The organism is Bacillus cereus group sp. BfR-BA-01316 (assembly GCF_022664195.1).
In the GTDB taxonomy this organism is placed as follows: Bacteria; Bacillota; Bacilli; order Bacillales; family Bacillaceae_G; genus Bacillus_A.
The window spans coordinates 1-57,671 of record NZ_JAKUGX010000024.1 but is presented as its reverse complement, the minus strand read 5'-3'; the positions used below and the strand labels follow the sequence as shown (position 1 = coordinate 57,671).

Below are 57,671 nucleotides of genomic sequence, written 5' to 3'. Positions count from 1 at the left end.
AAAACAAGCCCACCTAAGGGGGCTTGTTTTTATTTTATAGTCGTAAAAACTCGGGCTCGGTCGTACCAGCACCATCGATGTAATAAATTGTATCGGGATTGATTTTTATTAGTACGTAATTAGGATCTTCCGCACCGAGTAACCAGCGTTTTAAGCTGTTAGTCCAAAATTTGTTTTTTAATGTTTGATTTTCTTCGATGGAAGCTATACCTTCAACTTCAATGTAATCTTCATCTAATTTCTTTCCTTCGCGTCCAAGTAGTACATGTACATTGGAATTTTTTTCGATATCTGTTATCTTTTTTGAATTTCGATCTGTTGCAACATATAGTACAAAATCTTCGTGGAAAAACATCATAAAGGCGCTATGTGGCTTATCGTTACGTACAGTAGATAATACACCAGTACGTTGACCTTGAATAATAGTTGCGATTTTTTCTTTTAAGTGCATATTTTTAGCCTCTTTTCATAATTCGTAATTTTTTCTGTCTGAACAAGATAATTTAAATATCTTTCATACTGTTTTCTTCAATCCGATTTTTTAAACGTAATTGTGATGAAATCGGACAAGTTAGGAGATGAATAATAATAATAATATCGAGGAGAAATACATACGATGGAAGGATGAAAAGCATGTTTAATAAAATATTTCTTATAGTAGCGCTTATAGGTGTACCACTTTCTGTAATCGGAAAAACACTTCATTGGCCACAAACTATTATGTTTGCTGTATACTGCATTACTATTATTGCATTAGCTGGTTTTATGGGGAGGGCGACAGAAAGTTTAGCAATCGTTTCTGGGCCTCGAATAGGTGGTTTATTAAATGCAACTTTCGGTAATGCCGTTGAACTTATCATTTCAATTTTTGCACTTCAGGCAGGATTAACGGAAGTTGTTTTAGCTTCCTTAACTGGTTCTGTACTTGGAAACTTATTATTGGTAGGAGGGTTATCCTTCTTTATAGGTGGCCTTAAGTATAAAAGACAAAGTTTCAATGTTTATGATGCAAGACATAATTCAGCTTTATTAATATTTGCTGTTGTCGTAGCCTTTGTTATTCCAGAGATTTTTTCAATGAAGATGGATGCTGGAAAGACGTATCAATTAAGTATTGGCGTTTCTATTATCATGATTATTATGTACCTTGCTGCATTGCTATTTAAGTTAGTTACGCACCGTGGTGTATATCAACATAAAAGTGATGAAGTAGCGCATGAGGAAGAGCCAGAGTGGTCCAAAGGTAAAGCGCTACTCGTTTTAGCGATAGCAACACTTGCAGTTGCTTATGTGTCAGAGGCCCTCGTACATACTTTTGAAACGGTCGCAAAGTCATTTGGCTGGTCAGAGTTATTTATAGGGGTTATTATCGTTGCAATTGTTGGCAATGCAGCAGAACATGCATCTGCGATTATTATGGCATATAAAAATAAAGTAAATATCGCAGTGGAAATTGCAGTAGGTTCTACATTACAAATCGCGATGTTTGTAGCTCCTGTGTTAGTACTTCTTTCGATGCTTTTTGCGCAAAAGATGCCTTTAGTATTTACAATACCAGAACTTGTTTCTATGATCACAGCTGTTCTCTTAACTATTGCTATTTCAAATGATGGGGATACAAACTGGTTTGAAGGAGGCACTTTATTAGCCGCGTATGTCATTATGGGAATTGGTTTTTATTTATTATGAAAAATAGGGATAACAATGCTTCAGAGGGAAAATAATAAAGTGAAACTTTAATTAGTGGGGGGTGTCCATCCCCCGTTAATGCGGGATAAATACAGTAATTTATATACCTTTACATAGGAAGGAGCCAGACAGGTGAAACGAGTATACAGCATATGTCTTTCAACCATGGTCTCGTTTATTTTATTATTTCCTAACAGTAGCTTTGCAAAGACAACGGTAGAAGTAAAAATGCCTTCATCTGTTTTAAATATTTCAAAAGATAATACATTTCCAAATGACGCGCAAGATTTGCCGCGTTTACAGCCAAGTAAGTTTGCGCAAGAACTATTGAAAACAGCAAATATCAAAATTGAAAACCCAGATTTAATTCGGATGTTTAATGAAACGACAATTTCAAATGCACCACTTGCTGTAGGGTACCGGGCGAAAATTTATTTAGGGCAATGGGCATTAAATTATGAATCAATAGACACATCGATTAATTGGGAATATAAGCAGGTGAATCGCAATGTGTACGATAATCGTGGAGGAAATCGCTTATATCCACTTCGCTATAAGCAAGAAACTCAAAAGACAATCGAAGGCGATTTAACAGCGGATATGAAAGATGCTACAGATGTGAAAAAAATGATGCTTCTAAAAGCGCTTGAAAAAGTACAATTACCACTTTCATTTAAAACGACAATTGGTTATGGTACAGGGCATGAGCGTGTTTATAATATTAGTCCAAGTCAACTCGGATATTTATACGCTTATACGCCAGCAGTAAATGAAAAAGGAAAAGTAACGTTTGGAGAAGTCTACCTTGTGTTAAAAGGAAATCAAAAAAGGCTTGTCGTGAAAAACATTACATCTCAAGGGATTGGAGCGGCTATTCCAATTCATGATCATTTATTCTTTAAATTTATTTCTTCATCGCATTCACAATGAAATAAAAAACGTCAGCACACAGGCTGACGTTTTTTATTTATAACATAAGGTTTGATGTTTTTGATAAGAAATCTTCTTGGGGATAGTAGCTATTTTTCACAAGAACATTTGGTCCAAGACATTTCACAGCAGGACAATGACAGCTTAATGATTTTGCTGTTTTTGAGTCACACCATTTGTCATAAGCCTCTTGTAGTGTATTTGTTTGTACATTACCTAGAAGCGGGACATCACCGAAATCGGTCACGATAATATTTCCATCGAAAATATTTACATTTAAACGAGAACGACCGTCTGGATCATTACGTACAGTTACATTTTTACTTTCATGTAATTTCTTTAGTGTAACTAAATCGCGTTCATCATCACTACATGCATAGAAAGGTAATGTTCCAAATAACATCCATACATTTTCATCACGAATCTCTAATAAATGTTCAATTGCCTTTCGAATTTCGTCTTTTGTTAAAATTTCAAGTGTGCTAGCGAAGTCACTCGGATACATCGGATGTACTTCGTGTCGTTTACAACCCATCTCTTCAACAATTTGACGGTGAATATGTTCAATGTGTGGTAGAGTTCGTTTATTCAGCATAGTTTCGGCTGATACGAGAACGCCTGCATCTGATAGAGCTTTACTATTTGTAATCATTCGTTCAAATAATTTTGCACGTTGTTCATAAGTAGGTTTACGCTCCATCATTGCAAATCCGCCTTCAACGAAATCATCAATTGTTCCCCAGTTATGTGAAATATGCAATACATCTAAGTAGGGAATAATTTGTTCGTAACGTGCTAAATCTATAGTTAAGTTTGAGTTGATTTGAGTGCGAACGCCTCGTTCATGGGCGTATTTTAAGAGTGGTGTTACATAGTTGTCGACGGATTTTTTTGAAAGCATAGGTTCTCCGCCTGTAATACTTAAAGAACGTAAATAAGGAATCTCATCTAATCGTTTTAATAAAAGCTCCATCGGAAGCGGATTTGGATCTTTCGGCTGTAATGTGTAACCAACAGCGCAATGCTCGCAACGCATATTGCATAACGTCGTCGTTGTAAACTCGACGTTTGTTAATAGTAGTTTGCCGTACTCTTCAAGGTCCATATACGCTTCCCATGGATCGTAAGAAGGAGTAATCGGCTTCATTATTTGTGATATTGTCATATGAAATACTCCTTTGACTATTGAAATAACAATTTGTCCATTCTCTATAATAGAAGAATATGTGCTTTTTATAAAGTGAAACTTTTTTGTGAAAAAAGAGAGAGGGCTTACATTATAATGAATTACTGTGACAAAATTGATGAAATTACATGCCCATAGCAATCATTTTTGCGGTATAATAAAAGCAACTCGAATTAAAAGGAGAGTGCCTTCATGGGAAAAGCAATTCAAGGTAAAGATTCACAACTAGTATATTTAAAAGAACGTTTAAATATGTTCATTGAAGTAATTGATACGATTGAACCAGAAGAGGTAGAATTAGAAGATGTAGATCGTCTTCTTGCAATGTTAGATGAATTAGAACTGAAATGTGAGCAATTTAAAAAAGACGAATAATATATTAAAAAGGCTGCCACTACAAAATTGGCAGCCTTTTTCTGTACGGATAATAGAAGGAATATAGAAAAAAAGGTATAATCAAGTTGTGAAAAATTTCATTTAATCTTTAATGGCGTGAAATAAAGTGAAACTTTAATCAGTGGGGGTTTTGTTCATCCCCCACTGATTATTAGCCTTCACCAATCGGGCGTTTACGGGCAGCCCCACATAACTTCTTTGCTCTAGCCGAATTTTGAGGTGGGAGTCTTACTGCCCGCAAATAGCGGGATAAATAAAAAGCTGAAGAGTATAACAATGGAATTTTCATTTCATAACGTTTTGGTAGCGTTCACAATTGAGGGGGAAGTAACAATGGAAAAGCTTCAAGAAAGCATGTATCAACTAATTGTTGAAACGTCAACGAACTTACCGAAAGATGTTCGTCGCGCAATTCAACAAGCGAAAGAACGAGAAAATGCAGGAACTCGTTCGGCGATGGCACTTGGCACAATTACGAATAATATTAAAATGGCAGATGATAATATCTCGCCAATTTGCCAAGATACAGGGATGCCAACGTTTAAAATTTATACACCAGTTGGTGTGAATCAATTAAAACTGAAGGAAGCTATCTATAGTGCGCTTGAGCGGGCGACAAAAGATGGTAAACTTCGTCCAAACTCTGTTGATTCTCTTTTTGGAGACAATAGCGGAAACAATTTAGGACCAGGTACACCTGTTATTAAGTTTGAACAATGGGAAAAAGATTACATTGATGCACGTTTAATTTTAAAGGGCGGGGGCTGTGAGAACAAAAATATTCAATATAGCTTGCCTTGTGAAATAGAAGGACTTGGAAGAGCTGGGCGTGATTTAGAAGGGATTCGTAAATGCCTTCTTCATGCAGTATATCAAGCGCAAGGGCAAGGGTGTAGCGCAGGGGTAATCGGCGTCGGTATCGGGGGAGACCGCACATCAGGTTACGAATTAGCAAAAAATCAATTATTCCGTACATTAGATGATGTAAATTCAGTTCCAGAATTACAAAAGCTTGAAGAGTATGTATTAGAGAATGCAAATAAGCTTGGCATTGGTACGATGGGATTTGGCGGAGAAACAACTTTATTAGGTTGTAAAATTGGAGTATATAATCGTTTGCCAGCGAGCTTCTACGTATCTGTTGCGTATAATTGTTGGGCATATCGTCGTCTTGGCGTAACAATTCATCCGGAAACAGGTGAAATTATGGATTGGTTATACCAAGAAGGTGAAGATACACTTCAGCAAGACGCTGCGCAAGAACAAACAGAGCAGCGTGAAATCGTATTACAAGCTCCAATTACAGAAGAGCAAATTCGTGAACTTCGTGTCGGGGATGTTGTTACAATTAACGGCATGATGTACACAGGACGTGATGCGATTCATAAACATTTAATGGATAACGATTGTCCAGTAGATTTAAATGGACAAATTATTTATCACTGTGGTCCAGTTGTAGTGAAAGATGAAAATGACAATTGGCAAATTAAAGCGGCAGGTCCAACGACAAGTATTCGTGAAGAGCCATATCAAGGTGATATTATGAAAAAGTTCGGTATTCGTGCTGTAATTGGTAAAGGTGGTATGGGTGCTAAAACATTAGCGGCTTTAGAAGAACATGGTGGTGTGTACTTAAATGCAATTGGTGGTGCAGCACAATATTATGCTGAATGTATTAAAGAAGTGAAAGATGTTGATTTCTTACAATTCGGTATCCCAGAGGCAATGTGGCATTTACGTATCGATGGTTTTAAAGCAGTTGTAACGATGGATTCTCATGGTAAAAGTCTACATGCTGATGTTGATAAAACATCACTTGAAAAATTGGCGAGCTTTAAAGAACCTGTATTTAAGTAAAGAGAAATGCATCTCGAATTATTCGAGGTGCATTTTTTGGTATATATAGAAAAACATGTTCAGCATGAAAGAAAGCAGGGAAACAGAAACTACAGGTACGATTATATATGGAAAGGAGACTATTTATGAAATATAAATGGTTATATATAGGTCTCATTTTTTCAATTATGATGGCACTTGTTCCAGTTTCAACATTTGCTTATACGAATACACCACATAACTGGGGAATCCCACGTCCTAAAAATGAAACGGTGCCAGATGCAGGGAAACTATATACAGAATTACTACAAAAAAATGGTGGGTTTTATTTAGGAGATACGAAGAAAAAAGATATTTATTTAACATTTGATAATGGATACGAAAATGGATATACAGGAAAGATTTTAGATGTATTAAAGGAGAAAAAAGTACCAGCAACTTTCTTTGTGACGGGACACTATATAAAAACGCAAAAAGATTTATTGTTAAGAATGAAAGATGAAGGACATATTATCGGTAATCATTCTTGGAGTCATCCTGATTTTACGACAGTGAATGACGAGAAACTTCGTGAAGAATTAACAAGTGTAACGGAAGAAATTAAAAAAGTGACTGGGCAAAAAGAAGTGAAATATGTACGTCCTCCGCGAGGCGTGTTTAGTGAAAGAACGCTAGCTCTTACGAAAGAGATGGGATATTATAACGTATTTTGGTCGCTTGCATTTCTCGATTGGAAAGTAGATCAGCAAAGAGGATGGCAATATGCTCATAATAATGTAATGACTATGATTCATCCAGGATCTGTTTTGTTACTTCATGCAATATCAAAAGATAATGCAGAAGCACTTGCGAAAATCATTGATGATTTGCGCGAGAAAGGGTATCATTTTAAAAGCCTAGATGATTTAGTAAAAAGCAATCAACCGTAAGCATGTATGCTTGCGGTTTTCTCATGCTATAATGATGTGTAAAAAGGATGGGGAAACGTATGTGGAGCGAACATGTTACGTTAGAATATCCGTACCATTTTGAAGAAGTGCTAAAGCGTTTATCTTTCGACCCGTTAAACGTCATTCAATTAGACGAGAAAATAATTTATGTCCCGCTTTTTATAGACGAAGAACAAATTGTTGTTCGTTTGCAAGGGATTGGTACTGTTCAAAATCCACAGTTTTGGATTTCTAGTCAGGCAGGAGATCAAGAGAAAGTAATGAAACGAATGAGGTCCATTTTTCACTGGAATGAGCCGTTTCAAAATATACAAGATCATTTTTTAAACACATCATTACGTCCACTGTTTGAAACATATGCTTATACTCCAATTATATTAGAATTTGATTATTTCGCTTGTCTTCTTCGTTGTATTATTCATCAACAAATAAATTTGAAATTTGCTACGGTGCTAACAGATCAATTTGTAAAACGATATGGGACAGAGAAGAACGGCGTTTTCTTTTTCCCAACACCAGAAACAGTAGCGAATATTTCAATAGAGGAATTGAGAGAGCAGAAGTTTAGTCAGCGAAAAGCCGAATATATAGTAGGATTAGCAAAACATATTGCAGGCGGTAAATTAGATTTAGCAAGGATAGAAAACGAAACAGAAGAAGAAGTATCGGCACAATTGTTACCAATAAGGGGTATTGGAGCATGGACAGTGCAAAACTTTTTAATGTTTGGGCTTGGCCGGAAAAACATGTTTCCAGAAGCAGATATCGGGATTAGGCGTGCACTTCAAGGTATATTTCAATTAGATAATAAGCCTGATGATGCATTTTTAGAAAAAGTGAAACAAGAGTGTGAACCATATTGCAGTTATGCAGCGTTATATTTATGGAAAAGTATAGAGTAGAGGTGTAATAATGATACAAAAGCAACAAGAGAGTAAGTTGGAAGTTGGTCAAACGTTTCCTGTGACAATTAAACGTCTGGGGATTAACGGAGAAGGCGTTGGTTATTTTAAGAGACAAGTTGTTTTCATTCCAGGGGCATTACCAGGAGAAGAAGTTGTTGCTGAAACAACGAAAATTCAGCGTGGCTTCGCTGAAGCGAAAGTGAAGAAGGTTCGTAAATCATCACCACATCGTGTGAAAGCACCATGTTCAGTATATGAGGAGTGTGGTGGCTGTCAATTGCAGCATTTAGATTATAAAGAACAATTAAATCAAAAGCGTGATATCGTTGTACAAGCATTCGAAAAGTACATGAATAACAGTCTGGAAGAAAAAATTCGCCCGACGCTTGGTATGGAAAATCCATGGCATTATCGTAATAAAAGTCAATTGCAAGTGGGGCGTAAAGACGAAAAGGTTATTACAGGGTTATATAAGCAAAACTCACATCAATTAATTGATATTTCTCATTGCATGATTCAACATAAAGCAACGAATGAAGCGACAAAAGTTGTAAGACGTATATTAGAAAAATTAAATGTTTCTATTTACAATGAGAAAAAACAAAAGGGTTTAGTACGCACAATTGTGACACGTACTGCAGTTCAAACAGGGGAAGTGCAAGTCACACTTATTACAACAAAAGAAGAATTACCAAATAAAGATCAATTTATTGCAGAAGTACAAAAACAAATGCCAAGTGTTAAATCAATTATGCAAAACGTAAACTGGCGTAAAACATCTGTTATTTTCGGTGATAAAACATTTAAATTAGCTGGAAAAGAAGTAATTCAAGAAACACTAGGTGATTTATCATTTGAATTATCAGCACGCGCATTCTTCCAATTAAATCCAGAACAAACGGTTGTTTTATACGATGAAGCGAAAAAAGCGGCTGCTTTAACAGGAAACGAGAAGATTGTGGATGCGTATTGTGGAGTCGGTACGATTGGACTTTGGCTTGCGAATGATGCAGCGGAAGTACGTGGTATGGATGTAATTCCAGAAGCGATTGAAGATGCAAAGAAAAATGCAAAACGCCACGGATTCACAAATGCAAAGTATGAAGCTGGTAAAGCGGAACAATGGTTACCGAAATGGGTGAAAGAAGGCTGGAGTCCAGATGTCATTGTTGTCGATCCACCGCGTACAGGTTGCGATGATAAATTACTTGAAACGATTTTAAAAGTGAAACCGAAACAAGTTGTTTACGTGTCTTGTAATCCATCCTCATTAGCACGTGATGTGGAAACATTAATGGAGAGCTATGAAGTGGAGTATGTACAACCAGTTGATATGTTCCCGCATACAGCTCATGTAGAAAATGTAGTGAAACTTGTCAGAAAGTAACATTCAATAAGGATATGTCCCTCACAAAGCAGGAGCAATGTGAGGGTATATTTTATTTAGCGAATGGAAGTAAGGAGAATATGATGAACAATTATAAATTGACGATTCAATATGACGGTGCGCGTTATAAAGGGTGGCAACGTCTTGGCAATAATGACAATACGATTCAAGGGAAAATTGAAAGTGTAATATCTGAAATGGTCGGGAAAGAAACTGAAATTATCGGCTGTAGTAGAACTGATGCTGGTGTACATGCTTTGAATCAAGTGGTTAACTTTCAAAGTGATGAGAAGTTAGTGGAACATAAAGTGAAAAAGTATTTAAATCAATATTTACCAAATGATATTAGTATTACGAATGTAGAAGAAGTTTCAGAGCGCTTCCATGCTCGTTACAATTCTAAAGCAAAAACATATCTTTATAAGATTTGGAATGAAGAGCATACGAATCCATTTATGCGTAAATATAGCATGCACGTTAATAAAAAATTAAATGTGAAAAGCATGAAGAAAGCTGCTCAATATTTAATTGGTTCACATGATTTTACTGCTTTTTCGAATGCGAAGTCTAAGAAAAAGTCTATGGTTCGAGAAGTATATACGCTTGAGGTTTCCGAAGAAGCAGGATTTGTACAAATTAGAATAAGTGGTAACGGATTCCTTCATAACATGGTGCGAAAAATTGTTGGAGCATTAATTGAAGTTGGATTAGGGCAATTAGAGGCGGACGCAATTCCAAACATTTTAGAGGAAAAACAACGTAATCAAATTAATTGTCTGGCTGAGGCGAGCGGGTTGTATTTGGAGAGTGTTAAATTTTAATAATAAGTAAAAAAATCGAGCTAATAAGGCTCGATTTTTTTTGTACTTTGAAATTAAGAAGATTTTTCTTTCTTCATACGTAGCTTCAAATTCCAAAAAGAAGCAAGCATAATAGCTGCAAAGGAGCCGCTAATTGTGCCTAATAGCTTTGCATAAGGAAAGCTGCTCATATCAATGAATAGCATTATACATAGGATGGTAGGGAAAAGGCCTAAATAGTGTAATAACTTTAACTTGTTATCATTACTCATATATATCGCCCCTTTCTATCATGTCACATGTATATTATAACGTATTTTTCCAATTAATTACTTGTGCTTGGAGAAAGACTCATCCCGCTATTTGAGGACAGTAAGACTTCCACCTCGAAATTCGGCGAATGCGAGGAAGTTAGGTGGGAGTCGGGCTGCCCGTAAAAGCTCAATTGGTGTGGGCTAATAATCAGTGGGGGATGGACAAAACCCCCACTGATTAAAGTTTCACTTTATTTCATATGTGTAAATGCAATTTTTTAATTCGATATTGTAAGTTTTGTCTGCTCAATCCTAAAAATTTTGCGGCTTGTGAGATATTACCTTTATTTTCTTTAAGAATTTGATGGATATATTTCTTTTCCATTTCTTCGATTATATGTTTTAAAGTCTGTGGTGTATCAGTATTGTGACTAGTTAGCGGAGTCTGCATATTGAGTTCCTTTTTTGCTAGTTCGCGAAAGTGCGTTGGCATATGGAACGCTGTAATGATATCCTCATCTTCTATTAAGTTCATGGAGCCTTCAATTATATGTTCTAGTTCTCTCACATTACCAGGCCAATCGTATTTATAGAAGAAGTTATTTACGTTTAAATCTACATCTTTTACGCTAAGATCAAATTGGATATTGTATTTTTCAATAAAGTGTTGAACAAGATATGCAATATCTTCTTTTCGTTCCCGTAAAGGTGGAAGACATAAAGTAACAACGCTTAATCGGTAATATAAGTCTTGCCTTAATCGATTGTATGCTATGGCTTCAAGAGGGTCTTCATTAATAGTTGCTATAATACGAACATCAATTTCTTTTTCTTGTGTGCCTCCAATTCTTCGTATTGTTTTTTCTTGTATAGCTCGCAGCAATTTAGCTTGAAGTGTTGGACTTAATGAGTTGATCTCATCTAATAACAAAGTCCCGCCGTTTGCTTCTTCAAATAAACCAGGTTTATCTATTGCTCCTGTAAAAGCACCTCGATTTGTACCAAACAGTAGACTTTCCATTAAGGTTTCTGGTATAGCGGCACAGTTTTGCGAAATAAATGGTTTTGTTGAACGCTGGCTTTCATTATGGATGCTTTGCGCAAATAGCTCTTTACCAGTCCCTGTTTCTCCGATGAGAAGTACGGAGGAGGATGTACGTATTACTCTCTTTGCTTCTGCAATGACCGATTGAATAGCTCTAGAATCACCAATTATGTGATCAAAGGTAAACTTAGTATTTTGTTTGCGAGAAAGGTTCGTTTTCATTGTTTGCTTTAAATGACTAATCTCTTTTGAAATTTCAATAGCGCCTTTAATTTTTCCATTTTCTATTATAGGAAAAGTATCGTTAATCGTCGTAATCTCTTGTCCTTTATTGTTAAAATAAGTTTGTTTTATATTTTTGTTTGTTTTTCCAAGTTTTAACGCCTCTATAAGAGTACTATTTTTATTTTCTTCGAATGCAAATACTTCTAAAGGATTTTTATCTAGCACATCAGAACGATCCATTGATTCAATGTCCATCATTTTACGGTTATAGATAATCGTTTTACTTTCTTCATTAATAATATGAATCCCAATATCTAGTTCATTAAGTAAAGTTTCATATAGCATATTCATTGCAATAATCTTTTTAAAATTGATTTCTTCTGTATGCATGTATTATCTTCTCCTCGTTATACCCTATGAAGACTGACTTTTTATAATTTTATTAAAATTCTTATAAAATCGCAAAATTTTTTTGCTATTTTCTCTTAAAACTTTTCAAATGATAGAAAAATTTTGCGGTTATGTAGATTTTTTTCGTAAGAAATCCCAATTTTACATAGGTGTTGAGGTTGGTACGTATTTTGCATGAATAGTAGTTGAGATCTCTAAATTTAAAGAGTAGGGGGATTATGAATCTTTATAGGTTATGCAACGTTTCAGTGCCAATTAATAAGAGGGAGGAATTTATAAAGTGAAGACGGTTATAGAAGGTGTGTATAGTCCTTGTTACGGGAAAGTAGAGAAATTATTTGTTACTGAAAGTTCTTACGTATATGAGTGGGAAAAATTAGCGTTAATTGAAACAATAGATAAGCAGCAAGTGGAAATTAAAGTGGGAATCAGTGGTTATATCGAATCATTAGAAGTAGTAGAAGGACAAGCTATCGCTGATCAAAAACTACTAATAACAGTGAGGGATGACCTTTTAATAACAGGTAGTGATTAATATAAGTAATATGTATTTTTGCTCTTTTAAATAATTATTTTTACTATGAATAATTTTTAAAACGCTTACATTAAATGGATTTGCAAAGTGAAAAGGGGGGATTTATATAATGGATCAAAACCAAGGATTAAAAAGGGAATTGAAAAGTCGGCACATATTTATGATTGCACTCGGAGGTGTTATTGGTACTGGGCTTTTTTTAGGATCAGGTTATACGATTCATGAAGCTGGACCTGGAGGAGCAATTGTAGCGTATCTTGTAGGCGGGTTTGTTATGTATTTAACGATGCTCTGTCTAGGAGAATTAGCGGTTGCGATGCCTGACGCAGGATCTTATCAAACGTATGCTACAAAGCACATTTCCCCTGCAGCGGGTTATGTAGTGGGGTGGATGTCGTGGCTAAACTGGTCCGCTACGATAGGCATTGAATTAATTGCAGTTAGTATTTTGATGAAACGCTGGTTTCCCGATGTACCGTCATGGATTTGGTGTGTAGTGTTCGCAGTGTTGCTCTTTGCTATTAATGCGTTATCTTCAAGAAGTTTTGCGGAAGTTGAATTCTGGTTTGCAAGTATTAAAGTAATTACAATCATTGCATTTATTATTTTGGGCGGGGCAGCAATGTTTGGTTTTCTAGATATGAAAGGAAATGAACCAGCGCCGATGTTTTCTAGCTTTACTGATTATGGTGGATTGTTCCCAAATGGATTATCAGCCATTTTAATTACGATGATTGCAGTTAATTTTTCCTTCCAAGGAACAGAACTAGTTGGTATTGCAGCTGGTGAGAGTGAAAATCCAGAGAAAACTATCCCGAAGGCAATTAATAATACAGTTTGGCGCATACTTATTTTCTTTGTACTATCTATTTTTATTCTTGCGGGACTATTTCCTTGGCAGCAAGCAGGAGTGATAGAAAGCCCATTCGTAGTTGTATTTGATAAAATTGGTATTCCTTATGCGGCCGATATTATAAATTTCGTTATTATTACAGCGGTACTATCAGTTGCGAATTCAGGATTATATGCAACTTCCCGTATGCTATGGTCTATGTCGAATCAAGGAATGATTAGCCCGATTTTTAGTAAGTTATCTAAAAACGGTGTTCCTATTTATGCATTGATTGTAAGTACGTTTGTAGGGTGTTTCTCATTACTATCAGGTATTTATGCGGAAGATACAGTTTATTTATGGCTTCTTTCAATTGCAGGGTTCGGAGCAATATTAGTTTGGGCATCTATTGCTCTATCTAACTTATTAGCTAGAAGGTCATACATTAAGCAGGGCGGGGATGTTAAGGACTTGAAATTTAAAACACCATTGTATCCATTTGTCCCACTTCTTGCGTTAGTATTAAATTTAACAGTAATCGTTGGTATGGCTTTTATTCCGGAACAAAGAATGGCATTGTATTGTGGTATTCCATTTATGATTATTTGTTTACTGTTTTACCGTGCTACCAAAAATAAGAGAAGTAAAATAGAAAATGTTGAAAAAGTAAATACAACAGAAGCAGAAAGCTTATAAATATATTTGAAACTTATGCTTAATTTAGAGACTGTACAATTGTAAACAGTCTCTTTTTTTGTGAAAATAAAGCTGGAAACGTACTACGTATGCAAAGGGGAATTAGTGATGAATCCAGAAGTTTCGCAGTTGTTAAAACAAATAGATTCAAGGAAAGAAGAATTACTAGAACTTACAAAAACATTAATTCGTTTTGAAACACCTGCACCACCAGCGAGAAATACAAATGAGGCGCAAGAATTTGTTGCAGAGTTTTTAAGAAAACGAAATTTTAGTATTGATAAATGGGATGTATATCCAAATGATCCGAACGTTGTTGGGGTAAAAAAAGGGATAGAAAGTGACACACATAAAAGTCTTATTATTAATGGTCATATGGATGTAGCTGAAGTGTCGGGAGATGAGGCGTGGGAAACAAATCCATTTGATCCATTTATAAAAGATGGCTGGTTAGTTGGACGCGGTGCGGCAGATATGAAAGGTGGGCTGGCTGGAGCGTTATTTGCTATTCGGCTTTTACAAGAAGCTGGCATTGAACTACCTGGAGATTTAATCTTTCAATCGGTAATTGGAGAAGAAGTTGGAGAAGCAGGTACACTTCAATGTTGCAAAAGAGGTTACGATGCTGATTTTGCAGTAGTGGTGGATACGAGCGATTTACATATGCAAGGACAGGGCGGCGTAATTACTGGATGGATTACTGTGAAAAGCCCGCAAACGTTTCATGATGCAACACGTAGACAAATGATCCATGCTGGAGGACGTCTATTTGGAGCGAGTGCGATTGAAAAAATGATGAAAATCGTGCAAAGTTTACAAGAATTAGAGCGTCATTGGGCAGTCATGAAAACATATGAAGGCTATCCATCTGGAACAACAACAATTAATCCAGCTGTTATTGAAGGCGGACGGCATGCAGCATTTATTGCGGATGAGTGCCGATTGTGGATAACCGTACATTTTTATCCAGATGAAACACATGAACAAATAATAGAAGAAATAGAAGAGTATTTAGGAAAAGTGGCAGCAGCAGATCCATGGTTAAGCGAGAACCCACCACAATTTAAGTGGGGCGGAGAATCAATGATTGTGGATCGTGGCGAAATTTTTCCTTCTTTAGAAGTAGATAGCGAACATGTTGCTGTAAAAACGCTAAGTTCAGTACATGAATCTATTTTATCTAAAAATGCAATTTTAGATATGTCAGCAACGGTAACTGATGGCGGTTGGTTTAGTGAGTTCCACATTCCAGCGATTATTTATGGGCCAGGCACACTAGAAGAAGCACACTCTGTAAATGAGAAAGTTGAAGTTGAGCAGTTAATTGAATTTACAAAAGTAATAACAGCATTCATATATGAATGCTGTCATACAAAAAAATAGATTAGTATGTTGAAATCGTACAGGTGTACTTGTACGATTTTTTAGTGAACTATTTCAGAGTTGAATATAAACAACAACTGAAATAGTTCTTTATTTTTCTATGTTTGTCGTTTTATTTCAATTAATTTCTCTTTCGCTAATTCAACAGCAATTGCATCATCTAAATAGCCAATTGGAAAAAGATAATCGGGGATAATGTCTGTTGATAAAATGAAATATAGTAAGGCCCCCCCAATAATTGCACGTTCTTCGTTTGAAATGGTTTCTGTACAAAATTGTTGGTACATACTTGTTAATTGTTCAATGAAAGGGCCGGCACTATCAATTTGTTCTAGTTTACTTTTGAAACTCTCGTGAATACGTTTTTCGCCTTCAGTAGTTTGAGCATAGCGCTCGTAATTTTCAAGTTCTTGTTTCACACGAGTTGTTGTGTACTCGAAGTCGAATAGGTTAGAGGATTGTAATGTTTGCTGAATTGTATCGAGAGATGTGTACATATCTGCTTTTTCCTTATTTATGTGTGGAGAGTCAGGGTACATTTCATCAAGTAATAATTGCGGTGGAACTTGTAGACATTTTGCGAATTTTTGCAAATGGTTTTGCTTCGGTTGTTGTTTGCCATTAATTATTCTTGAAATTGTTGCAGGATCAATATTTGTCAGTGTTCCTAGTTGGCGCATAGATAGAGCGCGCTCCTTTACCAGTTTCTTTATTAATTTACCGAGCCGCTCATTTGGATTTTTATTGGGCATAATGTAGGCACTCCTTTTCTATTGTCTATCGTTGAAAAAATGTTGAGCATTTATTACAAGTATATGAAACAGACAGGCACAGTTGCTCAACATTTTCATAATATGCATTGAAAAGTGAGAAAAGGGGTGACTGTACGATGAGTACGGCAGGTTTATTTTCAATTTTTTTAATCGGAATTGCGTCTAATTTAGATAATGCAGGTGTTGGGATTGCATATGGCATTCGTAAAATTCGAATTTCGTGGCTTAACAATTTTATCATCGCATTTTTGGGATTTTTATTTACTTTACTAGCTGGCTTTTTTGGGAATTGGATCGCATTATTTATTTCGGAATTTATAGCAAATATTATTGGAGCAATTGTTTTAGGAATCATTGGGGTGTTTATTTTATGTCAGCCTTTCTTGAGTCAAAAAGACACCGCAGGATCTAAAGATGGTAGTGTACTTATGGGGATTTTACGTGATCCAGAAAAAGTAGATTTTGATGGTTCTAAAACAATTAGTTTTTCTGAAGCAATTGTTTTAGGAGTTGCATTATCCATAAATAATATTGCAGGTGGATTTGATGCTGGAGTAACAAATTTAAATCTTTGGCTTACGGCATGTATTTCTGGGGTTTTTAGTTTTATTTGTATTAGTGGTTTTACGTATGTTGGTAAAAGATTTTTAGCTGAATACTTAGGGAAATGGGCAACGGTTATTGCGGGCGTGTTATTGATTCTTATTGGGATAGACCAGTTGTTGTAAGGAGAATAGAAAACAAGATTCGAGTATTTCCTTGGAAATACAGCAAGGGGTTGCATATATCGACGTACTTTTTTCCATACTAATACGGATTTCTTTTAAAGAAAGGGGGGATCCGTATGGGACGCGGGAAAGCATTTGATCATAAGAAAAAAGGGCATGATCATCAACCACCTAAAGGTGCGTTCATTCATAAAGATGTAAATGAACATACTTTAGAAGAGGAAGAGCTACCAGTAAATATTGAAACGTATAAAAATAGTTTAAAAAAACATTAAAAGCACCTATATAGGTGCTTTTTAGCGTATATCTTCAATTAATTGTTCCGATTCTTCATGCATACTGTATTCACTTAACACTTGGATGCAAAGCCACTTTAATTCCTCAATAGTATGCTCAAGTTCTTCAGGAAGTACATGATGAATGTCTTCAAGTCCCATTCCGAAATGAATAAGTTCAAGTACTTGATCATCGATGTTCCGATCCATTAATAGTTCAAGTACTTCTAAATTGAATATGTATCGGTGAGCTTCGTCGAGTGAAACAACTTTTAGCTTCAAGCTTTCTACAATACTCAATATAAAAAGAAGAATTGTTTTTTCAAGAACTGGTTGTTTTTCCATTTGAAATATTAGTTTCATCTTTCACACCTCCACTTATAGCGCTAGGTTGTACTATATTATTCGGGAGGGGGGAGCAAATATGCATAATAAAGAAGAAACTTTCAGCACTGTTTTTGTATGGGTATTGATATCTGATGAAGTTGAATTTTTTATGAAATAAAAAAATCCTGCTAGTATAGCAGGATAACTCTCGATTAAAAAATGCTCCAACCTTCTTGAGCAGAAAGTAATTCAAGAATTTTAAAACCAGCGATACTATTTCCGTTTGCATCTAAAGCCGGTCCGAAAATACCGATTCCCATTTCGCCTTTTACGCAGCCGAAAATGCCGCCCGCTACACCACTTTTTGCAGGGATTCCAACACGAATTGCAAATTCACCAGATTCATTATACATCCCGCAAGTAACCATAAATGTTTTACAAATTTTTGTAATATGTTTAGGGATGATCTGTTTCTTTTTATATGGATCATATCCATCCATTGCAAAAATTAAGCCAATACGTGCTAAATCGATACAGTTTACTTCAACTGCACATTGACGAGTGTATAAGTCCATAAGTTCTTCAATATCACAATCGATAATTCCGTTTTGTTTCATATAGTAACAAAGTGAACGGTTTAAGTAAGCAGTCTCCAACTCTGAATTGGCAACTGTAGAAGAATAATTAATAGTAGGATTATCTGTTATTTCACGTACAAAATGAAGAATATGCTTCATTTTTTCTTCGTTATCTTTTCCTGTTAACATGCTTGTAATAGCTAGTGCTCCTGCATTAATCATTGGATTAAGAGGTTTGGAAGGACTTGTCGTTTCTAACTTAATAATAGAATTGAAAGGGTCACCAGTTGGCTCCATTCCAACTTTAGAAAATACATATTCTTCACCACGATCTAAAAGAGCAAGAGCAAGTGTGATTACTTTAGAAATACTTTGAAGAGTAAATAGTGTTTGTGAGTTACCAGCATGGACATATTCTTTCTCTTTATGGAAAATGGCAATACCTAAATCATCTGGATTTGCATTGCCTAGTTCGGGGATATAAGTAGCAAGCTTTCCTTTTTTCGTATATGGTGTTACTTGTTCTAACAACTGTTGTAAGTTGTTTGTTTTAATGCACTGCATAGTACCAACGCTCCTATTTCGAATTAACTAAGTTTACTTTTCCCGATATGCTCGGAAATAAATAATAACATGAAAAAGTGGAATGATAAAACGAAAGTTATCTGTGCTATAATTAGTTTTTTTGCCTGTATATTTTGTATTCAATAAGGAGAATGTTCCTTTTATATAACAGTTTGGAAATAGAAGACTTATCCATAAAAAGTTCAGAAATAAAAACTACACATCTATACAACTATATGTTATTATGGTTATGTAATAGAAAGCGTTTTCTAAAGCGTACTTATAATGATAACGATTTCATAAATTTGATAGGGGGAATTAAAATGTTGCAGTTTTTACAACGTATTGGTAAAGCGTTAATGCTTCCAATCGCAGTACTACCAGCAGCAGGATTATTGCTTCGTTTAGGGCAACCAGATGTATTTGATATTCCTGTTATGGCACAGGCCGGCGCAGCGGTTTTTGATAATTTAGCACTTATTTTTGCAATTGGTATTGCAATAGGTCTTTCAGTTGATGGTAGTGGTGCAGCAGGTCTTGCAGGTGCAATTGGTTATCTTGTTATGAAAAACAGTATTGATGCACTTAGTAAGGGATATTCTGCTGCAGAATTACAAGATAAATTAGGTAAAGTTCAAGATTTAATAGGTAATAGCGCAAATGTAGATCCATCTAAGCTTGCAGATACAATGACACAAGTATCTAAGGCAGCCGAATTATCGACTAAAGTGGATATGAAAGTTTTAGGTGGTATTATTGTCGGTGTTATAGCAGGATTCCTTTATAATAAATTCCATAAAATTAAACTTCCAGAATGGTTAGGTTTCTTTGCTGGAAAACGTTTCGTTCCAATTGTTACATCGGTTGTGATGCTAATATTAGGAATTTTATTCGCACAAATTTGGCCAGCAATTCAAAATGGCATCGATGCATTAGCTCATGGAATTGTTAATTTAGGTGCAATTGGTTCAGGTCTATTCGGTCTATTAAACCGTCTATTAATCCCAATTGGTTTACACCACGTAATGAACACATACTTCTGGTTCGTATTTGGTGACTTTACAAATGCAGCAGGTAATGTTGTAAATGGTGATATCGCTCGTTTCCTTGCAGGGGACAAAACAGCAGGTATGTTTATGACTGGTTTCTTCCCAGTTATGATGTTCGGTTTACCAGCAGCATGTTTCGCAATGATTGCAGCTGCTAAACCAGAAAAACGTAAAATGGTTACAGGTATGTTAGGTGGCCTAGCATTAACTTCATTCTTAACTGGTATTACAGAACCTATTGAATTCTCATTCATGTTCTTATCACCATTATTATATGGTATTCATGCCGTGTTAACAGGTATATCTTTATTCGTAACAACATCACTTGGCATTCACGATGGTTTCACATTTAGTGCCGGTGCAATTGATTACTTCTTAAACTTTGGTATTGCAACAAAACCAGTGTTACTAGCAGGAATCGGTTTAATTTACGCAGCAATTTACTTTGTAGTATTCTACTTCTTAATTAAGAAGTTCGACTTGAAAACTCCTGGTCGTGAAGATGAAGATGAAGATGAGTTAGCTGAAGAGGGTGATGCACCAGTTGCAGGTTCAATTGGTGAAACTTACGTAGCAGCTTTAGGCGGAAAAGAAAACTTAACAGTTATTGATAACTGTGCAACGCGTTTACGCTTACAAGTGAAAGATGCAGGTTTAGTAAATGAACCAGCATTAAAACGCGCAGGTGCAAAAGGCGTTATGAAATTAAGTAACACAAGTGTACAAGTTATCGTAGGTACAAATGTTGAATCTGTTGCCGATGATATGAAAAAACACGTGTAAATAGTTAGATAAGAGGATATCCAAAAAGATTGATAACAACAGTCTTTTACAGGATATCTTCTTTTTTTGTTAATTTTTTAAAGGGAATCTTACTTTTATAAATTTTCTTTTTCTTTTTTGAACATATAGGTTGGTAATATGTTCGGTGCGTGATACAGTAGTGATGACATAAAATGGAGTGTCCATAATCTGCGGAAATGATTTGAAATAAGTCTTGTGTAGATGAATTAAATTATCGGTAAATAAGGGGAAAAAGGTAATCATGGATCAGGAAAAAAATACTGTTAATGGGAAAGCAAATCGGTCGATTGTATACATAAAAAGAACAATCATTCTAGCCCTACTACTGTCACTTGTATATTTCATGTATACAAAAATTGTTGCGCATAATAAAAAAGAGGAAACTTTAAAAGCAGCAGCAGAAATGAAGAAGCAAGAAGAGTTGAAAAAGAAAGAAGAAGAAAAAAAGAAGCAAGAAGCACAAAAACAAAAAGAGCAGGAAGAACAAGTGAAACAAGCGCAAGCTATAGAGCAGCCTGCTGAAGGACCGCCTCAAGAAATTAATGAAAACGCTCAATTGGATCAATATTTACAAAACGCAGGATTTAGTGGAACAGCTGTTATTGTGAAGAACGGAAAAGTTCTTTTGAATAAAGGATACGGTATGGCGAACAAAGAGAAGCAAGTACCGAATAATTCAGAAACGACCTTTTATATTGGCTCTATTTCAAAGGCATTTGTAGCGACTGCTATTATGCAATTAAAAGATCAAAATAAATTACAAGTAGAGGATACGGTTGCAAAGTATATTCCAGATTTTCCTCAAGGTAATAGCATTCAGCTAAAACATTTATTAACACATACATCAGGGATTCCTGAATATGAGCAGGGAAAAGATGATATTTCTCATGAGGAATTGATAAAGCGAATAGGAAACCAAAAGCGTATTGGGGCTCCAGGAGAGAAATGGAAGTATTCAGATTCGAATTACTCCATACTTGCCTACATTGTTGAAAAAGTAAGTGGACAACCATTAGAAGAATATATTAAACAGCATATCTTTGCTACTGCTGGTATGAAGCATTCTGGTTTTGGTAAAGCGTTAGAACAAACAAGATTCCCATCAACTGGTTATAAAATAGTAAATAATAATATGACAACACCTAATATTCCGAGCATGTCACAGCTATATGGCTGCGGTGATATATATACAAGCGCACATGATTTATATTTATTTAATGAAGCGCTATTCTCTGGAAAATTAATTTCAAAAGAGAGTTATAATCAAATGTTTACAGCTGTGAAAAAGGATTATGGATTTGGATGGTATGTAGATCCGGGAAGTTATTCGAATCACGGTGTAATGCCAGGGTGGAATTGTTTAAATGGATTTAGTAAAAATGGAAGTGTGTATGTTGTTTTACTATCTAACATTCAAAACAACATTAAATCATTTGGTAAAGTGAATAACGACATTTATACGATGCTAAGAAATATAGAAGTGTAAAAGACTGTCCTTTTGGACAGTTTTTTTTCGTGTGGAGGAAATATATGTGCGGTGTGATAATGAAATAAATGGAAAAGGGGGATTGCCACGAGCAGTGTATTACAGTGTAGCTGCAATTATTACAATCAAAAATTAAAGGATAAAATAAAAAGTAGATGGGAAACCATCTGCTTTTTATTATTTATATAATACAAAAATAATTAACATGTTCTAGAAAATGTATGCCTTACCTATCACAAAAAAAGTAGGCATTGTATAGATTAAGATGTATGGATGTAAATTTATATACTTTAATATTAATAGGAGGAGAAGAAGCATATGTGTCTGTTCAGAAAATATTGGCATAAATTATCCCGACTGTTTAATAGACAATTAGGTTATTTTTTAGATGACAAGTTACTGCCTGCTGTGGAACGGATTTTATTTTCACAAAACTTCGCGAAATTTATTCAAAGAAATTCTAAGAAAGCTACGGAAGAGTTTATTGAATCAAGTCAATTTCAATCGATTATTTGTAACATTTTAAAAGAATGCAATACATCACCTTTTAAAGAGATTGCAAAGCAGTATTTAGGTAAAAATGTAGAAATTACTGTGACAGTTGGACAGTTAACAGGTGTTATTGTAGCAGTTGGTGATGATTTCTTAACACTGCAAGAAGGAGTAGGGACAGAAATTTTATTACCATTCACAAGTATTATATCAATTAAAGAAGTGTAAGAAAGGAGACTTATATATGTTATTTACTGATGAATTGCGTAAGCATGTTGGTGAGCTAGTACAAGTGGTGACAGCTGTTGAAATTGTTACTGGCGTTCTATTATCTGTGACGGAAGGCGGAGTAAGTGTTCGTACATCTCCTTCTTATGGACCACCTGAAGATGTAATTGTGCGTATCCCTATTATTGCTTATGTTCGTTTGGAAGGTTAAGGGGGATAAAAGTATGAAAGTATCAGTCGTTATCCCAACGTACAATGAAGCGAGTACTTTATCACAAGTTTTAGTAGAAGTAGAGAAGTTGAAACCATATGAAATTATTGTAGTAGATAATGGATCGACAGATGGAACGAGGGAAATCGCATTAGAGCATAATTGTCATGTGATTTATTATAGAAATCCCCTCGGCAATGATGTGGGACGGGCAGTTGGAGCTAAAGAAGCAAAAGGTGAAATTATATTGTTTTTAGACGGTGATATTGTCATTGAGAGTAAAGAACTACAACGTTTCGTGAAAGGAATTAGGCAAGGTCATCAAATTGTTGTGAATAATTTAACATGGTCAGTTTATTTAAAGATGAGACCACATTATACGACGGTTGGAAAATATATGTTGAATCGCTATTTGAATAAAAAGGAGCTTGTTGTTGGTTCTTTAATCGCAATTCCACATGCGATGAGCCGGGAAGTTATCGAGAGACTTGGATGGTGGAATTTAGCAGATCCCGCATTATTTCAAGCGATGGCGATGTCTAGAGGAGTAGATATTGTTGATATGGCTTCGGTCGATGTAATTTACACGAATAAGGTTCGTCCTGTGCATACTGGTACATCACCTGGTTCTCCTTATCCGAAAGCGACTAGTCGTATTATGGGTGATCATTTGCGTGCTTTGCAATACGTAATCGAAACATATGGTAAACGCGGCGGTTTTTCGGAGGGGAACAGGGATAGAGAGTTTATAGGGAAGTATAGACCAGTTTTATTACAAGGAGAAAAGGCGAAATATAGTGCGATTATACCAGTATCAGAAGAAAGAATGACTATAAGATCTGTCATACAAGAAGTGAAAAAAGCAGGTGTAGATGAAATTATAGTTGTTGCGAATGGAGCAGATGGTGAGACAATTAAACAAGCAAAGCTAGAGAATGTTATTGTAGTTGAATTTGCGAAGGCACTTGGACATAATGTAGCACGAGCGATAGGGGCTATGCATGCTACGGCAGATATTTGTTTATTTGTTGATGGTGATTTTGCTATTCCGGCAAAAAAGCTAATTCCATTTTTGCATGCTATTGAAGACGGAAATGATGTGGCGTTAAATGATTTGCAATGTTTGTTAGATATGTTTCACCCGGCAGATCCAATTAGTATGGGGAAATATTTCGTGAATTTGGTAGCGAAACGACCAGATTTATGGAACAACTCATTAACGGCAGTGCCACATGCTATGCATAAAAAGGTAATAGAGAAAATTGGATATGATTCTCTTATCATTCCACCATTAGCTCAAATGAAAGCTATTTTAGAAGAATGCTCTATTACAGCAGTGGAATTTGTAGATGTTATAAAAACAAATCGAATACGTCCAGAGCAACATGGGTTTGTAAATGGACGTATTCCGGCATTTGACCGTATTTTTGGTGATCAGCTTGAGGCGATTGCGTATTTATTACAATATACGGACGAACGCGGAGGATTTACAGATGGAGAGCGGGATAGAGATATAATTCAACAATTGAGAAAGGAAGAAGAAAATACAGATGGACGCTAGTAGTAAAGTAACTATTATTGGATTAGGATATGTTGGCCTTCCTTTAGCGGTCCTTTTTGCAGAAAGAGGACATGCTGTACTTGGATTAGATAAAGATACTAGGAAGATAGAATCAATAATTAAAGGAGAAAGTTATATTCCTGATGTTTCTTCTAACGTATTACAAAATTTATTGAACGAGAGAAAATTAATAGTAAATACACCAGATAAAGGTGTTACGGAGTTCCAAAATAGTGAGTATGTTATTGTGACTGTGCCAACGCCAATTAATGAGAATAAAGAACCTGATTTAAGTGCCCTCGTTTCAGCCTCCCGTTATATACAACAACACCTTCAAAAAGGACAAACCTTCATTTTTGAAAGCTCCACATATCCAGGTACACTGGAGGAAGTTATCATTCCTATTATTTCTCAAACAGGTAAAAAGGTAGGAGAAGATTATTATATTGGGTATTCTCCAGAGCGAATTGATCCAGCGAATAGCCAGTATTCAGTCGAAACAATTCCAAAAGTTATTAGTGGACAAACCGAGCAGTGTAAACAAAAAGTACAGGATTTGTATAGCACTATATTTGATGTAATCGTTCCAGTTAGCTCTCCGAAAGTGGCCGAGATGTGTAAGCTATTTGAAAATATTCAGCGCTTAGTTAATATTTCATTAGTAAATGAGTTAAATATACTTTGTGAAAGTTTGAATATTAATTTTTATGAGGCACTTGAAGCTGCAGCTACAAAACCGTTTGGATTTACTCCATATTGGCCAGGTCCAGGAATAGGAGGACATTGTATTCCAGTAGACCCTTTATATTTTCAATGGAGAATAAAAAAGAGTGGAGCAATTAGTCAATTAATTGAGGCGGCACATGTAATTAATGAAGAAATGCCAGAGAAAATAATCGGGAAAGTAAAAGGTATGGTGCAATCACCCGCAACGGTGTTAATTGTAGGGGTTGCGTATAAGAAAGATGTAAATGATCTGAGAGAATCACCGGCGTTGCCAATTATTCAATTATTAATAAAAGAAGGGTACAAGATAGAATATCATGACCCTTATATTTCTTCAGCGAAAATTGGGGATACACTATATCAATCCATTCCATTAGATGAACAAAGAATTAAACAAGCAGATTGTATTTTAATTGTAACTGATCACTCTAGTATCGATTGGAAGCTCTTTAAAGGAATTGAGCGATTAATAGATACACGTGGAATTATAAAGAAGGTAGTGTATGAGTAAAAAATGTTTAATTACAGGTGGAGCAGGATTTATTGGATCGCATTTAGCTGAAGAGTTGGTGAAAAGAGGTTATGAAGTCACTATTGTTGATAACTTCTATAAAGGAAAAAATAAATATCATAATGAGTTAATGAAAGAGATTCCAGTTATTCCAATAAGCGTGTTAGATAAAAGTTCAATTTACGAATTAGTAAATCAACATGATGTGGTGTTTCATTTAGCTGCGATTTTGGGAGTCAAAACTACAATGGAAAAAAGTTTAGAGCTTATTGAAACAAATTTCGATGGAACGAGAAATATTTTACAAGCGGCATTAAAAGGTAAGAAAAAAGTAGTCTTTGCGTCTACTTCAGAAGTATATGGTAAGGGAGAGCCACCTTTCTCTGAAGAAGGGGATCGATTATACGGGGCAACTTCTAAAATACGCTGGAGTTATGCAGTTTGTAAAACGTTAGAAGAGACATTATGTTTAGGTTACGCATTAGAAGGTTTACCTGTAACGATTGTTCGCTATTTTAATATTTATGGCCCAAGAGCGAAAGATGGTCCATATGCAGGAGTCATCCCGCGATTTATTCGTGCGGCTTTGCAAGGTGACGATATTCTCGTGTACGGAGATGGAAAGCAGACACGTTGCTTTACGTATGTAAGTGATGCGGTCGAGGCAACAATTCGTGCAATGGATGAAAAGGTAAATGGTGAAATTATTAATATAGGTTCTGAGAATGAAAAAAATATAAGGGAAGTAGCGGAAGATATAAAAAAAATAACGAAGTCTTCTTCCAAAATTGTGCACGTTTCATTTGAGGAAGTATATCCACATGGATTTGAAGAAATTCCAAATCGAAAGCCGGATGTAACGAAATTAAGAGAACTTGTTCAGTTTCAAGCGAAAGTAACGTGGGAACAAGGATTGAAAGAAACTATTAAATGGTTTCGTGAAGAAAACAATGGCTAAGTCGTTATCAGTTATTATTCCCGTATGTAATGAAGTGGATACGATTTCAGACGTGGTTCAATCGGTAAAACCATTAAATCCAGTAGAGATTATTGTAGTAGCAAATGGTTGTAATGATGGTACAGAAGCGATTGCTGAGAGCTTAGGATGCACAGTAATCCAACATAAAGAGTCACTTGGTAACGACGTTGGACGCGCAGTTGGTGCAAAACATGCGATAGGTGATGTATTACTGTTTTTAGATGGTGATTTTGCTATTCAAACTTCAAAATTACAATTATTCCTTAATCCGATTTTGCATGATCAGGCGGACATCGCTTTAAATAATTTGGACGCATTATTTTTAAAGAAACAAAAACCACATTCTATTACAGTATGGCGCCAAATATTAAATGCAATGTTAGAGCGTGAAGAATTAAAAATTGATTCTTTATTATCTGTACCTCATGCGCTGACGAAGGAAGTCGTGCAAAGTATTGGATACGAATGTTTTGTTAATCCTATTGTGGCTCATCTACGTCTAGCACAAAGTAAATGGAGAATTAGTCGTCATTGTGCAATTGATGTGATTACTCCGAATAAATTTCGTCCACTCGAGCATGCTGCATACGGCACAAATCTTTCTCATTCCGAAAAACGAATGATAGGCGATCATATAGAAGCTGTAGCAGAGCGGATAGTAGGCAGCGATGGGCGCGGAGGATATTATGATGGAAATAGGAAAAGAGAGAGTGTCTATCATACTTTAAATTTTGAAGATTTTTATCAAGGATGGGGCGTTACATCTAAGTTGTATAAAGGAGAGCAATTATCGGTAATTATTCCTGTACAAGATGAAGAGAAAACAATTGGAAACGTTATAGAAGAGCTTCGCAAAATTGAACCTTTTGAAATCATCGTTGTTGTAAATGGTTCTTCCGATAAAACGGCAACAATTGCAAAAGACAAGGGAGCAACAACAATTGTGTATAAAGAAGCACTTGGAAACGATGTGGGGCGTTCACTTGGAACTTATTTTGCAAAAGGAGAAATTGTTTTATTTATAGACGGTGATTTTGTTATTCCAGCTAGTGAGCTATATCCCTTTGCAAAAGCTATTGCAGATGGAACGGATGTCGCATTAAATGATTTAAATCATTATTTAGATTTGAGAGTACCACTTCATCTTGTAACAGCATTTAAATATGCATTAAATTTAGCTTGTGATAGAAAAGATTTAGGAGTAGGCTCTCTTATTGCTGTACCTAATGCGTTTAGTCGTACTTGTTTGAAGGAAATAGGGTATAAATCATTATTGTCACCTTGTGTAGCACAAGTTAAAGCTGTACTTTCAGGTTTTGGAATCGCTTGTGTAAGTCGTATCGATGTTGATAAGATGAACCGTATTCGTCCCAGCGAACATTTCGCAAAAATAGGTCATCCTCCAGCTGTCCTTCGAATTATTGGTGATCATATAGAAGGATTAGAGCAATTAATTGCATTAACAAACAGTCGCGGTGGATTTTACGATGGAAATAGAAAAAGAGATGTTTTATCCCGCTTTAACGGGCAGTAAGACTCCCACCTCAAAATTCGGCGAATGCGAGGAAGTTAGGTGGGAGATAACTGTCCGTAAAAGCCCGATTGGTGAGGGCTGATAATCAGTGGGGGATGGACAAAATCCCCACTGATTAAAGTTTCACTTTATAGTGGTAACAAAAAAAGTGTACAACATATGTACACTTTTTTGCTCTGTTATAAAAACTATAACAGATTAGGAGATAAGAGTATTACAGATCTACAATGGGTATCGTTCTTATATTACAAAATAGGACTCGTATATAAGAATACCAAAAAAATACAATTAAAGGAAGGGTTAATTATAAAGACTTTTAAACGAGGTTAACACTACGAGTATAGTAGTTTGTTCAACATTTCACAAACATGTCACAACTATTTCGTCCACTTCCGAAAAAAAGTAGTATTCTAAGTGTGTAAGCTGTTATATAAAAAATCTTAGTCCTGTACTAATCAAAAATGGAGGAGATTAGGATGACTCAAGTATTAGAAAATGTAAAAAATGCGTGGGAAAACTTTAAGGGTGAAAAATGGAAAGCAGAAATTGATGTTCGCGATTTCATTTTAAATAATGTAAACGTTTACGAGGGAGAAGACTCTTTCTTAGCGGAAGCAACTGAAGAAACGAAAAAACTTTGGGATCAAGTAATGGATTTAACAACAAAGGAACGTGAAAACGGTGGCGTTCTTGATATGGATACAAAAATTGTTTCTTCTATTACATCACATGAACCAGGATATTTAAATAAAGATATTGAAAAAGTGGTCGGTTTCCAAACTGATAAACCATTTAAACGTTCTTTACAACCATATGGTGGTATTCGTATGGCGGAACAAGCTTGTGAAGCGTATGGATATGAAATGGATAAAGAACTTAGCAGTATTTTCAGAGACTGGCGTAAAACTCATAATCAAGGTGTATTTGATGCATACACACCAGAAATGAAAGCGGCTCGTAAATCAGGTGTTATTACTGGCCTTCCAGATGCATATGGACGTGGACGTATTATCGGTGACTATCGCCGCGTAGCGCTATATGGTATAGATCATTTAATTGCAGCGAAAAAAGCTGATTTTAATTTAACTGGCGGTGTAATGAGCGAAGATACAATGCGTTTACGCGAAGAATTATCTGAGCAAATGCGTGCACTTCAAGAGTTAAAACAGATGGCTGCTTCTCATGGATTCGATATTTCTAAGCCAGCTACAAATGCACAAGAGGCTTTCCAATGGTTATACTTTGCTTATCTTGCGGCAATTAAAGAGCAAAACGGGGCAGCAATGAGCCTTGGACGTACCTCTACATTCTTAGATGTTTACATTGAAAGAGATTTAGCAAATGGTACTTTAACAGAAGAAGAAGCACAAGAAATTGTTGACCATTTCATTATGAAATTACGTCTTGTGAAATTTGCAAGAACACCTGATTATAATGAACTATTCTCTGGAGATCCAACTTGGGTAACTGAATCTATTGGTGGTATGGCGCTAGACGGTCGTCCGTTAGTAACAAAAAACTCATTCCGTTTCTTGCATACATTAGATAATTTAGGACCAGCACCAGAACCAAACTTAACAGTTCTTTGGTCTAAACAATTACCAGAGAACTTTAAAAACTACTGTGCGAAAATGTCTATTAAAACATCAGCAATTCAATACGAAAATGATGACATTATGCGTCCTGACTACGGTGATGACTACGGTATTGCTTGTTGTGTATCAGCAATGAGAATCGGTAAACAAATGCAGTTCTTCGGAGCACGTGCAAACTTAGCAAAAGCATTACTATATGCGGTTAACGGTGGTAAAGATGAAAAGTCAAAAGCACAAGTTGGTCCTGAATACGCACCAATTACTTCTGAAGTATTAGATTATGAAGAAGTTATGCGTAAATTCGATATGACAATGGAATGGTTAGCTGGTCTATACTTAAATACATTAAATGTAATTCACTATATGCACGATAAATATAGCTATGAACGTATTGAAATGGCACTTCATGATACAAATGTTCTTCGTACAATGGCAACAGGTATCGCTGGATTATCTGTAGTAGCAGACTCTTTAAGTGCAATTAAATATGCACAAGTAAAACCAATTCGTGATGAAAATGGTATTGCAGTTGATTTCGAAATTGAGGGAGATTTCCCTAAATACGGTAACAATGATGATCGTGTAGATGAAATCGCAGTAAATCTTGTGAAAACATTTATGAACAAGCTTCGCAAACATAAAACATACCGTAATTCTGTTCATACAATGTCAATCTTAACAATCACATCTAACGTTGTATACGGCAAGAAAACTGGTAACACTCCAGATGGACGTCGTACTGGAGAACCATTTGCACCGGGCGCAAACCCAATGCATGGCCGTGATACAAAAGGTGCATTAGCGTCATTATTATCTGTAGCTAAATTACCATATGAAGATGCACAAGATGGTATTTCAAATACATTCTCTATTATTCCAAAAGCACTTGGTAAAGAAGATGATGTACAAGTACGCAACTTAGTATCTATGCTTGATGGATATGCAATAAAAGAAGGACACCACTTAAATATTAACGTATTTAACCGTGAAACATTAATGGATGCAATGGAGCACCCTGAAAAATATCCACAATTAACAATTCGTGTATCTGGTTACGCTGTTAACTTTATTAAATTAACTCGTGAACAACAAATTGATGTAATTAACCGTACAATGCATGAAAGCATGTAAGTGAAAAAAGTGTCCCTCCGCTTTTAATATATAGCGGAGGGAGGCTGTTTCAATAAAGGAGGAAGTAACATGGTAAAAGGAAGAATACATTCTGTAGAGTCTTGTGGTACTGTTGATGGCCCAGGGATTCGTTATGTCATATTTACACAAGGGTGTTTATTACGTTGTCAATATTGTCATAATGCTGATACGTGGGAAATCGGTAAAGGTAAAGAGATAACAGTTGAAGAAGTGATGCAGGATGTGACATGTTACCTTCCATTTATTGAAGCTTCTGGAGGCGGTATAACAGTTAGCGGTGGAGAGCCACTATTACAGCTAGACTTCTTAATTGAGTTGTTTAAAAAGTGCAAAGAATCTGGTATCCATACAACAATCGATTCTTCTGGTGGTTGTTATTCTGAAGAACCAGAATTCCAAAATAAGCTAGATATTTTAATGGAGTATACAGATTTAGTTTTATTGGATTTGAAACATATTGATTCAAAGAAACATCGTAAATTAACAGGGAAACCAAATGAACACATTTTACAATTTGCTCGTTATTTATCGGATAGAAAGAAAACAATTTGGGTAAGACATGTATTGGTTCCCGGTGTTACCGATGGTGAAGAGGATCTGCAAAAATTATCAAACTTTATTCAAAGTCTATCTAATGTTAAGAAAGTGGAAGTGTTGCCATATCATAAACTCGGTGTTTATAAATGGGAGGCACTTGGACATAAGTATCCACTTGCAGATGTGAATCCACCGACAGAAGAAAATGTTGAGCATGCAAAACATATTTTAAAAGCAGTCTAATCCAACTATTGGATTAGACTTTTTGTTTCTTTATAATAAAATCTAGAGTATATATTTAGAAAAGAGTATACTGAAGAGAGAATATCCATATTTTTGTAAAGGATAGGCGGAGAAATTTACATAATTGTAAAGGGAAATCAAAATAGTAAAAAGAATTAAGAAGTAAAAGAGTGAGTATCATGAAATATAGAACATTTGTAAGTTATTGCGAAAGCTCTTATAGGAAAGTATAATGTAAAGATATGAGCACAGATAGGATTAAGGGGTCAATCTTATATGCTTTGCATATCCACGACAGGTACATAGCTAACAGGGGAATATTGGAATCCGAGTATGTAATGTTTAAGGAAAATGTTTTTCCTATTGTCGTATATGCAATAAGGAGAAACAAAAAGCTAGGAGTGGATTTGTTTGATAAAAAACCCCAAGGTTTTAATATTAACTGCACATTACGGTAACGGTCATGTGCAAGTAGCAAAAACATTAGAACAAACCTTTCGTCAAAAAGGAATCAAAGATGTAATTGTATGCGACTTGTTTGGAGAATCGCATCCAGTTATAACCGATATTACAAAATATTTATATTTAAAAAGCTATACGGTAGGAAAAGAATTATATCGTTTGTTTTATTATGGTGTAGAGAAAATTTATGATAAAAAAATAGCATCTTGGTATGCGAATTTTGGGAGAAAGCGTTTGAAGACGCTATTACAGGTGGAGAAACCGGATATTGTTATTAATACCTTCCCAATCATCGCTGTACCAGAATTGAAAAAGCAAATAGGTATTTCTATTCCTGTTTATAACGTATTAACGGATTTTTGCGTGCATAAAATATGGATCCATCGAGAAGTAGATCGTTATTTTGTAGCAACCGATCATGTGAAAAAAGTGATGGTTGATATCGGTGTACCTGCAGAGCAAATTGTTGAAACAGGGATTCCGATTCGTAGCAGTTTTGAGCTAAAGATAAATCCAGCAATTATATATAATAAATATCAGTTATGTAAGGATAAAAAGATATTACTAATTGTAGCAGGTGCTCATGGTGTGCTAGGGAGTGTAAAAGAGCTATGCCAGTCATTTATGTCAGTACCAAACTTACAAGTAGTTGTCGTTTGTGGGAAAAACGAAGCTTTAAAGCAGGATTTAATGGAACTACAGGAACAAAGTTCTGATGCTTTAAAAGTATTTGGTTATGTTGAAAACATTGATGAGTTGTTCCGTATTACTTCTTGTATGATTACGAAGCCAGGTGGTATTACATTAAGCGAAGCAGCAGCATTACAAGTACCTGTCATTTTATATAAACCTGTCCCAGGACAAGAAAATGAAAATGCGTTGTATTTTGAAAAAAAAGGGGCAGCAGTTGTAATTCGTGATGATAGTGAAGTTTTTGCAAAAACAGAGGCGTTATTACAAGATGATATGAAGCTTCTTCAGATGAAAGAAGCAATGAAAAGTATTTATCGTCCTGAGCCAGCTGGTCATATTGTGGATACAATTTTGGCAGAAAATCATGCAGAGCCGAATCATATACCTATTAAATCACCAGCTCTTGCCGAATCTTTTACTTAATATGAAACCCCTCTTTTAAGCATTTAAAGAGGGTTTTTGTATTGTTGTAAAAAAAGCAAACGTGAATTATTAACTTATCCACAAAGGATTGCGCTTCTATTAGACAGTAAAGTCGGAATATTAACAACTATATCCACATAATCCACAATTTTTAGAAAATTATCAACAATTCTCACGTTTAGAATTCATTTTAATAAATGAATTCGTAAAATACTTTTGGAATTTATGCACAATTCTACGATTTTTGTGGATAAAGTTGTCCACAAAAAAGGTTCCTTATAAATAAGGAACCTTTTTTTGTCAATAACTGGAAAATATTATGTAATGAAACTGAATAATTAGGGGGGAAACCTTCTAATTATTCAGTTTCACTTTAAATGCTTTTTGAGCGATAGCCCGCTGCACGATCTGCTTTTCGAAATTCTCGTTGATAGAGAACTTCTTGTGTACTAGATAATGTGTTTTTTGCTTTATCACGTTTCTTTTTATCCATTACAAATCACCTCGTGTCCTAAAGTCACTATCTATCGTTTCCAAAGACATGGGGTGATATACATATATGTCAAACTAGTAATGATTAATTATTATTTCTGAATTTTTAGATTACGCTTCTTTTAATTGGTGTGCTTCTTGGAACGTTGTATCTCGCATTGTTGCAAGTGTATATTGATCTTTTGGAATTTCATATAAATTATATACATCTTCATGCGCGTTAATTTCATCATAAACGGCTTTTCTTGTTTCATTTGCTAGATTTACATATTGTAGTTTTTCGGCAGCTTTAATAGACCGGATATTTATTTTACGAATACGCATAAAGATCGTTTCAATATCTAATTCGTAGAAAAGTTCGCTAAAAAATGAATCTTTCGCTAATTTATTATATCCTTTACCATGATAGGGTTTGCCAAGCCAGGTTCCGAGGAATCCGGCTTTTTCTTGCACATCAAATAAAGTAATTGTACCGATAGGGTTACCCCATTCATCTAAAATTGTGCGTGAGATTAATTCTCCACGCTCTTCGGCTTCAATTGTTTGTTTCGTTAAAAATAAATATTCTTCATAAGAATAAGCCTTTTGACGCACAAAAGGGAAGACAGCTGGATTCACCATTAACTCGTATAGAACGTGGCTGTCGTGTAAGTCGCGTTTTTTCAACACACTAACTCCTCCTCACACGAGGGTAGCATGACGAAAAAACACCCACCCTCGAAATTTTTATATCGATCTTTAAAAAATTTCGGGGTGGGAATCGAACCCACTAGAACCAGTTTATAACGCTGGTGGCGCACCATTTGCCTTCCCCATTCATCAATTTGAAAATGATAATCACGACACAAATTGATTATGGTTTCATTCAGTTTATAATCGTATAATACTTTATCTAGTCAAAAAAATAAACTAGTTTTTTTTATTTTTTTTGTAAATTATTTTTCCGTCAATCATGGTGAGTACAGGCTTGGCTAAATAATGGAAAGGATGGTGAGTCCATAGCACGAGATCAGCATCTTTTCCAACTTCAATGCTTCCAATTCTATCCTCTAAACGTAAATTACGAGCTGGAAAAATAGTTATTCCTTCCAAGGCTGTTTTTTCATCTAATCCTTCTCGAACAGCGATAGCGGCACAAACATTTAAATATTGAATTGGTGTATAAGGGTGATCTGTTGTAATAGAAACTTCTATGCCACTTTTCGATAATATATGATAAGTATCCCATGTTTTGTTTTTAAGCTCGATTTTCGAACGCCGTGTAAGAGTCGGACCAACTGAAATCTTTAAATTATGTTTCGAAAGTTCCTCAACAATAAAGTGTCCTTCTGTACAATGTTCAATACGTAAATCAAGATTGAATTCTGTCGCAAAGCGTAAAGCTGAAGTAATATCATCTGCGCGGTGAGCGTGGATACGTACCGGTATTTCTCGGCGGAGTGCTTTTAAAATAGGGAGCATTCGAAAATCAGCTTCATGCCCGTAGTGTTGTGCGTCATAGAATGATTCACGAAGTAACCCCATAATTCCCATACGTGTTATTGATTCTTTTGTGCCGTTGCTATGGACCTTTTTAGGGTTTTCTCCAAAGGCAATTTTTAAACCAGCAGGTTCCTGAATAATCATATGATCAATACAAGTTCCAGCAGTTTTTATTACACAAGTAGTACCGCCGATAATATTTTGGCTTCCGGGCATAACGTGAACAGTCGTAACCCCATTTTGTACAGCGTCTTGAAATGCAATATCAAAAGGATGGATCCCGTCTAAAGAACGGATATGTGGTGTTGAAACTTCAGATGTTTCATTTGCATCATTACCAGCCCAACCAGTGCCTTCGTCATAGAGACCAAGGTGCGTATGGACATCAATAAATCCAGGTAAGAGATGAAGGGCTCGTGCATCTATAACGGTCATATCTTGAGTAGGCTGAATAAAAGGTTTGACCTCGGTAATTCGTTCTCCTGTAACGAGTACATCGCCTTGAAACTTTTGGGATGTAATAGGATATACAATGGCTTGTTTGAGTAATATTTTCATAGGTACCTCATTTCTGTTACTTTATAATGTTAATGGAATTTAAGGGAAAGTAACTGAAAGGTTATTTGTGTAGTAATGCTCCGGATCCTAGAAAATGAAAGTTTTGGAGGGGATAGACTCCCTGTAAAACTGTATTTTAGAAGTACTACATTGTATGCGAAAGTATATTTTGTAATGCATGGTTTACTGTCGGAAATGTGTATTGATACCCATGTTCAATTGCTTTAATAGGTAGTACATGTTGCCCTTCTAGTACAAGTATACTCATCTCACCAAATAAAGCTTGAAGCATAAATGAAGGAACAGGTAGCCAATGAGGTTTTCCTATTACAGTTGCAATGTTTTCTCCGAATTCCTTCATTCTTATAGGTAGGGGGGCTGTAATGTTAAGAGGTCCGTCAATGTCTTCCTTGTGTATGATGAAATCAATCATGCGAACGACATCGTCTATATGAATCCATGATAACCATTGGTTTCCAGATCCAATTGTACCCCCAATATATAATTGATAGGGAAGTAGCATTTTTGGAAGAGCTCCTCCGTCTGCACCTAATACGACTCCAAATCTTGAGTAGATTGTTCTTATTCCAAGAGAACGTGCTTTAGATGCTTCTTGCTCCCATAAAAATACTGTTTCTGCTAAAAAGTCATTTCCGGAAGTTTCTTGTTGCTCGGTAAAAGACTCTGTTTCAGATGTTCCATAGTATCCAATAGCGCTTGCGTTAATAAATGTGTGTGGTTTTGTTGCGAGTGCTTGTAATTGTTTAATGAGTCCTTTTGTTGTTTGAATCCTACTGTTTAAAATTGTTTCTTTTTGTTTCTTTGTCCATCTACTATTAATAGACTCTCCAGCTAGATTAATAACTACATCGATAGAGGAGAGGGGGAAGGTCTGTAAATCCGGTGTCCATTGTACGTATTGAAGGTTAGTGTGTGAAGTTTCAGCAGTTTTTTTTCGAGTAAGAATGTAAACAGTATATCCCTTTTGAATAAAAAAACTAGAAAGGTATTTGCCTATAAAGCCAGAGCCACCAGAAATTGCGATTTTCACAATCATTTCCTCCTCATTATATATATTCTTGAAAAGCAAAAACGTTCCTTGACTATGTTAAAATAATAGAGAGGTGAGAGTATGACTGTCATTACAAAAATAGAAGTGCAAAAACGATCGAAAGAACGATTTAATATTTATATTGATAAAGGTCAAGGTGAAGAGTACGGGTTTAGTGTGAATCAATCAATCTTAATGAAACATGGGTTACAAAAAGGCTTAGAAATTGATGAAGTAGCGTTAGGGAATATTTTGTACAATGAAGAGGTACAAAAAGCATATTTACAAGCAATTTCCTATTTATCCTATCAAATGAGAACAAAACAAGAAATAGAAGATTTCTTACGAAAAAAAGAAGTGGGACAGGCCATCATCTCTGAAGTCGTTTCGAAATTATTACATGATCGATATATTAATGATAAAGAGTACGCTATTTCATACGTGCGAACGCAAAGTAATGTGAATCAAAAAGGTCCAACTGTTATTAGGAGAGGGCTATTAAGTAAAGGTGTTCAGGATTTAATCATTACACATAGTTTACAAGAGTATCCAAAGGAGAAGCAAATTGAGAATGCTTTGGTTCTTATAGAGAAGAAGAAAAAATCTTATCAAAAGCATTCATTTTTACAAATGAAGCTAAAGTTAGATGAAATGCTTGTTCGTAAAGGATATTCTAGAGATGTGATTCAAATTTGTTTGGAAGAACTGAAAGACGAAAAAGATGACGAACAGCAACAAGAGGCGTTACACTATCATGGGAATAAATATTATGAGAAATATAAGAAGTATGATGGTTGGACATTCGAAAATAAGGTGAAGCAAGCGTTATATCGAAAAGGATTCTCTATTGATGAGATAGAGACTTTTTTACAAATAAAACGTGAAGAGGGATGAGGAAATAAGATGGGTATGCCAAAACGCTACAGTGAAATGACGCCACATGAGCTAAGGGAAGAAATTGGGATTTTGAAGGAGCAAGCAGTAAAGGCTGAGCAACTTGGAATTGTAAATGAATTCGATGTATTAATGAGAAAAATGGCTATGGCTCGTGCTTATATGATAGATATAAATAAATTCCATATTGGTGAGACATATGAATTAGTAGAAGAACCTGGTGTGGTATTTAAAATTACGTATTTCAATGGAGTATTTGCTTGGGGATATAAGCAACATGATAATGAAGAGATTGGAATACCAATTTCCTTGCTACAAGAAAAATAAAAACCAGAGAGTGAATCTCTCTGGTTTTCATCTTTGGTAGGCGTTAAAGGAGATAGGAGATTCTAAAATTGGCGTTTTTTACATTCGTTTGCCAGTATAATGAGAGACTGGGTTTGTTGCGTCTGTCCATTAACTTGCGCCTTCGCATGTTTTGGACGAGTCCACGTATGGTTAAATAATTCAGAACGACTATCTAAATGGTCACGGTAGCTCATCTTTATCACCTCGTGTAGGAATTTAATTTGTACTACTCTTCCTGCTGATTTGCAGCACGCATACGTTCTTGTGGGTGCGTGTTAATTGTGCCGTTAGGTCGTTTCGAAGCGAAGCGTGATTTCGCTTTCGGTTGACCTTCGATTTTGCTGTTGTTTTTTGACTCAGACCAAAATTCGGCTTGTCTACCCATTAAGAACGCCCCCTCATTATCAGTTGATACCTCTTTAAGAAGTATCAATTATAGAATGTGCAAAATTGAAGAAACTATTCTTTAGAAATGAAGGGAATAAAGTGAAACTTTAACCAGTGGTTTTTTTCATCCCTCACGGGTTATTAGCGCGCATCAATCGGGATAAATAGGTAAAAGGAGAATAGAACATGAATGATATTTATGAAACATTAACGAAAGAATTATTAGATAAAAATGACAACCTTTCTTACGCACAAGCTCGTGCATGGGTTGAATTAATGTGGGAAGACTTCCAAACAACTTATGCTAAATCAGGTCGTTACCAAGGTGAGAAAATGGCTGAACAAGTGGTACGAACATGGATTAATAATCATGGAGGGCGCCTGCATGAAATGCGTACAAATAATCCGAAGTATAGCCATTTAATCAATCAAGAAGATCATTTGAAACATTAAAAAAAAGCGACGTAGGTCGCTTTTTTTAATGTGGAAGCAATTCCAGTTTCTTTCGAAGTTTTTCTTCGCTGAAAATCCATCCTGTATATGAACTAATAATATTTAAATTTTGATCGAGCTGAACGATTGCGACGAATGGATAATAATCTTTACTTCGATACCGCAAATCAATAAATCGAACTTCATAATAGTTATCATAATCGAAAATATCCCAGCGATATACAGGCGAGAAAGATAAGAAAGCAGATATATTTTCATCTCGCACAGCAGCTTGCATAATGGCGGTATTCGGGAACGGTACGCGATTAAATTTATCGTATACAAGGATGTTACCGCGGTGCCATCTTGCGACGTAGTAATGTTCAGTTGTAACGATGGCTAAATGATAATGATAAAATTTGTAAGAAGGAGAAATAATTACTTTCTTTACATTTTTGAAACGTTTGTATACTACACTTTTAATATTTCGATGCATCATAATGCGACCGATGTAGTAAACAAACATTAATATATACGCTGCTAAAGCAGTATAGCCTTTATGTGCTCCGACAAGCATACAGGCGATAGCGAGTATATGGATAAAGAAAATGACAGTATCAAACGTATTAATTATGCCGAGCGCTACCCATTTTTTTGTGAAGGGCCTTAATGCCTGTGTACCATAGGCATTGAAAATATCCACAAAGACATGAAGAAAGACGGCAATAAATGACCAAAGTAGTAGATGCAGATAGGGAGCGTCTGAAAAGAAGGCGAAAGAGATACCACTTATAAGGAGTGACCAAAGAATCACTGCAGGAATGGAATGAGTAATCCCGCGATGATTTCTTATATATTTAGCGTTATTACGCAATTTTAAAACTGTATCGATGTCAGGAATATTGGAACCGGCAATTGTTGCAAGCATCACTGCTTGTGGTCCAATATCACTTTGTGCTATAGCTGGATCTAATGTTGCCAAACTGCCTAGAGTAACGCCCATAACAAGGTGAGTGGCTGTGTCCATAGAAATCCACCTCCGTTTTTTATTAATGTAACTCTTTTTATTCGATACCTCAAGTCCTTTGCCTTCTATTTCCTATGTCATCTTACTTAAATTTTTTCCTAAAATCTTTATAATAGTACGTATATGCAAAAAAATGAGGGGGATCAAGTTTGACACTTGAAATATTAAATGAGTTTAACATAGAACAGTTTCAAAATGATTTAATTGGTTGGTTTGAAAAAGAACAACGTGATTTACCGTGGCGAAAAAATAAAGATCCATACCGTGTTTGGGTTTCGGAAATTATGTTACAGCAAACAAGGGTAGAGGCTGTAAAACCATATTACGCAAATTTTATGGGGAAGTTTCCTACGCTTGAAGCGCTAGCAACTGCCGATGATGAAGAAGTATTAAAAGCATGGGAAGGCTTAGGTTATTATTCTAGAGCACGAAATTTACATGCTGCAGTAAAAGAGGTAAAAGAAGTATACGGCGGGACAGTACCGAGCGATGTAAAGAAAATTGAAAAATTAAAAGGAGTGGGACCATATACAAAAGGTGCCATTTTAAGCATTGCATATGGCATACCAGAGCCAGCGGTTGATGGAAATGTTATGCGCGTATTATCTCGTATTTTATCAGTGTGGGATGATATTGCAAAACCGAAGACGAGAAAAGTTTTTGAAGAGATTGTGCGTGAAATTATTTCGACAGAAAATCCATCTTATTTTAACCAAGGTTTGATGGAATTAGGGGCATTAATTTGTATACCGAAAAATCCATCTTGTTTACTTTGTCCTGTACGTGAACATTGCAGAGGGTATGCTGAAGGTGTTCAAAAAGAACTACCAGTGAAGAGTAAAGCGAAAGCACCTACAATGGTACCGCTCGTTGCAGGAGTGCTTCAAACTGAAGATGGCCATTACGTAATTAATAAACGCCCAAGTACAGGATTACTGGCTAATATGTGGGAGTTCCCGAATATTGAACTAGGTGAAGGTATTCGTAATCAGAAACAACAGCTTACGGATTATATGAAGGAGAGCTTTAATCTCTCTGTTTCAATTGATGAATACGCGATGAATGTACAACATACTTTTACACATCGTACTTGGGATATATTTATATTTTACGGAAAAGTAACAGGTAATATTGTCGAAACGGATACACTAAAGTTTGTGTCGAAAGAAGCGTTTGAACAGTTACCTTTCTCGAAATCACATCGTACAATTTACGAAAAGTGTGTTGAGAAAATTACAATGCAATAAATAATAAAAAACGTGTTCCAGAACTTTGGAACACGTTTTTTATATTGAAAATAAATTTGTATTTTGAGGCTGAAAATCCACGCGTTTATAATCCGCCCCGTGACTCGATTTCTTTCACAACTTCTTTATAAATCGTTTGTCCCTCTACATTTAGATAAGGCATAATTTGCTGAAACGAATGATGAAAATAAGCTAATTCATCCTCTTTCCATTCATTTTTGGAAATCATAGTTAGCTCAGTCATATCACGTCCAGTATACATATTCCCACCTCCATCATATGTAGTTTGAATGAGTGATAAGAGATATATGCGGAAATTATAAAAAAGAAAATTACGGATAGTTTCTAGATAGATTGGTTACATTATTTGTTGTGGAGGTGAGAAAGATGAGTAAAAAACAACAAGGTTATAATAAGGCAACTTCTGGTGCTAGCATTCAAAGTACAAATGCTAGCTATGGTACAGAATTTGCAACTGAAACAAATGTACAAGCAGTAAAACAAGCAAACGCACAATCAGAAGCAAAGAAAGCACAAGCTTCTGGTGCTCAAAGTGCAAATGCTAGTTATGGTACAGAGTTTGCAACTGAAACAGATGTGCATGCAGTGAAACAAGCAAACGCACAATCAGCTGCAAAAAAATCACAATCTTCTAGCTCAAATCAGTAACGAAGAAAAACACTTCTCTAACTTAAGAGAAGTGTTTTCTTTGTGCGCGGGTCATTGTAATGAAAATATAATGACCGACATAACTTCTAATAAGTCAACAAATGTAGTCAAAGGAGAAAGAAGTTAACGATTAGAAATATGTAATAGGAATTATAACTGATGAATGAATTAAAAAGGGGGTAAGTGATGAACGATTTTGATAAGTTGGTAGGAGAGCAGTTGGAAACGATGGATGAGCTTTTAAAGTTACAATCACATTTAGAGAAGTATCAGCAAATTGAAATGAGTGGAAGGGATACGAGCGATAAAAAAGAATTGCATTTTATCCGTCAAGAAATATACAGAACAGAAATAGCATTAAAACTTTTGCATGAAAAATTTGAACAGCAAACGAATAATGTGATTCAATCTTTTGAAACCGAAAAAATAATTTCAAATTAAGGGTGAGATATGTTGTTGATTTTAGGGGAAAGTCCTTTCTTAAACAGAGATGAGGGGGACTTTTCTTTTTGTTATATCTTCGTTTAATCTTCTAAAATACGTATTGCTAACTCATAGAGGATTTTCCTTTATTAAAAGGGTTGGTGATGTGGTATTCAATAATACAAACTTCATTATATTCCTCATGAAAACAAGTGTCCTATCGCTTTAGTTTTAAAATTTTGACAAAAAAGTTATAATAGAAAAAAAGTGAATGCAGTTCAAGGGGTAGTTAAGACAACTTAAGAATGGCATTTGCAGTTGAAAGAAGGGAGCATATATGGGATTTCCCAAAGAAGGAGAAAAGGTACAAATACATAGTTATAAACATAATGGCTCGATTCATAGAATGTGGGAAGAGACAACGATTTTAAAAGGGACGCAGAGTCTTGTGATTGGAGCGAATGATCGTACAGTAGTTACGGAATCAGATGGCCGAACATGGATTACTCGCGAACCTGCGATTTGTTACTTTCATGCCAATTATTGGTTTAATGTGATTGGAATGCTAAGGGAAGAAGGAGTATATTATTATTGTAATTTAAGTTCTCCTTTTGCATATGACTCTGAGGCATTAAAGTATATTGATTACGATTTAGATATTAAAGTGTATCCGGATATGACATATACACTTTTAGATGAAGATGAGTATGAGAAGCATAGCCAAATCATGCAGTATCCACCTGTTATTGATACAATTTTAAAACGAAATGTAGCACATTTAACACAGTGGATTCATCAAAGAAAAGGTCCATTCGCACCGGATTTCGTAGATATGTGGTACGAAAGATATTTAATGTACAGAAATTAAAACAAACCTGCAGGGGATTTCCCGGCAGGTTTGTCCTATTAGAGGGGGGATTATGTGCAAGGTATAAAAAGATATTTACAATTTGTTAAACCATATCGATGGCTTATTGCTATTACAATTATTATTGGTCTTGTGAAGTTTGGTATCCCGCTTATTATGCCATGGTTATTAAAGTATATTATTGATGATGTTATTCAAGGCACGGGATCGCTTCAAGAAAAAACGTCTCAATTAATAACCGCAATTGGGATTGCTTTTTTTATTTTTGCAGTAGTAAGACCGCCGATAGAATATTATCGTCAATATTTCGCGCAACGCATTGCCAATACAATACTATACGATTTACGAAAATACATTTTTGGGCACTTGCAAAAATTGAGCTTACGTTATTATTCGAACACAAAAACAGGGGAGCTTATTTCACGTGTAATCCATGATGTAGAACAAACGAAGGACTTTGTAATTACTGGTCTTATGAATGTCTGGTTAGATACTGCAACAATTGTTATTGCTATTATCGTTATGTTTTCTATGAATATAAAATTAACCTATGTTGCTTTATTAATCTTACCTATTTATGTAGTTGCAGTGAAATATTTTTTCGGGCGCCTTCGAAAATTGACGAAAGAGCGCTCACAAGCGTTAGCAACTATGCAAGGGTATTTACATGAACGTATTCAAGGGATGCAAGTGACACGTAGTTTTGCATTAGAAGAGTATGAAAGAGGACAGTTTGAAAAGAGAAATAATGAATTTTTAACGAAAGCACTAACTCATACGAGTTGGACGGCGAGAACATTTTCGGCAGTGAATACGTTAACGGATTTAGGGCCATTACTTGTTATTGGTTTTGCGGCGTATGAGGTAATACAAGGATCGTTAACACTGGGTACTATGGTTGCTTTTGTTGGATATATGGATAGTTTATATAGTCCGCTTCGTCGCCTTGTTAATTCATCTACAACATTAACACAGTCTTTCGCCTCGATGGATCGAGTGTTTGAATTGTTGGATGAAAAATACGATATTGTTAATGTGCCAAATGCGGTGCAAACGAAAAGGTTAAATGGGGAAGTTATATTTGATAATGTTTCTTTTCGTTATAATGCGGATGAAAAAGAAATATTGCATAATCTGTCATTAACTATGCGCCCGGGAGAGAAGGTTGCGCTTGTCGGGGCAAGTGGAGGAGGAAAGTCATCTCTTGCTAGTTTAATTCCGCGTTTTTATGATGTTTCTGAAGGTGCAGTTTATATAGACGGGATAGATGTAAGAAAGTATAATATGAGGAATTTACGTAGTCATATTGGAATTGTGCTACAAGATAATTTGTTATTTAGCGATACAATCGGGGCTAATATTTTATATGGCAATCCGAAAGCTACAGAGGCGGAAGTGATTTCAGCTGCCAAAGCTGCACAAATTCATAATTTTATTACAGCGTTGCCAGAGGGCTATGGTACTGTCGTTGGGGAACGTGGTGTGAAATTATCTGGTGGACAAAGACAGCGTGTAGCAATCGCAAGGGTTTTTCTAAAGAATCCGTCTTTACTTATATTAGATGAAGCAACTTCCGCTTTAGATTTAGAAAATGAACGATATATTCAAGAGGCACTGCAAACGTTAGCTGCAGATCGGACAACAATTATTATTGCACATCGATTAGCGACGATTACGCATGTCGATACAATTATTTATGTTGAAGATGGTGAAATAAAAGAAAAGGGTTCTCATGAAGAGTTAATGAAAAAGAGGGGATTTTATTACAATCTATATCAACTTCAGCATATAACAGAAACAGCTCCTTTAGCGTAAAAGGAGCTGTTTTTTATTCGTCTTCTTTTTTATCTTCGATCTGGAGTTCGCTTTCTGGTTTATGGTATGTGTAGAAGCTATCCACAAGTAAATCTAAATGCTCTACTTCCTCACTGTAGTTAATAATTGAAGAAATAAGAGGGAAGAGGTGTAACCATATTTTATATGCTTCCTCATCGTCCTTATTTTGATAATCCATAAAGATATCAATCAATTCTTGTTTACCTGTTTCAACTTCATCAAGCATCTCAACGGATTGTTGTTTCTTTGCTTTACCAATAAATTTTAATAACACTTGTTCGTGATAATGCGTTAATGAATCAAGCTCGTTTTGAATAGATTCCTGAAACTCTTCTGGCATATAGCGCAGTTCATTTTCAGTGCGATGTAATGACTTTAACGTACTTAAAGCGCGGCTTGTTGTCGCTAACATTTGTCTGAATAAAACGAGCTTGCGAATTTTCGCGAACTGTATTTTTTTCGTGTAACTTCTTTCTTCTTTATACAGCAAATAGTAATGATTTAGTTTAATCATTTTTTCTTTCATGCGATCAATATCGGTTTTTAGTGTTGTAAAATCAGAAGCTTGCCTACTGTTCATACGAATCCATTTAACAATTTCCTCTGTATTATCAACGATGCGATGGTAAAGTTTTGTTTCATATTTTGGCGGCATAAATACTAAATTTACAAGCGAAGCCGCAATAATTCCAATCATAATCGTCGTGAATCGAAGTAAGGCAAAATTAAAGAAATCTTCGCCTTGATACTCCATAATGGCGATAACTGTTACTAAAGCGATTGATATTGTGTTTTCTAAGCGTAATTGTAAAGTAAGAGCAATTACTAATATACACGTTAATCCAATAATAAAAGGATTATGTCCAAAAGCAGTAGCAAATACGATAGCGAATACCGCACCAATTACGTTTGCCTGAATTTGCTCAAGAGCCGTTAAATACGAGCGGTATACAGACGGTTGAACAGCAAAGATAGCTGAGATTCCCGCAAATACTGGACTCGGTAATTGAAATAAAATACAAGCAAATAAAGCTAATGTAATGGCAATACCCGTTTTTAAAATGCGAGCACCAAGTTTCATACCCTTATTGATATCCTTTCTTTTGTCATAATGAATGTACAACATGATACTATACATTCATTACAATATGTTAGCAAGTGATATTTTAGTGACGTTAAAAAGTTTAATAAATAAATTATAATCCATTTATAATTTCTCCAAATTCTCTTTAAACATCTATTCTTTAATAAAAAAACCTGCTGAATTTCAGCAGGTTTCAAATTGTTATTCTAGATTACTATGCGATGCTCGCTTCGTCAATTTTTTTATGAAAATAAATATTGTACATATCATTCAGTTGAAATAGATGGATCCGCCTGTTCTTTTTTCGGGATAATTTCATAGAAGTGAAGCTGGATATCATCTAATAATGGTGCCAACAAAGCGACTTCTTCATATTGTTCGTGCTCATTTAATACACGAATGTAGTCTAATAATAATTCATTCACATCTTGCAAACCATTTTTACTAATTGGCTGCAATGTTACATTTGCACCTTTAGCAATTCTTCTTTTTAAAGCGTGTTCTGTTAAACCTAAGTTTGGCTCATGACGTAAATAAACAACACCACCAGTCATGCCGGCACAAATCCATGGTCCAGGATCTCCTAAAACAAGAGCGCGACCATTTGTCATATATTCAAAAGCAAATCCTTTTATATTAGAATATACTCCGATATTTCCTTGTTCTTTTTCGCGGAGTGTTTTTGTAATTCTGCCTCCAATTATCATATCTGCTCCAGAAAGGCGAATGCCAGCACGAGCATCAGCGTTACCTTGCACGTATAATGCACCTTTTTGAGCGCCGTATCCAAATCCTTTTCCGACAGAACCGTTATAATATGTTCCATCTTTTCCTTTTGCTTTCGTTATATAAATGCCACCGCCAAATGAAGTTTTTCCAATTCCATCTTGCGCGCCGCCATTTACGTGTATAAATAAGTTCTCGCTATTGTACGCGCCTAATCCGTTTCCGGGAACAGATCCGTTTGTATATTTTAATGTAAGTGGTTCAAGATGAGTGTTTTCATATAATTTGCTACGAATACGATAACAGGATTCTAGACCGCCCATTACGCGTTGATCTACGCCGACGCTTACTAATTCTTTTGACTGGAGAGAATTTGTTGTTTCAAATTGTTTTTCTTGTACAGATGCCGTTATTTTCACGGATGAATCTTCTATCGTTTGTATTAAATTACGTAAGTCTAATAAGTCCTTGCCTCGAGTTTGTTCTAATAAATCCGATCGTCCGATAATATCTTGTAAGTTTGTGTAACCGAGCTGCCCTGTTAAACGTTTCAATTCTGTACCGAAAGTAGTGAATAGGCTTAATAGCCCTGTAACTGCGCTTTCTAATTCACGTGGAACGAAACGGCGCAGTCCATGTTCTTTCGCTTGAGCTTCAGATTCAATTTGTGTTGCAATTCCGACGTGGCACGTATCGAGATGACAACCACGGCAAGTTGTACAGCCAATTGCAATCATTGATAATGTGCCAAATCCAATTCGATTTGCTCCAAGGAGCATGATCTTTAAGGCGTCATTTACACTTCGAATACCGCCATCTGCCCAAATTTCTACTTTATGTCTCATATTTGCTTCTAGTAACGCATTGTGAGCAGCTTTAACACCAATCTCTACAGGAAGACCTACATGTTGCAATGCGTGAATACGTGCAGCGCCTGTTCCGCCATCAAATCCGCTAATGTTAATAAAATCAGCGCCAGCTTTTGCGATACCGACAGCAATTGTTCCGATATTAGGAACGACAGGAACTTTTACGGCTACTTTTGCAAGTTGATTAGCCGTTTTAATTTCTGTAATCATTTGAGCTAAGTCTTCAATTGAATAAATATCATGGTTGTTAGAAGGTGAAATTAAATCTGAACCAATTGTAGCATTACGTGCTTCCGCAATTTTGGCAGTCACTTTTGAACCAGGCAAATGTCCACCTTCACCAGGCTTTGCTCCTTGACCGATTTTTATTTCAATTAAGTTTGATGAATTTAGTAATTCAGCGTTTACTCCAAATCGGCCAGATGCAACTTGTTGTCCGCGTGTATGTGGGTATTTACCAATCATATCTTTAATTTCGCCGCCTTCACCGTTCAAACTAATCATATTTAGTTGATCAGCAGCTTCTGCATATGCACGGAAGGCAATTTCATTTTGAGAACCAAATGACATGGAACTAATAATAAATGGTAAATCATGATTGTGAATGCCGATGGACACTTCTTCAGTCGGAACTACATGCTGTGCTTGTTTTGTTTGAACAAGGTGCCGAATTGCGATTGGGTTATTTTCTTCTAATTCACTTAACTTATCGCGGTAATCATCATAAGGGTTTCCTTTTGCAACATCACCAATTGCTTTCCAAATCCGCGGGAATATATGAAATGATTTTCTCATTCTAACTTTTGGATTGTTATAATCATCAGCTCGAATTTTTGCATCTTCAGCAAGTGATTCAAGTGAAAAAGCTAAATTATTTGAACCGAAGAAATTTGTGATTTGTAATATATTAGCGATTTCCTCATGTAATCCGATAGAGGAGAAGAGGCGACCGTAACCGCGTAATTCATGAATTCCAATCGTTGAAATTACTTTCTCTAGTCCTTTATTAAGTGCAGTATACAAATTAGCAATTGGTGCTTTTGTTCCATCATTTACCGTCGCGAACAATAAATATGGATTAATACCATCTGCCCCTAATCCGTATAGCGTGACGATATCGTGTAAGGAGCGAAGGGCACCGGAACGTATAACGAGAGAGCATTTCCGGCGTAATTTATTTTCAGTTAATGCTTGATGCACTTTGGCAGTAACTAAATGTGGATCAATCCATAATAGTCCATTTTGATGAGATTTAGCGTCATCTAATAATAGTAGGGAAGCCCCATTTTTAACGGCTGCTATCGCTTCGGAACTAATTCGATTTAATGCGATTTGTAGAGTTTCTGATGGACTAAATGTAATAGAAATTGTAGAGACAGAGCTATGAGTAATGAATAGCTGTATAAGTTGTTCGTACGTAATCGTGTGTAAGTCTGCCGCGATAGATTGAGCTAAATTCTCTTCTAAAATAATGGGTGAAAGCATCTCGATTATAAATGGTTGTTTAGAGTTATCTAATAAACCGGGACGCTCTCCGAGTACAGTACGTGTGGAGAAGTGTTCGACTTCTCGATCACGATCGATTGCTGGATTTGTAACAACGGCCACACTTTCCTTAATGAAATCAGCAATATTTCGTCTATCTGTATCAAGTGCGGCAAGTGGTGAGTCATGCCCAAGTGACCGAATTGGTTCGACGCCTTTTGTTGCCATCTGTTCAAGGAGCTGAATATGTTCTCGATCCCAACCGAAAGCAACGTATAGCTTCGTTTCAACTTGAACAGAATCACATAATCCCTCAGTTTCTTTCGTTTTAGGGATAGATAAGTTTACATGATAATTGGTAACATCGATTCGTTTCTTAAAACGGTTATATACTTCAATTTGATAATTGTCGTATTCATAGAGAACGAGCTCATCTTGTTCATTCCATTTTAATCCAACTTTTTCTCCAGGAGCGAGTGGTTTCGGCTCTGCTACATATTCAGTTGGTGATACAACTCCAGGTTCAGAAGAGAAAATATAGGAGCTCTCTGTCTCTACTTTCCAAACTGGTCGTAATCCAAGGGAATCGACACTGAAAACAGCTTCATCTTTATAACGTGAAATAATACCAGCTGGACCTTGTGCGAAATGCCCCCAAGCCTCACGTATATAAGTGTATAAGTTTTGTAAGTTTGTTTCGTAAAGTTTTATTTCATTAATAATTGGTGGAAATAATATATCCATTGCTTCAAATAAACTGTAGTTATACTGAACGAGAAGGGTTTCTAGGGTGCGGTTTAAATCTTGGGAATCACTACCCCCGGCAGTAAGTGGTACATTAATCATTTCAGCTTGATCGCGTAATTTTGCAATCGTGTTAATTTCGCCATTATGTCCGAGAATGCTAAATGGTTGTACACGAAAAAAATTAGATAACGTATTAGTAGAATAGCGATTATGTCCCAGTGTCATAGTTGAAGCGATAAGTGGGTGCTGTAAATCATTGTAATAAGCAACGAGTGTATCGCCAGCACCGAGAACTTTATATACAACATGTTCATGACTTAATGAAGCAACATGAATTGCTTCATTTTCTTCGATTTTTATTGTTACAGAAAATAATGTTTGTTCAATATTTTCAACTTCACTTTCGGCGATAAGGGCAATTTGCCAAAATAAAGGTTCTTCTTGTTTACCAAGAGGACCGAGTGCATCTGAGTTTATTACATCATCATTTTCGAGAACAATTGTAAAGTTTTCATTGTTTAGTTGCGTACGAATGTAATCTTTTAACTCAGCGATATTTTCTTTTTTGTTTAGAAAAAAATGTCCAACGATAAAGTGGGGATGATCCACAATCGTTGGATTATATCCGCTACTTTTCAGTTTTTCATTCCAAAGTACTTTTGGCATGTCGATATGAATTCCGATACCATCTCCTTCGCCATTAATGAAACCAGCTCTATGATTCATTTTGACTAGTGATTGTATACAAAGGTCGATGTTTTCCTTGGTAGGAATTCTTCGTTTTTCCATAACGGAAACGATTCCACACGCATCATGTTCTGCATTTTTATAATTCCGAAATAAAGACGGTGTCCATTTATTTTTTTTATTGAGCATCCGTCAATCCCCCCTCTGGAAAATAAATTTTGAATAATCTTACTATACAAGGCGTGAACTGCCTTGTATACAGGGATAGTAAGGATATAAAAGATTATAAAACAGATAATTATGAATAATTATACTATTAATGAGGGATTTATGAAATAGAAAAAAGGAAAAAAGAAAGGTTGGTTTCTTTTTTCCTTTTAATTACAGGGGTTATTTATTGTCTGCTAAAGCAGCAAATGCTCTGCCAACAGCTTCAATTGTATATTCAATATCTTCTTTTGTATGTTCTGTCGTTAAGAACCATGCTTCATATTTAGAAGGCGCTAAATTAATACCTTCTTGAAGCATCAGCTTGAAGAATCTCCCGAACATTTCACCATCTGTATTTTTGGCTGCATCGTAATCTTCAATTGTATTTGTCGTGAAGTATACAGTTAATGCACCTTTTAGACGGTTTACTGTAATGTCGATGTTATGTTTTGTAGCTTGGTCTAAAATTCCTTTTTCAAGCATTGCACCAAGTGCATCTAATTTCTCGTATACGCCTTCTTGTTGAAGTACTTCTAGGCAGGCAATACCTGATGCCATAGAAGCAGGGTTCCCGGCCATTGTACCAGCTTGGTATGCAGGGCCAAGCGGTGCAACTTGTTCCATAATTTCTTTCTTACCACCGTAAGCGCCAATTGGAAGTCCGCCGCCGATAACTTTACCAAGTGCTGTTAAATCTGGTGTTACGCCAAGTAAGTCTTGAGCACCACCGTACATAAAGCGGAAAGCAGTAATAACTTCATCATAAATTACTAGTGCGCCAGCTTCGTGAACAAGTTCATTTACTTTTTCGAGGAAGCCAGGTTTTGGCTCTACAATACCGAAGTTTCCAACGATCGGTTCTACAAGGATAGCTGCTACTTCATGTCCCCATTTATCTAACGCTTCTTTTAAAGTTTCTACATTATTAAATGGAACAGTAATAACTTCTTGGGCGATACTTTGTGGCACACCAGCTGAATCAGGAATTCCAAGAGTAGAAGGACCAGAGCCAGCTGCTACAAGTACTAAATCGGAATGACCGTGGTAACAACCGGCGAATTTCATAATTTTTGTGCGGCCAGTGTAAGCGCGAGCGACACGAATGGTTGTCATAACGGATTCTGTACCAGAGTTTACGAAGCGGACTTTATCTAAAGCAGGCATTGCTTCTTTTAACATTTTTGCGAATTTTACTTCTAATGCTGTTGGAGTACCGTATAGTACGCCGTTTTCAGCCGCTGTTTTAATTGCTTCTGTTACGTGTGGGTGAGCATGTCCAGTAATAATAGGGCCATACGCTGCTAAATAGTCGATATATTTATTTCCATCTACATCCCAGAAATAAGCACCTTTCCCGCGTTCCATTGCAACAGGGGAACCGCCTCCAACTGCTTTAAAAGAGCGAGAAGGACTATTAACACCACCAACGATATGTTCTAAAGCTTCTTTATGTAACGCTTCTGATTTCGTGAAATTCACTACAATTCATCTCCTTACAAAAATCTATGTATTATTCTAACATGTTTTTTGAAAAGACGTATTGTTTGTGATAGAAGGAGCAGTTGGGTAAACTATTCGTTGTGACATTTAGGAAGGGGGGTCCGATTATGAAATCGGTAATTGAGGTACAAGGGTTACGTAAAGAGTTTACAGCCTATTCAAGTCGTCCGGGCTTAAAGGGTGCATTTCGCGATTTATTAAATCGTAATTATAAAATAGTACCAGCAGTAAATGATGTTTCTTTTACTGTAAAGCAAGGTGAAATGGTTGGTTATATTGGTGAGAATGGTGCTGGTAAATCAACGACGATTAAAATGCTTACAGGGATTTTGACTCCGACATCAGGACAAATTACAGTGAATGGAATGAATCCACACAAACAGAGAGAAGAATTTGTAAGAACAATCGGTGTTGTGTTTGGCCAGCGTTCGCAGCTTTGGTGGGATATCGCTGTACAAGAATCATTTCGTTTATTGAAGAAAGTGTACGGTGTATCAGACGCTCAGTATAAGGAACATATGGAACATGTTATTGAAACGTTAGATATCGGTCCTTTATTAGATAAACCGGTACGAAAATTATCTCTTGGTCAAAGAATGCGTTGTGAATTAGCAGCGGCGTTAATTCATAATCCACCGTTATTATTTTTAGATGAGCCAACAATTGGGCTAGATGTTCTTGTGAAATTGAAAATACGAGAATTCTTAAAAGAGATGAATGAACGTTATAAAACAACAATTTTGTTAACAACACATGATATTGCTGATATTGAAGCTTTATGTGAGCGCGTCATTATGCTTGATGAAGGAAGCATTATGTATGATGGATCTTTAGATAATCTTCGTACGCAGTGGGGAGTAGAGAAGGAAATACATTTTCAGTTTGTTGCCCCAGTTTCATACCAGGAGTTATCAATGGTTATGCCTGATAGTCATGTCGTTTGGTCAAAAGCAAAAGAGGAAAATGCGTGGGTTGCAAAAATACCGAATGAAGAAGTTATCATTTCTATGCTGATTTCTAAAGTGGTACAAGCTTTTCAAATTAAAGATTTAAAAATTAACGAAGTTTCTACAGAGGAAATTATTCGTAACATTTATGAAGAAGGTATTATGCATGGGTAAGTATATTGAAATGATTCGGATTCGCTTTTTAATGATGCTTGCCTATCGTACAAACTATTATAGTGGGATTTTAATTTATACGATTAATATCGGTGCGTATTATTTTTTGTGGCAAGCGATTTATAGCGGGAAAGAGAACATTGAAAGTTTATCTATTTCACAAATGACTACTTATATTGCGATCGCATGGATGGCACGTGCTTTTTATTTTAATAATATAGATAGAGAAATTGCGATGGAAATTCAGGAAGGACGTGTGGCGGTAGAGCTGATTCGTCCGTATAACTATTTAGGTATGAAAGTTATGCAAGGTCTTGGAGAAGGGATATTTCGTTTTGCTTTCTTTTCAATTCCAGGTATGGTTATTGTTACGTTATTATTTTCATTACAAATTACAACGAATTTTCAAACGTGGTTATATTTCTTCTTATCTTTAATATTTAGTTTCATCATTAATACACAAATAAATTTAATGACAGGGATGCTTACATTCTTCTTATTTAATAATAGTGGAATTATGTATGCGAAACGTGTCGTGATTGATTTATTTTCTGGTTTATTATTACCGATTAGTTTTTATCCGTTATGGGCCCAAAAAACAATGATGTTTTTACCGTTTCAAGCAATTAGTTATATTCCGAGTATGATTTTCTCTGAAGGTATACAAGGAAGTAAGTTATATGAAGCTTTATTATTTCAAGTGATGTGGGCAATTATACTTATTATTCCAATTGTACTTATGTGGAAAACGGCGAGAAAACGTCTAATTGTACAAGGGGGATGATGAGATGCTATATATAAAATTGTTTTTGCAGTATGCAAGTCAATATATAAAAACGAAATTAGAGTATCGGGGCGATTTTATCGTCGGATTACTTTCGGATTTAGCACTACAAGCTGTTAATTTAATCTTTATTCTCGTTGTGTTTGGACATACCCAAGCACTAAAAGGGTGGAGCCGAGAAGAAGTAATCTTTATTTATGGTTTCTTTTTAGTACCGTTTGCCATTTTTTCAGCTTTCTTTAATATATGGGACTTTAATGATCGTTACATTATTAAAGGAGAAATGGACCGTATATTAACGAGACCGATTCATAGCTTATTTCAAATTATATTAGAAAGAATGGAACTTGAATCTTTAATTGGAGCTATTACGGGGATTATTGTGATGGGTTATGCAGCAATGGAGCTGCAATTATCTTTTTACTGGTATGATTTCTTCTTATTCCTACTTATGGTAGGGGGAGGGGCACTTGTGTACGGCGGGATATTTGTTACGCTTGCAAGTCTTGGCTTTTGGTCGGATGCGAAAAGTTCCATTATGCCACTTATGTATAACATAGGGAATTATGGACGCTACCCTGTTGATATTTATAACCGTGTTATTCGCTTTGTTTTAACGTTTGTTTTACCGTTTGCATTTGTTGGGGTATATCCAGCAGCATACTTTTTAAGAAAAACAGAGTGGAATAGCTATGCTTTCGCAACGCCAATTGTTGGTGTTATCTGTTTTACTATTGCAATTACCCTTTGGAATCAAGGGGTAAAACGATATCGTGGTGCAGGGAATTAATTATAGAAGCTTGTTCGTTTCTAAGGGATAAATCTGCCGTCTATCTCATACATATAAAATGAGGTGGAGAACATGTTATGGGGATTTATTCTATTAATTGCAGCAATCGCTATTTTGAGAAGTGTCCAATTATTATGGAGTTCATATTCAGACTCCAAGCGTTTCTTTTCGCTGTACAATTTAGCTACGTTGTTTTTAATTTATACAACGGTATTGATTGCGTTTGGATTAAGTTATGTTGTATTAGAGGAAATGGGTTTTACAGTTTTGAAAGAAGATGGGGATAGGCTCGATGCTCATTCCTTTCAACTTGTTGAAATATGTTTATATTTTAGCGCGGTTACTTTATTGTCCGTTGGGTATGGTGATATAGCTCCGATTGGAATCGGAAGATGGATTGCAATTGGAGAAGCGCTAATTGGATATACATTACCGTTTGCCTTTGTGGTAAGGACTGTAATGGACAATGAAAAATAAGGTAGCATTTGTTATAGTAATAGAAAAGAAAAGGAGTGATAACAATGATCACAGTAGGAGAAATAGCACCGGAATTCACATTAGAGGGAAGTGCCGGAGAACAAATTCGCTTAGCTGACTTCCGAGGTAAAAATGTAGTTTTATATTTTTACCCGAAAGATATGACTCCAGGGTGTACAACTGAAGCATGTGATTTTCGCGATGCATATGGATTATTCCAAGAGAAGGACACGGTCATCTTTGGTGTAAGTCCTGATTCGGTGAACAGACATATGAAATTCATCGAGAAGCATGAGCTTCCATTTGTACTTTTAGTAGATGAAGATCATAAAGTAGCAGAATTGTACGATGTTTGGAAGTTGAAAAAGAACTTTGGAAAAGAGTACATGGGAATCGAGCGTTCTACATTCCTTATCAATAAAGATGGTGAACTTGTAAAAGAATGGCGTAAAGTGAAAGTGAAAGGACATATTGAGGACGTTCTTTCTTATATAAAATAAATCTATATTAATGTGGAGAAAAAATACATATGTAAGGCATGCGTCTATACATATTTTCTTGCGATACATAAAGTGAAAGTGTAGGGCATACCTCCTCAGATGATAGTATTCCAAGTGCGATTATGTCGCACTTTTTTCTATGTAAGTGTATAGGAAATGGGGGAAGGTACATAAGAACAAGGTTATATACAAAAATAAACCACATACTTATAGTAGAAATATTGACGATTTATAAGAAAAAGAGTACACTCTTTATAAGAATTATAAAATAATAATCCGTATAGAATCGGGGTGCATGACGGTGGTCAAAGAAGAATTAAAAGAAGCGCTAGAAATGCTGAAAAATACGGGTGTACGCATTACTCCACAGCGTCATGCTATTTTAGAGTACCTTGTGGAATCTATGACGCACCCAACAGCGGATGACATTTATAAAGCATTAGAAGGTAAGTTTCCAAATATGAGTGTTGCAACTGTCTATAATAACTTACGTGTGTTTAAAGAAGTTGGACTTGTAAAGGAATTAACTTATGGGGATGCTTCAAGTAGATTTGATTATGTTACAAGTCAACATTATCATGTGATTTGCGAAAAATGTGGTAAGATTGTTGATTTTCCTTATGGAGGTTTGGAACAGCTTGAAGAGGAAGCTGCGAAAACGACAGGCTTCGTTATTAATAGTCATCGCTTAGAAATTTATGGCGTTTGTCCAGAGTGTCATAAGGCGTAATATATAATAAAGAAAGAGGGTGACGATTACGTCACCCTCTTTCTTTATTATATGGGGATGAAAAAATACTAAAGTGAAAGTACGTGTTATCCTTTATAGCTTTTTTTATTGTACTTCTCATTAAATTCTTTTCCTTCTAAACTCGGATCGAGTGTTAAAGGTTGGTTGCAATGCATACATGCGTCGACACGACCAAGCATTTTTGTTGGCTTATCGCAGCTTGGACAAATAATTTGTACAGTCTTAGTAGATAACATACCAATCCAAAAGTAAACGACAGTACTAGCGATAACAGCTAAAAAGCCAACCATCATAAATGTTGTCATAATAATAATGTTGTCACGGAAAAAGACTCCTAAGTATGCAATGAAGAGGCCGATAAATACTAAACTTAATGCAAAGGTCCGAATTTTATTGATTTTGTTCGAATATTTAATGCTCATTCTCACCACACTCCTATAATAATAATATAACACAAAATTTAGAATTTTCTATCGTGTGTAAACTTAGTAAAATGATAAGGAGTGTAGCTATGTGTAAAGAATGAATGGGGAGAGATGTTTTTTAGCTTTTAACGGGATGTGAAATTTTTTTATAAAAAGTATTGACCCTACATATACTGCATGATATATTAATAAACGTCGCTGATGCGGAAACGCAGTAAACGGCAAAAAAGAAATTTGAAAAACTTAGTTGACATCGAAAAACGAAGATGTTAACATAAGGAAGTCGCAATTGAGCGGCGAAGTAGTTCTTTGAAAACTGAACGAAACAAACAACGTGAACGTCAATTTTTATTTTTAGATGCTAGACAAACTAACTTTATTGGAGAGTTTGATCCTGGCTCAGGATGAAC

Annotated in this window: 57 protein-coding genes; 38 read left to right on the top strand and 19 right to left on the bottom strand. The window is 35.8% G+C overall.

From position 1 onward, the window contains the following. Positions 1–34: 34 nt before the first annotated feature. Positions 35–451: a pyridoxamine 5'-phosphate oxidase family protein gene (locus MR071_RS17640; RefSeq protein WP_242237264.1), complete on the bottom strand. Its 417-nt coding sequence runs from the start codon at positions 449–451 to the stop codon at positions 35–37. A gap of 182 nt (positions 452–633) precedes the next feature. On the opposite strand from MR071_RS17640, the gene cax reads away from it, so the two are divergent. Next, positions 634–1,689, top strand: a complete 1,056-nt coding sequence (gene cax / locus MR071_RS17635; RefSeq protein ID WP_142395922.1) for a calcium/proton exchanger — start codon at positions 634–636, stop codon at positions 1,687–1,689. A 132-nt stretch (positions 1,690–1,821) separates the two neighbouring features. Beyond that, the gene (locus MR071_RS17630) at positions 1,822–2,619 is read left to right on the top strand and encodes a YfkD famly protein (protein ID WP_105587354.1); all 798 of its coding nucleotides are present in this window, start codon (positions 1,822–1,824) and stop codon (positions 2,617–2,619) included. 37 nt (positions 2,620–2,656) lie between these two features. On the opposite strand, the gene yfkAB is transcribed toward MR071_RS17630, so the two are convergent. Continuing rightward, complete coding sequence (gene yfkAB, locus MR071_RS17625; RefSeq protein ID WP_105587355.1) at positions 2,657–3,784, bottom strand: radical SAM/CxCxxxxC motif protein YfkAB; 1,128 nt, start codon at positions 3,782–3,784, stop codon at positions 2,657–2,659. A gap of 213 nt (positions 3,785–3,997) precedes the next feature. Between yfkAB and MR071_RS17620 the strand changes: the two genes are divergently transcribed. From MR071_RS17620 to truA, 6 genes are all read left to right on the top strand, one after another. Next, the gene (locus MR071_RS17620) at positions 3,998–4,180 is read left to right on the top strand and encodes an SE1561 family protein (RefSeq protein WP_002010264.1); all 183 of its coding nucleotides are present in this window, start codon (positions 3,998–4,000) and stop codon (positions 4,178–4,180) included. A 354-nt stretch (positions 4,181–4,534) separates the two neighbouring features. Then, positions 4,535–6,058: a class I fumarate hydratase gene (fumA, locus tag MR071_RS17615; RefSeq protein ID WP_105587401.1), complete on the top strand. Its 1,524-nt coding sequence runs from the start codon at positions 4,535–4,537 to the stop codon at positions 6,056–6,058. A 125-nt stretch (positions 6,059–6,183) separates the two neighbouring features. Beyond that, positions 6,184–6,966, top strand: a complete 783-nt coding sequence (pdaA, locus tag MR071_RS17610; protein WP_105587356.1) for a delta-lactam-biosynthetic de-N-acetylase — start codon at positions 6,184–6,186, stop codon at positions 6,964–6,966. Between the two features lie 59 nt (positions 6,967–7,025). Beyond that, entirely contained in the window at positions 7,026–7,889 is an 864-nt protein-coding gene (locus tag MR071_RS17605; RefSeq protein WP_242237261.1) for a DNA-3-methyladenine glycosylase family protein, read from the top strand. Between the two features lie 10 nt (positions 7,890–7,899). Beyond that, the gene (gene rlmD / locus MR071_RS17600) at positions 7,900–9,279 is read left to right on the top strand and encodes a 23S rRNA (uracil(1939)-C(5))-methyltransferase RlmD (RefSeq protein WP_242237258.1); all 1,380 of its coding nucleotides are present in this window, start codon (positions 7,900–7,902) and stop codon (positions 9,277–9,279) included. 83 nt (positions 9,280–9,362) lie between these two features. Beyond that, complete coding sequence (gene truA, locus MR071_RS17595; protein WP_242237256.1) at positions 9,363–10,100, top strand: tRNA pseudouridine(38-40) synthase TruA; 738 nt, start codon at positions 9,363–9,365, stop codon at positions 10,098–10,100. Between the two features lie 53 nt (positions 10,101–10,153). On the opposite strand, the gene MR071_RS17590 is transcribed toward truA, so the two are convergent. After that, the gene (locus MR071_RS17590; RefSeq protein ID WP_105587360.1) at positions 10,154–10,351 is read right to left on the bottom strand and encodes a hypothetical protein; all 198 of its coding nucleotides are present in this window, start codon (positions 10,349–10,351) and stop codon (positions 10,154–10,156) included. A 238-nt stretch (positions 10,352–10,589) separates the two neighbouring features. Continuing rightward, positions 10,590–11,993, bottom strand: a complete 1,404-nt coding sequence (locus MR071_RS17585; protein WP_242237253.1) for a sigma-54 interaction domain-containing protein — start codon at positions 11,991–11,993, stop codon at positions 10,590–10,592. Positions 11,994–12,294: 301 nt separating this feature from the next. Between MR071_RS17585 and MR071_RS17580 the strand changes: the two genes are divergently transcribed. The 3 genes from MR071_RS17580 (at position 12,295) to MR071_RS17570 (ending at position 15,460) form a co-directional block, all read left to right on the top strand. Further along, positions 12,295–12,549, top strand: a complete 255-nt coding sequence (locus MR071_RS17580; protein WP_002010281.1) for a biotin/lipoyl attachment domain-containing protein — start codon at positions 12,295–12,297, stop codon at positions 12,547–12,549. A gap of 106 nt (positions 12,550–12,655) precedes the next feature. Next, positions 12,656–14,077: an amino acid permease gene (locus MR071_RS17575; protein WP_242237287.1), complete on the top strand. Its 1,422-nt coding sequence runs from the start codon at positions 12,656–12,658 to the stop codon at positions 14,075–14,077. Positions 14,078–14,137: 60 nt separating this feature from the next. Then, entirely contained in the window at positions 14,138–15,460 is a 1,323-nt protein-coding gene (locus MR071_RS17570) for an acetylornithine deacetylase (protein ID WP_309243139.1), read from the top strand. Positions 15,461–15,558: 98 nt separating this feature from the next. Here the strand turns inward: MR071_RS17570 and MR071_RS17565 are convergent, their stop codons facing one another. Beyond that, complete coding sequence (locus tag MR071_RS17565; RefSeq protein WP_242237245.1) at positions 15,559–16,212, bottom strand: helix-turn-helix domain-containing protein; 654 nt, start codon at positions 16,210–16,212, stop codon at positions 15,559–15,561. A 137-nt stretch (positions 16,213–16,349) separates the two neighbouring features. On the opposite strand from MR071_RS17565, the gene ytaF reads away from it, so the two are divergent. Together ytaF and MR071_RS17555 are read left to right on the top strand one after the other, a co-directional pair. Next, entirely contained in the window at positions 16,350–16,961 is a 612-nt protein-coding gene (ytaF, locus tag MR071_RS17560; RefSeq protein ID WP_242237243.1) for a sporulation membrane protein YtaF, read from the top strand. A 116-nt stretch (positions 16,962–17,077) separates the two neighbouring features. After that, complete coding sequence (locus MR071_RS17555) at positions 17,078–17,236, top strand: hypothetical protein (RefSeq protein WP_000532411.1); 159 nt, start codon at positions 17,078–17,080, stop codon at positions 17,234–17,236. A 21-nt stretch (positions 17,237–17,257) separates the two neighbouring features. Here the strand turns inward: MR071_RS17555 and MR071_RS17550 are convergent, their stop codons facing one another. Both MR071_RS17550 and glsA read right to left on the bottom strand, forming a co-directional pair. Next, on the bottom strand, positions 17,258–17,599 hold the full coding sequence (locus MR071_RS17550; RefSeq protein ID WP_000766602.1) for a DUF3969 family protein: 342 nt from the start codon (positions 17,597–17,599) through the stop codon (positions 17,258–17,260). Between the two features lie 176 nt (positions 17,600–17,775). After that, on the bottom strand, positions 17,776–18,705 hold the full coding sequence (gene glsA, locus MR071_RS17545) for a glutaminase A (RefSeq protein ID WP_242237241.1): 930 nt from the start codon (positions 18,703–18,705) through the stop codon (positions 17,776–17,778). A 323-nt stretch (positions 18,706–19,028) separates the two neighbouring features. Between glsA and nagE the strand changes: the two genes are divergently transcribed. From nagE to MR071_RS17490, 11 genes are all read left to right on the top strand, one after another. Beyond that, a complete protein-coding gene (gene nagE, locus MR071_RS17540; RefSeq protein ID WP_088031659.1) occupies positions 19,029–20,537 on the top strand; it encodes an N-acetylglucosamine-specific PTS transporter subunit IIBC in 1,509 nt (502 codons plus the stop codon). A gap of 262 nt (positions 20,538–20,799) precedes the next feature. Next, positions 20,800–22,044: a serine hydrolase domain-containing protein gene (locus MR071_RS17535; RefSeq protein ID WP_242237238.1), complete on the top strand. Its 1,245-nt coding sequence runs from the start codon at positions 20,800–20,802 to the stop codon at positions 22,042–22,044. A gap of 318 nt (positions 22,045–22,362) precedes the next feature. Then, positions 22,363–22,764 carry an LSm family protein gene (locus MR071_RS17530; protein ID WP_242237237.1) on the top strand — a complete coding sequence of 134 codons (402 nt, stop codon included), beginning with the start codon at positions 22,363–22,365 and terminating at the stop codon, positions 22,762–22,764. 16 nt (positions 22,765–22,780) lie between these two features. Next, the gene (locus tag MR071_RS17525; protein ID WP_242237234.1) at positions 22,781–22,975 is read left to right on the top strand and encodes an LSm family protein; all 195 of its coding nucleotides are present in this window, start codon (positions 22,781–22,783) and stop codon (positions 22,973–22,975) included. 13 nt (positions 22,976–22,988) lie between these two features. Next, positions 22,989–24,536 carry a glycosyltransferase family 2 protein gene (locus tag MR071_RS17520; protein WP_242237232.1) on the top strand — a complete coding sequence of 516 codons (1,548 nt, stop codon included), beginning with the start codon at positions 22,989–22,991 and terminating at the stop codon, positions 24,534–24,536. Then, positions 24,526–25,773: a nucleotide sugar dehydrogenase gene (locus MR071_RS17515; RefSeq protein ID WP_242237228.1), complete on the top strand. Its 1,248-nt coding sequence runs from the start codon at positions 24,526–24,528 to the stop codon at positions 25,771–25,773. The genes MR071_RS17520 and MR071_RS17515 overlap by 11 nt, the downstream gene beginning before the upstream one ends. Next, complete coding sequence (locus MR071_RS17510) at positions 25,766–26,731, top strand: NAD-dependent epimerase/dehydratase family protein (protein ID WP_242237225.1); 966 nt, start codon at positions 25,766–25,768, stop codon at positions 26,729–26,731. The genes MR071_RS17515 and MR071_RS17510 overlap by 8 nt, the downstream gene beginning before the upstream one ends. Then, entirely contained in the window at positions 26,724–28,286 is a 1,563-nt protein-coding gene (locus MR071_RS17505) for a glycosyltransferase family 2 protein (protein ID WP_242237222.1), read from the top strand. Before MR071_RS17510 ends, MR071_RS17505 begins: the two co-directional genes overlap by 8 nt. A 476-nt stretch (positions 28,287–28,762) precedes the next feature. Further along, entirely contained in the window at positions 28,763–31,012 is a 2,250-nt protein-coding gene (gene pflB, locus MR071_RS17500; RefSeq protein WP_105587374.1) for a formate C-acetyltransferase, read from the top strand. Positions 31,013–31,081: 69 nt separating this feature from the next. Continuing rightward, positions 31,082–31,813 (top strand): pyruvate formate-lyase-activating protein, encoded by a 732-nt coding sequence (pflA, locus tag MR071_RS17495; RefSeq protein WP_242237220.1) that lies wholly within the window; start codon positions 31,082–31,084, stop codon positions 31,811–31,813. Positions 31,814–32,224: 411 nt separating this feature from the next. Further along, positions 32,225–33,391, top strand: a complete 1,167-nt coding sequence (locus tag MR071_RS17490) for a diglucosyl diacylglycerol synthase (protein WP_242237217.1) — start codon at positions 32,225–32,227, stop codon at positions 33,389–33,391. A 373-nt stretch (positions 33,392–33,764) separates the two neighbouring features. Here the strand turns inward: MR071_RS17490 and MR071_RS17485 are convergent, their stop codons facing one another. The 4 genes from MR071_RS17485 to MR071_RS17470 form a co-directional block, all read right to left on the bottom strand. Further along, positions 33,765–33,884 carry a YfhE family protein gene (locus MR071_RS17485; protein ID WP_000358484.1) on the bottom strand — a complete coding sequence of 40 codons (120 nt, stop codon included), beginning with the start codon at positions 33,882–33,884 and terminating at the stop codon, positions 33,765–33,767. 110 nt (positions 33,885–33,994) lie between these two features. Continuing rightward, on the bottom strand, positions 33,995–34,552 hold the full coding sequence (locus MR071_RS17480; RefSeq protein WP_242237214.1) for a GNAT family N-acetyltransferase: 558 nt from the start codon (positions 34,550–34,552) through the stop codon (positions 33,995–33,997). A 240-nt stretch (positions 34,553–34,792) separates the two neighbouring features. Further along, positions 34,793–35,923 carry an amidohydrolase gene (locus tag MR071_RS17475; RefSeq protein ID WP_105587378.1) on the bottom strand — a complete coding sequence of 377 codons (1,131 nt, stop codon included), beginning with the start codon at positions 35,921–35,923 and terminating at the stop codon, positions 34,793–34,795. A gap of 145 nt (positions 35,924–36,068) precedes the next feature. Beyond that, positions 36,069–36,974: a TIGR01777 family oxidoreductase gene (locus MR071_RS17470; protein WP_242237205.1), complete on the bottom strand. Its 906-nt coding sequence runs from the start codon at positions 36,972–36,974 to the stop codon at positions 36,069–36,071. 81 nt (positions 36,975–37,055) lie between these two features. Here MR071_RS17470 and recX point away from each other — a divergent pair, with 81 nt between their 5' ends. Then, positions 37,056–37,868, top strand: coding sequence for a recombination regulator RecX (recX, locus tag MR071_RS17465; RefSeq protein ID WP_105587380.1), 813 nt, complete (start codon positions 37,056–37,058; stop codon positions 37,866–37,868). A 9-nt stretch (positions 37,869–37,877) separates the two neighbouring features. Further along, positions 37,878–38,195, top strand: coding sequence for a YfhH family protein (locus MR071_RS17460; RefSeq protein ID WP_105587381.1), 318 nt, complete (start codon positions 37,878–37,880; stop codon positions 38,193–38,195). A 62-nt stretch (positions 38,196–38,257) separates the two neighbouring features. Here MR071_RS17460 and MR071_RS17455 read toward each other — a convergent pair whose 3' ends face one another. Together MR071_RS17455 and MR071_RS17450 are read right to left on the bottom strand one after the other, a co-directional pair. Beyond that, the gene (locus MR071_RS17455; RefSeq protein WP_002174744.1) at positions 38,258–38,410 is read right to left on the bottom strand and encodes a YpzG family protein; all 153 of its coding nucleotides are present in this window, start codon (positions 38,408–38,410) and stop codon (positions 38,258–38,260) included. A gap of 32 nt (positions 38,411–38,442) precedes the next feature. Further along, on the bottom strand, positions 38,443–38,601 hold the full coding sequence (locus MR071_RS17450) for a small, acid-soluble spore protein K (RefSeq protein ID WP_002113845.1): 159 nt from the start codon (positions 38,599–38,601) through the stop codon (positions 38,443–38,445). A 188-nt stretch (positions 38,602–38,789) separates the two neighbouring features. On the opposite strand from MR071_RS17450, the gene MR071_RS17445 reads away from it, so the two are divergent. Next, positions 38,790–39,056: a YfhJ family protein gene (locus MR071_RS17445; RefSeq protein ID WP_105587382.1), complete on the top strand. Its 267-nt coding sequence runs from the start codon at positions 38,790–38,792 to the stop codon at positions 39,054–39,056. Positions 39,057–39,081: 25 nt separating this feature from the next. On the opposite strand, the gene MR071_RS17440 is transcribed toward MR071_RS17445, so the two are convergent. Then, on the bottom strand, positions 39,082–40,062 hold the full coding sequence (locus tag MR071_RS17440) for a metal-dependent hydrolase (RefSeq protein WP_242237202.1): 981 nt from the start codon (positions 40,060–40,062) through the stop codon (positions 39,082–39,084). A 149-nt stretch (positions 40,063–40,211) separates the two neighbouring features. On the opposite strand from MR071_RS17440, the gene mutY reads away from it, so the two are divergent. Further along, positions 40,212–41,309: an A/G-specific adenine glycosylase gene (gene mutY / locus MR071_RS17435; RefSeq protein ID WP_242237199.1), complete on the top strand. Its 1,098-nt coding sequence runs from the start codon at positions 40,212–40,214 to the stop codon at positions 41,307–41,309. A gap of 85 nt (positions 41,310–41,394) precedes the next feature. Here mutY and MR071_RS17430 read toward each other — a convergent pair whose 3' ends face one another. Continuing rightward, complete coding sequence (locus tag MR071_RS17430) at positions 41,395–41,571, bottom strand: hypothetical protein (RefSeq protein WP_002091123.1); 177 nt, start codon at positions 41,569–41,571, stop codon at positions 41,395–41,397. Between the two features lie 125 nt (positions 41,572–41,696). On the opposite strand from MR071_RS17430, the gene MR071_RS17425 reads away from it, so the two are divergent. The 4 genes from MR071_RS17425 (at position 41,697) to MR071_RS17410 (ending at position 45,084) form a co-directional block, all read left to right on the top strand. Continuing rightward, positions 41,697–41,978, top strand: coding sequence for a gamma-type small acid-soluble spore protein (locus tag MR071_RS17425; RefSeq protein WP_105587386.1), 282 nt, complete (start codon positions 41,697–41,699; stop codon positions 41,976–41,978). 186 nt (positions 41,979–42,164) lie between these two features. Then, positions 42,165–42,419 carry a YgaB family protein gene (locus MR071_RS17420; protein ID WP_105587387.1) on the top strand — a complete coding sequence of 85 codons (255 nt, stop codon included), beginning with the start codon at positions 42,165–42,167 and terminating at the stop codon, positions 42,417–42,419. 319 nt (positions 42,420–42,738) lie between these two features. Next, positions 42,739–43,269 carry a nucleoside tri-diphosphate phosphatase gene (gene ntdP, locus MR071_RS17415; protein WP_000506627.1) on the top strand — a complete coding sequence of 177 codons (531 nt, stop codon included), beginning with the start codon at positions 42,739–42,741 and terminating at the stop codon, positions 43,267–43,269. A 54-nt stretch (positions 43,270–43,323) separates the two neighbouring features. Continuing rightward, positions 43,324–45,084, top strand: coding sequence for an ABC transporter ATP-binding protein (locus MR071_RS17410; RefSeq protein WP_242237197.1), 1,761 nt, complete (start codon positions 43,324–43,326; stop codon positions 45,082–45,084). A 13-nt stretch (positions 45,085–45,097) separates the two neighbouring features. Here MR071_RS17410 and MR071_RS17405 read toward each other — a convergent pair whose 3' ends face one another. The 3 genes from MR071_RS17405 to hemL all read right to left on the bottom strand — a co-directional run bounded on the left by MR071_RS17405 (position 45,098) and on the right by hemL (position 52,392). Beyond that, positions 45,098–46,186, bottom strand: a complete 1,089-nt coding sequence (locus MR071_RS17405; protein ID WP_242237193.1) for an FUSC family protein — start codon at positions 46,184–46,186, stop codon at positions 45,098–45,100. Positions 46,187–46,455: 269 nt separating this feature from the next. After that, the gene (locus MR071_RS17400) at positions 46,456–50,892 is read right to left on the bottom strand and encodes a glutamate synthase-related protein (RefSeq protein WP_242237191.1); all 4,437 of its coding nucleotides are present in this window, start codon (positions 50,890–50,892) and stop codon (positions 46,456–46,458) included. Between the two features lie 201 nt (positions 50,893–51,093). Further along, on the bottom strand, positions 51,094–52,392 hold the full coding sequence (hemL, locus tag MR071_RS17395) for a glutamate-1-semialdehyde-2,1-aminomutase (protein ID WP_142344709.1): 1,299 nt from the start codon (positions 52,390–52,392) through the stop codon (positions 51,094–51,096). Positions 52,393–52,520: 128 nt separating this feature from the next. Here hemL and MR071_RS17390 point away from each other — a divergent pair, with 128 nt between their 5' ends. The 6 genes from MR071_RS17390 (at position 52,521) to perR (ending at position 56,815) form a co-directional block, all read left to right on the top strand. Beyond that, entirely contained in the window at positions 52,521–53,534 is a 1,014-nt protein-coding gene (locus MR071_RS17390; protein ID WP_242237189.1) for an ABC transporter ATP-binding protein, read from the top strand. Further along, positions 53,527–54,318, top strand: a complete 792-nt coding sequence (locus MR071_RS17385; protein WP_242237185.1) for an ABC transporter permease — start codon at positions 53,527–53,529, stop codon at positions 54,316–54,318. Before MR071_RS17390 ends, MR071_RS17385 begins: the two co-directional genes overlap by 8 nt. Positions 54,319–54,322: 4 nt before the next feature. Next, positions 54,323–55,108 carry an ABC transporter permease gene (locus tag MR071_RS17380; RefSeq protein ID WP_242237182.1) on the top strand — a complete coding sequence of 262 codons (786 nt, stop codon included), beginning with the start codon at positions 54,323–54,325 and terminating at the stop codon, positions 55,106–55,108. A gap of 72 nt (positions 55,109–55,180) precedes the next feature. Beyond that, complete coding sequence (locus tag MR071_RS17375; RefSeq protein WP_105587396.1) at positions 55,181–55,585, top strand: potassium channel family protein; 405 nt, start codon at positions 55,181–55,183, stop codon at positions 55,583–55,585. Positions 55,586–55,629: 44 nt separating this feature from the next. Then, positions 55,630–56,085 carry a thioredoxin-dependent thiol peroxidase gene (gene bcp, locus MR071_RS17370; RefSeq protein ID WP_242237180.1) on the top strand — a complete coding sequence of 152 codons (456 nt, stop codon included), beginning with the start codon at positions 55,630–55,632 and terminating at the stop codon, positions 56,083–56,085. A 301-nt stretch (positions 56,086–56,386) separates the two neighbouring features. Then, on the top strand, positions 56,387–56,815 hold the full coding sequence (perR, locus tag MR071_RS17365; RefSeq protein WP_000237831.1) for a peroxide-responsive transcriptional repressor PerR: 429 nt from the start codon (positions 56,387–56,389) through the stop codon (positions 56,813–56,815). A gap of 86 nt (positions 56,816–56,901) precedes the next feature. On the opposite strand, the gene MR071_RS17360 is transcribed toward perR, so the two are convergent. Then, positions 56,902–57,258: a YgzB family protein gene (locus tag MR071_RS17360; RefSeq protein WP_002063699.1), complete on the bottom strand. Its 357-nt coding sequence runs from the start codon at positions 57,256–57,258 to the stop codon at positions 56,902–56,904. Positions 57,259–57,671: the final 413 nt, after the last annotated feature.

Bases quoted from the DNA above. Each gene is read 5' to 3' on its own strand.
- MR071_RS17420 (WP_105587387.1), top strand. From the start codon at position 42,165: ATGAACGATTTTGATAAGTTGGTAGGAGAGCAGTTGGAAACGATGGAT.
- MR071_RS17485 (WP_000358484.1), bottom strand. From the start codon at position 33,884: ATGGATAAAAAGAAACGTGATAAAGCAAAAAACACATTATCTAGTACA.
- recX (WP_105587380.1), top strand. From the start codon at position 37,056: ATGACTGTCATTACAAAAATAGAAGTGCAAAAACGATCGAAAGAACGA.
- ntdP (WP_000506627.1), top strand. From the start codon at position 42,739: ATGGGATTTCCCAAAGAAGGAGAAAAGGTACAAATACATAGTTATAAA.
- MR071_RS17445 (WP_105587382.1), top strand. From the start codon at position 38,790: ATGAATGATATTTATGAAACATTAACGAAAGAATTATTAGATAAAAAT.
- MR071_RS17590 (WP_105587360.1), bottom strand. From the start codon at position 10,351: ATGAGTAATGATAACAAGTTAAAGTTATTACACTATTTAGGCCTTTTC.
- MR071_RS17390 (WP_242237189.1), top strand. From the start codon at position 52,521: ATGAAATCGGTAATTGAGGTACAAGGGTTACGTAAAGAGTTTACAGCC.
- MR071_RS17385 (WP_242237185.1), top strand. From the start codon at position 53,527: ATGGGTAAGTATATTGAAATGATTCGGATTCGCTTTTTAATGATGCTT.
- MR071_RS17440 (WP_242237202.1), bottom strand. From the start codon at position 40,062: ATGGACACAGCCACTCACCTTGTTATGGGCGTTACTCTAGGCAGTTTG.
- truA (WP_242237256.1), top strand. From the start codon at position 9,363: ATGAACAATTATAAATTGACGATTCAATATGACGGTGCGCGTTATAAA.
- MR071_RS17455 (WP_002174744.1), bottom strand. From the start codon at position 38,410: ATGAGCTACCGTGACCATTTAGATAGTCGTTCTGAATTATTTAACCAT.
- MR071_RS17450 (WP_002113845.1), bottom strand. From the start codon at position 38,601: ATGGGTAGACAAGCCGAATTTTGGTCTGAGTCAAAAAACAACAGCAAA.
- pdaA (WP_105587356.1), top strand. From the start codon at position 6,184: ATGAAATATAAATGGTTATATATAGGTCTCATTTTTTCAATTATGATG.
- MR071_RS17360 (WP_002063699.1), bottom strand. From the start codon at position 57,258: ATGAGCATTAAATATTCGAACAAAATCAATAAAATTCGGACCTTTGCA.
- MR071_RS17475 (WP_105587378.1), bottom strand. From the start codon at position 35,923: ATGAAAATATTACTCAAACAAGCCATTGTATATCCTATTACATCCCAA.
- MR071_RS17565 (WP_242237245.1), bottom strand. From the start codon at position 16,212: ATGCCCAATAAAAATCCAAATGAGCGGCTCGGTAAATTAATAAAGAAA.
- ytaF (WP_242237243.1), top strand. From the start codon at position 16,350: ATGAGTACGGCAGGTTTATTTTCAATTTTTTTAATCGGAATTGCGTCT.
- cax (WP_142395922.1), top strand. From the start codon at position 634: ATGTTTAATAAAATATTTCTTATAGTAGCGCTTATAGGTGTACCACTT.
- pflB (WP_105587374.1), top strand. From the start codon at position 28,763: ATGACTCAAGTATTAGAAAATGTAAAAAATGCGTGGGAAAACTTTAAG.
- MR071_RS17620 (WP_002010264.1), top strand. From the start codon at position 3,998: ATGGGAAAAGCAATTCAAGGTAAAGATTCACAACTAGTATATTTAAAA.
- MR071_RS17460 (WP_105587381.1), top strand. From the start codon at position 37,878: ATGGGTATGCCAAAACGCTACAGTGAAATGACGCCACATGAGCTAAGG.
- MR071_RS17525 (WP_242237234.1), top strand. From the start codon at position 22,781: ATGTTATTTACTGATGAATTGCGTAAGCATGTTGGTGAGCTAGTACAA.
- MR071_RS17380 (WP_242237182.1), top strand. From the start codon at position 54,323: ATGCTATATATAAAATTGTTTTTGCAGTATGCAAGTCAATATATAAAA.
- MR071_RS17405 (WP_242237193.1), bottom strand. From the start codon at position 46,186: ATGAAACTTGGTGCTCGCATTTTAAAAACGGGTATTGCCATTACATTA.
- MR071_RS17530 (WP_242237237.1), top strand. From the start codon at position 22,363: ATGTGTCTGTTCAGAAAATATTGGCATAAATTATCCCGACTGTTTAAT.
- MR071_RS17505 (WP_242237222.1), top strand. From the start codon at position 26,724: ATGGCTAAGTCGTTATCAGTTATTATTCCCGTATGTAATGAAGTGGAT.
- MR071_RS17515 (WP_242237228.1), top strand. From the start codon at position 24,526: ATGGACGCTAGTAGTAAAGTAACTATTATTGGATTAGGATATGTTGGC.
- rlmD (WP_242237258.1), top strand. From the start codon at position 7,900: ATGATACAAAAGCAACAAGAGAGTAAGTTGGAAGTTGGTCAAACGTTT.
- MR071_RS17550 (WP_000766602.1), bottom strand. From the start codon at position 17,599: ATGAAACTAATATTTCAAATGGAAAAACAACCAGTTCTTGAAAAAACA.
- nagE (WP_088031659.1), top strand. From the start codon at position 19,029: ATGTTGCAGTTTTTACAACGTATTGGTAAAGCGTTAATGCTTCCAATC.
- MR071_RS17520 (WP_242237232.1), top strand. From the start codon at position 22,989: ATGAAAGTATCAGTCGTTATCCCAACGTACAATGAAGCGAGTACTTTA.
- bcp (WP_242237180.1), top strand. From the start codon at position 55,630: ATGATCACAGTAGGAGAAATAGCACCGGAATTCACATTAGAGGGAAGT.
- MR071_RS17555 (WP_000532411.1), top strand. From the start codon at position 17,078: ATGGGACGCGGGAAAGCATTTGATCATAAGAAAAAAGGGCATGATCAT.
- MR071_RS17640 (WP_242237264.1), bottom strand. From the start codon at position 451: ATGCACTTAAAAGAAAAAATCGCAACTATTATTCAAGGTCAACGTACT.
- MR071_RS17510 (WP_242237225.1), top strand. From the start codon at position 25,766: ATGAGTAAAAAATGTTTAATTACAGGTGGAGCAGGATTTATTGGATCG.
- yfkAB (WP_105587355.1), bottom strand. From the start codon at position 3,784: ATGACAATATCACAAATAATGAAGCCGATTACTCCTTCTTACGATCCA.
- glsA (WP_242237241.1), bottom strand. From the start codon at position 18,705: ATGCAGTGCATTAAAACAAACAACTTACAACAGTTGTTAGAACAAGTA.
- pflA (WP_242237220.1), top strand. From the start codon at position 31,082: ATGGTAAAAGGAAGAATACATTCTGTAGAGTCTTGTGGTACTGTTGAT.
- MR071_RS17430 (WP_002091123.1), bottom strand. From the start codon at position 41,571: ATGTATACTGGACGTGATATGACTGAGCTAACTATGATTTCCAAAAAT.
- MR071_RS17425 (WP_105587386.1), top strand. From the start codon at position 41,697: ATGAGTAAAAAACAACAAGGTTATAATAAGGCAACTTCTGGTGCTAGC.
- MR071_RS17585 (WP_242237253.1), bottom strand. From the start codon at position 11,993: ATGCATACAGAAGAAATCAATTTTAAAAAGATTATTGCAATGAATATG.
- MR071_RS17605 (WP_242237261.1), top strand. From the start codon at position 7,026: ATGTGGAGCGAACATGTTACGTTAGAATATCCGTACCATTTTGAAGAA.
- MR071_RS17400 (WP_242237191.1), bottom strand. From the start codon at position 50,892: ATGCTCAATAAAAAAAATAAATGGACACCGTCTTTATTTCGGAATTAT.
- MR071_RS17375 (WP_105587396.1), top strand. From the start codon at position 55,181: ATGTTATGGGGATTTATTCTATTAATTGCAGCAATCGCTATTTTGAGA.
- fumA (WP_105587401.1), top strand. From the start codon at position 4,535: ATGGAAAAGCTTCAAGAAAGCATGTATCAACTAATTGTTGAAACGTCA.
- MR071_RS17535 (WP_242237238.1), top strand. From the start codon at position 20,800: ATGGATCAGGAAAAAAATACTGTTAATGGGAAAGCAAATCGGTCGATT.